45 protein-coding genes and 1 pseudogene (2 of these 46 only partly in view) are annotated in these 57671 nt (G+C 60.7%); 26 read left to right on the top strand and 20 right to left on the bottom strand.

What is annotated here, in order from left to right; genetic code table 11:
* The 8 genes in view from BKX96_RS21530 to BKX96_RS21495 are tightly spaced (at most 9 nt apart) and all read right to left on the bottom strand, a layout consistent with a single transcriptional unit that may run on beyond the window.
* A protein-coding gene (locus BKX96_RS21530) for a lysophospholipid acyltransferase family protein (RefSeq protein ID WP_077185430.1) crosses the window boundary here: on the bottom strand, positions 1-109 show its beginning. Its footprint begins 833 nt before the window's first position; the window shows 109 of its 942 coding nt (coding positions 1-109); it begins with the start codon at positions 107-109; the stop codon falls past the left edge of the window.
* A complete protein-coding gene (locus tag BKX96_RS21525; protein WP_046819915.1) occupies positions 106-840 on the bottom strand; it encodes a glycosyltransferase family 2 protein in 735 nt (244 codons plus the stop codon). Before BKX96_RS21525 ends, BKX96_RS21530 begins: the two co-directional genes overlap by 4 nt.
* The gene (locus tag BKX96_RS21520) at positions 833-2512 is read right to left on the bottom strand and encodes an acyl-CoA synthetase family protein (RefSeq protein ID WP_077185429.1); all 1680 of its coding nucleotides are present in this window, start codon (positions 2510-2512) and stop codon (positions 833-835) included. The genes BKX96_RS21525 and BKX96_RS21520 overlap by 8 nt, the downstream gene beginning before the upstream one ends.
* Positions 2509-3054, bottom strand: a complete 546-nt coding sequence (locus BKX96_RS21515; protein ID WP_077185428.1) for a COG4648 family protein — start codon at positions 3052-3054, stop codon at positions 2509-2511. The genes BKX96_RS21520 and BKX96_RS21515 overlap by 4 nt, the downstream gene beginning before the upstream one ends.
* Positions 3051-3305: an acyl carrier protein gene (locus BKX96_RS21510; protein ID WP_046819912.1), complete on the bottom strand. Its 255-nt coding sequence runs from the start codon at positions 3303-3305 to the stop codon at positions 3051-3053. Before BKX96_RS21510 ends, BKX96_RS21515 begins: the two co-directional genes overlap by 4 nt.
* Before the next feature lie 9 nt (positions 3306-3314).
* Positions 3315-3590 carry a phosphopantetheine-binding protein gene (locus tag BKX96_RS21505; RefSeq protein ID WP_046819911.1) on the bottom strand — a complete coding sequence of 92 codons (276 nt, stop codon included), beginning with the start codon at positions 3588-3590 and terminating at the stop codon, positions 3315-3317.
* A complete protein-coding gene (locus BKX96_RS21500) occupies positions 3568-4380 on the bottom strand; it encodes a lysophospholipid acyltransferase family protein (RefSeq protein WP_046819910.1) in 813 nt (270 codons plus the stop codon). The genes BKX96_RS21505 and BKX96_RS21500 overlap by 23 nt, the downstream gene beginning before the upstream one ends.
* Positions 4356-5081, bottom strand: a complete 726-nt coding sequence (locus tag BKX96_RS21495) for a beta-ketoacyl synthase chain length factor (RefSeq protein ID WP_046819909.1) — start codon at positions 5079-5081, stop codon at positions 4356-4358. Before BKX96_RS21495 ends, BKX96_RS21500 begins: the two co-directional genes overlap by 25 nt.
* Before the next feature lie 344 nt (positions 5082-5425).
* Here BKX96_RS21495 and BKX96_RS21490 point away from each other — a divergent pair, with 344 nt between their 5' ends.
* Positions 5426-6196, top strand: coding sequence for a ParA family protein (locus tag BKX96_RS21490; RefSeq protein WP_046819908.1), 771 nt, complete (start codon positions 5426-5428; stop codon positions 6194-6196).
* A 133-nt stretch (positions 6197-6329) separates the two neighbouring features.
* On the opposite strand, the gene trxC is transcribed toward BKX96_RS21490, so the two are convergent.
* From trxC to BKX96_RS21470, 4 genes are all read right to left on the bottom strand, one after another.
* Entirely contained in the window at positions 6330-6764 is a 435-nt protein-coding gene (trxC, locus tag BKX96_RS21485) for a thioredoxin TrxC (RefSeq protein ID WP_077185427.1), read from the bottom strand.
* Positions 6765-6836: 72 nt separating this feature from the next.
* Positions 6837-8300, bottom strand: coding sequence for a protein adenylyltransferase SelO (gene selO, locus BKX96_RS21480; protein ID WP_077185426.1), 1464 nt, complete (start codon positions 8298-8300; stop codon positions 6837-6839).
* 48 nt (positions 8301-8348) lie between these two features.
* A complete protein-coding gene (mscK, locus tag BKX96_RS21475) occupies positions 8349-11699 on the bottom strand; it encodes a mechanosensitive channel MscK (RefSeq protein WP_046819905.1) in 3351 nt (1116 codons plus the stop codon).
* A 34-nt stretch (positions 11700-11733) separates the two neighbouring features.
* Positions 11734-13476, bottom strand: coding sequence for a potassium/proton antiporter (locus BKX96_RS21470; protein ID WP_046819904.1), 1743 nt, complete (start codon positions 13474-13476; stop codon positions 11734-11736).
* A gap of 300 nt (positions 13477-13776) precedes the next feature.
* Between BKX96_RS21470 and BKX96_RS21465 the strand changes: the two genes are divergently transcribed.
* The 4 genes and pseudogenes from BKX96_RS21465 to BKX96_RS33590 all read left to right on the top strand — a co-directional run bounded on the left by BKX96_RS21465 (position 13777) and on the right by BKX96_RS33590 (position 16341).
* Positions 13777-14007 carry a hypothetical protein gene (locus BKX96_RS21465; protein WP_046819963.1) on the top strand — a complete coding sequence of 77 codons (231 nt, stop codon included), beginning with the start codon at positions 13777-13779 and terminating at the stop codon, positions 14005-14007.
* Positions 14004-14303 (top strand): cell division protein ZapA, encoded by a 300-nt coding sequence (locus BKX96_RS21460; protein WP_046819903.1) that lies wholly within the window; start codon positions 14004-14006, stop codon positions 14301-14303. Before BKX96_RS21465 ends, BKX96_RS21460 begins: the two co-directional genes overlap by 4 nt.
* Before the next feature lie 100 nt (positions 14304-14403).
* A pseudogene (locus BKX96_RS33595) lies at positions 14404-15477 on the top strand (HAMP domain-containing protein); the annotation flags it as partial.
* 18 nt (positions 15478-15495) lie between these two features.
* Positions 15496-16341 (top strand): methyl-accepting chemotaxis protein, encoded by an 846-nt coding sequence (locus tag BKX96_RS33590; protein WP_410454543.1) that lies wholly within the window; start codon positions 15496-15498, stop codon positions 16339-16341.
* 115 nt (positions 16342-16456) lie between these two features.
* Here the strand turns inward: BKX96_RS33590 and BKX96_RS21450 are convergent, their stop codons facing one another.
* A complete protein-coding gene (locus tag BKX96_RS21450) occupies positions 16457-18259 on the bottom strand; it encodes an acyl-CoA dehydrogenase (protein ID WP_077185425.1) in 1803 nt (600 codons plus the stop codon).
* Between the two features lie 257 nt (positions 18260-18516).
* Complete coding sequence (gene putA, locus BKX96_RS21445) at positions 18517-22467, bottom strand: trifunctional transcriptional regulator/proline dehydrogenase/L-glutamate gamma-semialdehyde dehydrogenase (protein ID WP_077185424.1); 3951 nt, start codon at positions 22465-22467, stop codon at positions 18517-18519.
* Between the two features lie 463 nt (positions 22468-22930).
* On the opposite strand from putA, the gene putP reads away from it, so the two are divergent.
* The 3 genes from putP to BKX96_RS21430 all read left to right on the top strand — a co-directional run bounded on the left by putP (position 22931) and on the right by BKX96_RS21430 (position 26142).
* Complete coding sequence (putP, locus tag BKX96_RS21440) at positions 22931-24415, top strand: sodium/proline symporter PutP (protein WP_046819899.1); 1485 nt, start codon at positions 22931-22933, stop codon at positions 24413-24415.
* Between the two features lie 418 nt (positions 24416-24833).
* The gene (locus tag BKX96_RS21435; RefSeq protein WP_077185423.1) at positions 24834-25163 is read left to right on the top strand and encodes a hypothetical protein; all 330 of its coding nucleotides are present in this window, start codon (positions 24834-24836) and stop codon (positions 25161-25163) included.
* Positions 25164-25305: 142 nt separating this feature from the next.
* A complete protein-coding gene (locus BKX96_RS21430; protein WP_077185422.1) occupies positions 25306-26142 on the top strand; it encodes a 23S rRNA (adenine(2030)-N(6))-methyltransferase RlmJ in 837 nt (278 codons plus the stop codon).
* A 120-nt stretch (positions 26143-26262) separates the two neighbouring features.
* On the opposite strand, the gene msrA is transcribed toward BKX96_RS21430, so the two are convergent.
* From msrA to aceE, 5 genes are all read right to left on the bottom strand, one after another.
* The gene (gene msrA, locus BKX96_RS21425) at positions 26263-26910 is read right to left on the bottom strand and encodes a peptide-methionine (S)-S-oxide reductase MsrA (RefSeq protein WP_046819897.1); all 648 of its coding nucleotides are present in this window, start codon (positions 26908-26910) and stop codon (positions 26263-26265) included.
* A gap of 62 nt (positions 26911-26972) precedes the next feature.
* A complete protein-coding gene (locus BKX96_RS21420; RefSeq protein WP_077185421.1) occupies positions 26973-29666 on the bottom strand; it encodes a putative bifunctional diguanylate cyclase/phosphodiesterase in 2694 nt (897 codons plus the stop codon).
* Between the two features lie 263 nt (positions 29667-29929).
* On the bottom strand, positions 29930-31324 hold the full coding sequence (locus BKX96_RS21415; protein WP_077185420.1) for an alkaline phosphatase D family protein: 1395 nt from the start codon (positions 31322-31324) through the stop codon (positions 29930-29932).
* Between the two features lie 262 nt (positions 31325-31586).
* Entirely contained in the window at positions 31587-33554 is a 1968-nt protein-coding gene (aceF, locus tag BKX96_RS21410; protein WP_077185419.1) for a dihydrolipoyllysine-residue acetyltransferase, read from the bottom strand.
* 11 nt (positions 33555-33565) lie between these two features.
* Positions 33566-36211 carry a pyruvate dehydrogenase (acetyl-transferring), homodimeric type gene (gene aceE / locus BKX96_RS21405; protein ID WP_046819893.1) on the bottom strand — a complete coding sequence of 882 codons (2646 nt, stop codon included), beginning with the start codon at positions 36209-36211 and terminating at the stop codon, positions 33566-33568.
* Between the two features lie 383 nt (positions 36212-36594).
* Here aceE and glnE point away from each other — a divergent pair, with 383 nt between their 5' ends.
* The 16 genes from glnE to BKX96_RS21325 all read left to right on the top strand — a co-directional run bounded on the left by glnE (position 36595) and on the right by BKX96_RS21325 (position 55558).
* Positions 36595-39534, top strand: a complete 2940-nt coding sequence (gene glnE / locus BKX96_RS21400; protein WP_077185418.1) for a bifunctional [glutamate--ammonia ligase]-adenylyl-L-tyrosine phosphorylase/[glutamate--ammonia-ligase] adenylyltransferase — start codon at positions 36595-36597, stop codon at positions 39532-39534.
* 194 nt (positions 39535-39728) lie between these two features.
* A complete protein-coding gene (gene waaF / locus BKX96_RS21395; protein WP_046819891.1) occupies positions 39729-40763 on the top strand; it encodes a lipopolysaccharide heptosyltransferase II in 1035 nt (344 codons plus the stop codon).
* A gap of 1 nt (position 40764) precedes the next feature.
* Complete coding sequence (waaC, locus tag BKX96_RS21390; protein WP_046819890.1) at positions 40765-41826, top strand: lipopolysaccharide heptosyltransferase I; 1062 nt, start codon at positions 40765-40767, stop codon at positions 41824-41826.
* Positions 41826-42947: a glycosyltransferase family 4 protein gene (locus BKX96_RS21385; protein WP_046819889.1), complete on the top strand. Its 1122-nt coding sequence runs from the start codon at positions 41826-41828 to the stop codon at positions 42945-42947. The genes waaC and BKX96_RS21385 overlap by 1 nt, the downstream gene beginning before the upstream one ends.
* Entirely contained in the window at positions 42948-43754 is an 807-nt protein-coding gene (gene rfaP / locus BKX96_RS21380; protein WP_046819888.1) for a lipopolysaccharide core heptose(I) kinase RfaP, read from the top strand. It begins immediately after the preceding gene.
* Positions 43754-44488, top strand: a complete 735-nt coding sequence (locus BKX96_RS21375; RefSeq protein WP_046819887.1) for a lipopolysaccharide kinase InaA family protein — start codon at positions 43754-43756, stop codon at positions 44486-44488. The genes rfaP and BKX96_RS21375 overlap by 1 nt, the downstream gene beginning before the upstream one ends.
* A complete protein-coding gene (locus tag BKX96_RS21370) occupies positions 44485-45237 on the top strand; it encodes a lipopolysaccharide kinase InaA family protein (protein ID WP_077185417.1) in 753 nt (250 codons plus the stop codon). Before BKX96_RS21375 ends, BKX96_RS21370 begins: the two co-directional genes overlap by 4 nt.
* The gene (locus BKX96_RS21365; protein ID WP_077185416.1) at positions 45237-46688 is read left to right on the top strand and encodes a lipopolysaccharide kinase InaA family protein; all 1452 of its coding nucleotides are present in this window, start codon (positions 45237-45239) and stop codon (positions 46686-46688) included. The genes BKX96_RS21370 and BKX96_RS21365 overlap by 1 nt, the downstream gene beginning before the upstream one ends.
* A gap of 192 nt (positions 46689-46880) precedes the next feature.
* Positions 46881-47213 carry a YceK/YidQ family lipoprotein gene (locus BKX96_RS21360; protein ID WP_080957108.1) on the top strand — a complete coding sequence of 111 codons (333 nt, stop codon included), beginning with the start codon at positions 46881-46883 and terminating at the stop codon, positions 47211-47213.
* 166 nt (positions 47214-47379) lie between these two features.
* Positions 47380-49137: a carbamoyltransferase family protein gene (locus BKX96_RS21355; RefSeq protein WP_046819883.1), complete on the top strand. Its 1758-nt coding sequence runs from the start codon at positions 47380-47382 to the stop codon at positions 49135-49137.
* Complete coding sequence (locus BKX96_RS21350; RefSeq protein ID WP_046819882.1) at positions 49121-50251, top strand: glycosyltransferase; 1131 nt, start codon at positions 49121-49123, stop codon at positions 50249-50251. The genes BKX96_RS21355 and BKX96_RS21350 overlap by 17 nt, the downstream gene beginning before the upstream one ends.
* Positions 50251-51147 (top strand): antimicrobial resistance protein Mig-14, encoded by an 897-nt coding sequence (locus tag BKX96_RS21345; RefSeq protein WP_046819881.1) that lies wholly within the window; start codon positions 50251-50253, stop codon positions 51145-51147. The genes BKX96_RS21350 and BKX96_RS21345 overlap by 1 nt, the downstream gene beginning before the upstream one ends.
* An 8-nt stretch (positions 51148-51155) precedes the next feature.
* Complete coding sequence (locus BKX96_RS21340) at positions 51156-52556, top strand: PIG-L deacetylase family protein (protein WP_077185415.1); 1401 nt, start codon at positions 51156-51158, stop codon at positions 52554-52556.
* An 85-nt stretch (positions 52557-52641) separates the two neighbouring features.
* Positions 52642-53598, top strand: coding sequence for a glycosyltransferase (locus BKX96_RS21335; protein ID WP_046819879.1), 957 nt, complete (start codon positions 52642-52644; stop codon positions 53596-53598).
* 55 nt (positions 53599-53653) lie between these two features.
* Complete coding sequence (locus BKX96_RS21330) at positions 53654-54415, top strand: hypothetical protein (protein ID WP_077185414.1); 762 nt, start codon at positions 53654-53656, stop codon at positions 54413-54415.
* Between the two features lie 48 nt (positions 54416-54463).
* Positions 54464-55558 carry a glycosyltransferase gene (locus tag BKX96_RS21325; RefSeq protein ID WP_077185413.1) on the top strand — a complete coding sequence of 365 codons (1095 nt, stop codon included), beginning with the start codon at positions 54464-54466 and terminating at the stop codon, positions 55556-55558.
* Here the strand turns inward: BKX96_RS21325 and BKX96_RS21320 are convergent.
* On the bottom strand, positions 55553-56119 hold the full coding sequence (locus BKX96_RS21320; protein WP_235431890.1) for a BUD32 family EKC/KEOPS complex subunit: 567 nt from the start codon (positions 56117-56119) through the stop codon (positions 55553-55555). The genes BKX96_RS21325 and BKX96_RS21320 overlap by 6 nt on opposite strands.
* Before the next feature lie 149 nt (positions 56120-56268).
* On the opposite strand from BKX96_RS21320, the gene BKX96_RS21315 reads away from it, so the two are divergent.
* Positions 56269-57441 (top strand): O-antigen ligase family protein, encoded by a 1173-nt coding sequence (locus BKX96_RS21315; RefSeq protein WP_077185412.1) that lies wholly within the window; start codon positions 56269-56271, stop codon positions 57439-57441.
* Positions 57442-57456: 15 nt separating this feature from the next.
* A protein-coding gene (gene msbA / locus BKX96_RS21310; protein WP_046819874.1) for a lipid A export permease/ATP-binding protein MsbA crosses the window boundary here: on the top strand, positions 57457-57671 show its beginning. The gene runs 1591 nt beyond the window's last position; only the first 215 of its 1806 coding nucleotides appear in the window; its start codon is at positions 57457-57459; the stop codon falls past the right edge of the window.

The following is a 57671-nucleotide window of genomic DNA, read 5'->3' as shown; positions in this document are numbered from 1 at the left end:
GGCTCAGCAGTCGACGACCCAGCAGTCTGGCGGCGACGGCGGTGAATTTCATCAGCCAGAAGCTGCCGCGCTCCTCGCGGTCGGCCCAGTGTTGCTTGTGGGTGTTCATGACCGCCACCGTCGCCACAGGAGCACCGGCGAGCGCAACAGCATGCCGAAGAACAATCGGGTGTGCATGCTCGAAATCAGCACGTTGTCGTGGAACATGCGGAAATGCGAAACACCGTCCAGCGGGTAATGAACCCTGGTTTGCAGCCATTGCATCGGCTGCCCGCGCCAGGCCAGGCGGACCAGGATGTCCGAGTCGAAGTCCATGCGCTTGCCGATCTTCGCCGATTCGATCAGCGCCAGCACCGCAGGCAGGGGATAGAGGCGATAGCCGCACATGGAATCGCGAATTTGCAGCGACAGGGTATTGATCCAGACCATGACGTGGGTCAGATAGCGTGCATACAAACGACCCTTCGGCACGCTGTCATCGTAGAGCGGGTAGCCACAGATCACGGCTTCAGGATGGGCACGCGAGCATTCGACAAAACGTGGAATGTCCTGCAAGTCGTGCTGGCCGTCGGCGTCTACCTGCAAGGCATGACTGAAACCCAGGCGCGATGCTTCGCGAAAGCCGGTCATCACTGCACCGCCCTTGCCCTGGTTGGCGGCGAGGCGGATCAGATGCACGTTGTCGCGCAGCGCCAGTTGATCGAGCACCCTGGCACAGGCCGGGCTGCTGGCATCGTCCACCAGAATGCACGGCAGCTGGTTGGCGAGCAGCGCATCGACCACCGTGGTGATCGCGGTTTCGTGGTTGTAGACCGGAACGACGGCGCAGGGGTTATGCATGCGCCGCCTCCAGCAAGATTCGTCCACTGGAGCAAGTGGCGGTTTCGTTGCGGTAGGCGAAATACAGTTTGCCGCGAGCCGGGTCAAAGCGCAGGTGCAGCTGGACTTCATCGCCGGGACGGATCAATTGCTGGAACTTGAGTACTTCCATGCCGGCGAACTTTTCCGGCAGGTTCATCAATTGCAGGCCCAGGTGCATGGCCCACTCCACCTGCACCACACCGGGCAATACCGGGGCGGTTGGGAAGTGCCCACTGAAATAGGCAAGGTCTGGCGGCACGGCCAGCTGCAGGCTCCATTCACCGTTGGCCTCGACCTGTTCGAGCACTTGCGGCGCCTTGGGGCGCGGTGCCAGCAGCAGGGCTTCGACGTCGGCCTGGGGCAGTTTGCCCTGGGCGTTCAACGGCAGCTGTTGCAGCAGGCGCCAGCGCCTTGGCAAGGCCAGGGCCTCACAATGCAGGCTCAAGTGCTGGCGCAGTTGTTCGGTGAGCGTGCGTCGACCCTGATTGCGCAGTACATGCAGGCCCGCGTCAGTCAGGACCAGCAACGCGCCCAACGAGGCGCGGTTTTCCTGGACCACACCCAGGCGCGCCTCGGCCACCCAGTCGTGGGCCATCAACGCCTGCTCAAGCATCGGCAGGGAGATCCGTTTCTCTTCCAGCTTGACGATCCTGTCCAGTCGCCGGAGCAGTTCGAATCGGCCGTCAGCTGTGATTCGCGCGGCATCGGCCGTGTGCTCGACATGGCCGACAGGCAAGTAGGGCGAGGCAATGAGCAAGGCCCCCTGGTTGTCCTGGCTCAACTGGACGTCAGCAAAGGGTTGCCACAGTGATTCACCCTGACGCCAGGCAATGCCGCCCGTTTCCGAACTGCCAAAAATTTCCGTCGGCCATTGGTGCAGGCGTTGCTGCAGGCGCTGTGCCGCCTCGGCCGGCAGCGCGCCCCCGGAAGAAAATACCCGCCGCACGGCACTCAGCGCCGACCAGTCGAGGTTGTCACCCATGCGCTTGAGCAGGGCCGGGCTGGCCACCCAGGCGTAGGCCGGGTGCTCACGGCTGGCACGCTGCAAGTCCTCCGGAAAGGCCAGCTGCCTGCGAACGAACGGTCGCCCCGCGCACAGTGGCCACAGCACTCGAAACAGCAGGCCATAGATGTGCTGGGTGGCGACGCTGCCAATGATGCAAGCCGGGCCCAGGTCGGCCCCCCACAGCTGTTCCAGGGCTTCAACTTCATTGGCCAGTTGGCGCAGGGTTTTTTCGATGCGCTTGGGTTCGCCACTGGAACCGGACGTGCACAGGCTCAGCGAGCAGCGCTCAAGGTCGAGGGCGGCGGCGCCAAGGGGGGAGTCCTGGAAGTCGCCCAAGTGTGCATCGTCGGGCTGATCGGTGAGCCACGCATCCACTTCACCAGACCAGCGCTGGCGGGTCTGCGGTTGCAGGTCGGCAGGCAGCAGCACGCTGACCCCGGCGCGCCAGGCGCCCAGCAGGGCAATCGCCAGGTCGGCGGCGTCTTCAAGATGCACGGCAATGCGCCGCACTCCACGGCTTTGCAGGCCGGCGGCCAGGCGCAGGGCTTGCTCGCACAATTGTGCATGATCGAGCTGCGGTGCGGCCGTCACGGCACGCTCCGGCTCGGCCTTGAGCAGCAGATGCTCAAGTTTTATCCAGTTCATGGGCGGCCTCGTACCCGTTGTCGTATCAGCCATTCAATGGCAAACATCAGGCCTATCAATCCGTAGGAGATCAGGCCGGTGTACAGCATCCACCAGCTCAGTGGCGCCCACAGTGTCAGGGCTGCAGCGCAGATCCCGTTGCACAGGAAAAACACGCACCAGGCGATGGTCACCTGGCGGGTATAGCGGATGGCCTTGACCGGCAAATGCGCTTCGCGCGAGCGGGCCAGGCGTTCGACCATTGGCGGGCCGTATTTCAGGCTCAACCCGAACAGCCCCAGCATGAATCCGCTGATCAGTACCGGGTACCAGCGCAGCAGCACAGGACTGTCGAACAGCGCGAGCAACAGGCAAAACAGGATGGCCACGCAAGCCATCCACGAACTGCCTGGCCGTCGCTTTCCGGTCAGCGCGCGGGCCAGCCACAGGCTGCCCAGCAGGAGCCCGAACTGCCACGGCGCGAAATGCTCCATGCCGAAATACACCGCAAAAGGGTATAGCAGGCCCGCCAGGAGCAGGCCGAGGCCAATCAGTCGGCTCATGCGGCCGGTTGAACCAGACGGTAGACCGCCTCGACCACGTCGCTGACGGTACGCACCGACTTGAATTCTTCGGCCGCGATTTTCTTGCCGGTCTGGCGCTTGATGTGGTCGATCAGGTCGACCGCATCGATGCTGTCGATTTCCAGATCCTGGTACAGGTTGGATTCGAGGCTCACCCGTTCCGGGTCCAGTTCGAACAGCTCGACCAAGGCATCGCGCAGGGTTATGAAAATGTCGTCACGAGTTTGCATGGTCCGGTCTCAAGCTGCCTGTTTTGCAGTGACGAAGGCCGCAAGGCTCGCCACGTTACTGAAGTGATTGCGCGTGTCCTTGGCGTCGGCATCGATCTTGATGCCGTATTTTTTCTGGATGGCCAGGCCGAGTTCCAGGGCGTCCACCGAGTCCAGGCCCAGGCCTTCGCCGAACAGCGTCTGGTTGTCGCCGATGTCGTCGGGGCTGATGTCTTCGAGGCCCAGGGCGTCGATGATCAGCTGTTTTATGTCATGCAGCAGGCTAGCGGTCTTCAGATCGCTCATCTTCGGCGAGCTCCTTAATGAAATAGGCATGCAAATAGTCGTTGAGCTTGCGCGAGGCCTGGGGGGCCGGGCCTAGCGCGGCAAAGGCTTGTGGGTCTATGTCGGCCCCGACGCGGAAACTGAAGTGTACGCGGCGCTTGGGTATCCGATACCACGGCTCGGCCTTGGTCAATGTGGTCGGGCTGACCTTGATCACCACAGGGGTGAGGATTTTCGCACCACGCACGGCTATTGCCGCTCCACCCCGATGAAAGGCAGGTGCCTGGCCAGGCTGGGTGCGAGTACCTTCGGGAAAGATGATCAGCGACTGGCCTTGCTTGAGCGCATCGGCGGCGGCATCGAGCATGTCCATGTTGCCGTCGTTGCTGATGTACTCGGTGCGACGCAGGGGGGTGCGAGTGAACGGGTTATCCCAAAGGCTTTGCTTGACCACGCAGTTGGCGTGCGGGACCAGACCGATCAGGAACACCACATCGATCAGCGATGGATGATTGGCAACGATCATCTGGCCCGGTCGCCCGAGTTTGTCCGCACCTTGAATCTCATAGGTCAGCACGCCGGTTCGGGCCATGAAGCGCACGAAAAGCCAGAAGCAGCGACTGACGGTTTGTCGCGCCCGCAACCGGTGGGTCCGGGCATCACCCGGAAGGCACGCAAGCAGCGGGAAAATCACCAGGCGCAGGCACAGGCCACCCAACCCGAAAAGGGCAAAGCTCGCGGCAGTGGCCAGCAGACGCCAGTAATAGGCATCGCGGTTTTTTTCAATCACGGTTTGCGTTGCCAGGTCCATACACGATTTTTCCAGGCATGTTGGCAGGTGGTCTGCGGGCCGAGCAGCGTGCACAACAGATTCAGTGCGTGAGGCCAGCGAGCTTTGGACAACGCATCCGTGGCGCTGTTCAGGGACAGCTGCCAGTCATTTCCCGGGGTAATCAGCAGGCCGACGGCATAGGGGAAGGGCACATCGTCGATCCAGGTCGAATAGGCCTGGGGCGGCTGCTCTTCGGTGACTACCAGCAATACTGCGGGCGAGCCTTCAGCCAACAGGGCCGCGGCCTCCAGCATGCCGTACTCAAGGCCATCGCCGGCGGCGGCCAGGGCGGTCATTTCACTGGTTTCACCGCGCATGATCGACCACAGGCCGATGATCGCGTTATGCACCGACAGGCTGAACTGGGTCGGCGACAGCGGCTGGTCGACGGCCAGATCGCTGAGTATGTCGAAAGTGCGTGGGGTTTCGCCGTGACGGGAAACAAAAACCAATGGCAGGTCCTGACGACCTTCGGCCAATGGCCAGCCGACACTGAACGCCATCCGCGCCAGACGGCTGAGCCGCCGACGCTGCATGGCCGGCAGGAACGAGACATCGGGTGCGGCATCGCTGTCCGGCAACATCGAGGGTTGCCGGCACCAGTCCTGCCAGTCATCCACGCTTTCAAGCCCCGGGGCCCAAGCGCGCCACTGGGCGATGTTGAAGTTGATCACAGACATTCAATCCCGCCCTTGCAGGCTTCCTGACGCGGTGAGTGGCGCATTGGCACGGCACACCCTACGTGGCGCTTGGCGCCGAGTGGTGCGCATTATCCCGGTGCGACGAACCGGTAGCAAATACTGGTTCCATTTTGCCCGGCGGTCAGTTCGCAAAAACTGAACGATTGGCAATCATTCACAATTTGGTGGGCCGTCTGTCGGCTTTGCTCCCGGCTCATCGAGGCGTCATCAGCTTTTTCCCAAAGAAAAGGCCGATGACCGGGTAGTCCATGTGTCTGTGAGCTAGCGAAGCCATGCCGAGGACCACTACACTCGATCATTCTTTGATACACGGAGGTTTTGCAATGCGGCGCGTGGTGTTCAATCAGAAAGGTGGCGTGGGCAAATCCAGTATTGCCTGCAATCTGGCGGCAGTCAGCGCCAGCGAGGGCTATCGGACCCTGTTGGTCGATCTCGACGCCCAGGCCAACTCCACTCAGTACCTGACGGGACTCACCGGTGACGATATCCCGATGGGTATTGCCGATTTCTTCAAGCAGACCCTGTCTTCCGGGCCTTTTTCCAGGAAGAACCAGGTCGATATCTATGAAACGCCGTTCGACAACCTCCATGTCGTGACCGCTACCGCCGAATTGGCGGACCTGCAGCCCAAGCTCGAGGCCAAGCACAAGATCAACAAACTGCGTAAATTGCTTGAGGAGCTAAGCGAGGACTACGACCGGATTTATCTCGATACACCTCCCGCTTTGAATTTTTATGCCATTTCGGCACTAATTGCCGCCGATCGTGTGCTCATTCCCTTTGATTGCGACAGTTTCTCGCGGCAGGCGCTTTACGGCGTACTGGCGGAAATCGAGGAGCTCAAGGAAGACCATAACGAAGGGCTGGAAGTCGAAGGCATCGTCGTCAACCAGTTCCAGGCCCGTGCCAGCCTGCCCCAGCAAATCCTCGATGAACTGATCGCCGAAGGGCTGCCGGTACTGCCGGTGTACCTGGCCAGCTCGGTGCGCATGCGCGAATCCCACCAGGCGAATACGCCGCTGATTCATTTCGACCCACGGCACAAGCTGACGCAGCAGTTTGTCGAATTGCACAACTTGCTGGAAAACTCCTGATTCCCAAGGGCAAAACGAAAACACTGTGGGAGCGAGCCTGCTCGCGAAGGCGGGAGTTCAGTCAACAGAGACGTTGGATGTGACTCCCTCTTCGCGAGCAGGCTCGCTCCCACATTTGGTTTTCGGGTGGCCTTTAGATACCTTGGCTACGCAACCAGCTCATCAACTGCGGTAACGGGAAGGCTCCGTTCTGGCGGGCAACTTCCCGGCCGTTCTTGAACAGAATCAGGCTCGGAATCGAGCGAATGCCCAATTGCGCCGACAGTTGCTGGTTCGCCTCGCTGTCCAGCTTGGCCAGCCGGCATTTGCCCACCAATTGAGCCGCCGCCTGCTCGAACACCGGCGCAAACGACTTGCACGGCCCGCACCAGTCCGCCCACACATCCACCAGCAGCGGCAGATCGCCCTTGATCTGGCTGGAGTAATCGCCTTGCTTGAGTTCGAAAGGCTTGTTCAGCAGGACCTCGGCCTTGCAGCGTCCGCATTTCGGATGGTCGCCCAGGCGCTCGGCGGGAATACGGTTGAGGCCGTTACAGTGGGGGCAGGGGATGAGGAGTGGTTCAGTCATGAGGTATATCCAGTGAGAAGCGAGTAATCCTTATCTGGAGCCACCCGCTCGGATTTTCAATCGCGTGGCACCTCACGACGAACAACTGATCTCCAGATGCTTGCCCCACTCCGGTGGCCGTTCGGCGTAGCTTTCCATCCCCGGTTGTTCCTCGAACGGCTTGCTCAGCACGGCGTGCAGTCGGCGAACTTCCGAGTAGTCGCCACTTTGCGCCGCATCGATGGCCTTCTGCGCCAGGTAGTTGCGCAGGATGTACAGCGGATTCACGGCATGCATCCGCTTGCGACGCTCCTCCTGATCCACCTCGCCTTCACGGGCCACGCGGGCGACATAGAGCTCGCCCCAGGCATCGAAGCCCTTGAGGTCGACGAAGTCATCGCGCAAACGAGCGATAGCCGCTTGGGGTGAGTCTTCGCCCAGGCGGCGGAAGAACAGGCTGTAGTCGACGCCGCTGTTCTGCATCAGTTGCAGCAGATGCTCCAGCAGCTTCTGGTCGTCGTCCTCGGCGGTAGTCAGGCCCAGGCGCCGGCGCATCAGGTCCAGGTAATGGGCCTGGAATAGCGGCAGGTATAGCCCGAGGGTTTCACGCAGCGCCTCGACGCTGATGAACGGCGTCAGGGCTTGGGCCAGGGCGCTGAGGTTCCATTGGCCGATCGGCACCTGGTTGCTGAAGGAATAGCGACCCTGGTCATCGGAGTGGTTGCAGATGAAGTTGGCGTCGAAGTCGTCAAGGAAGGCGAACGGGCCGAAGTCGAAAGTGATGCCGAGGATCGACATGTTGTCGGTGTTCATCACCCCGTGGCAGAACCCGTAGGCCTGCCACTTGGCGATCAGTTCGGCGTTGCGCTCGACGATTTCACGGAACATCGCCAGGTACGGTTCCGGTTGTTCCAGGCACTCGGGAAAGTGCATGGCCAGCACATGCTCACCCAGCACTTTCTGCTGCTCGGGGCGCTTGGTGTAGTAGAAATATTCGAAATGCCCAAAGCGCACATGGCTCGGAGCCAGGCGCAGGACCATGGCCGCGCGTTCCTGTTTTTCACGCCAGACCGGGGTGTCGGAGCCGATCACGCACAGCGCCCGGGTCGTCGGGATGTTCAGGGCGTGCAGGGCTTCGGAGGCGAGGAACTCGCGGATCGAGGAGCGCAGCACCGCGCGGCCATCGCCCATGCGCGAAAAGGGTGTTTGGCCCGCGCCCTTGAGGTGCAGGTCCCAGTGTTCGCCGGCCTCGTTGTACACCTCGCCCAGCAACAGGCCGCGACCGTCGCCCAGTTGCGGGTTGTAGGAGCCGAACTGATGACCGGAATAGACCATCGCCCTGGGGATCGCGTCGGCCCAGAGTTTGTGGCCGCTGAACAGCTCGGCGAACTCTGGGGTTTCGGCCACGGCGGGGTCGAGGTCGAGTAACGCCATGGCAGCCGGGCTTGCGACTACCAAGCGTGGGTTATCGATAGGTTCGGGCAGCACGTGGGCAGAAAATGCATCGCCCAGGCGGTCGAAGCGGTTGTCGAAGGTCAGTTCGTCGAGGGCTTTCAAGGGCCGGCTCCAGCAGAATGTCCGAGCATTCTGCTGGGGAATGGCCAGTTAGTCGAGTTTGGCGGCGGGCGGCTCTTGCGCCGGTTTGCCATCGACCAGTGGAACGATGGTTTTCGCTTCCGGCTCGATCGGCACCATCTTGTATTCCTGGCCGTGGAGATTCTTGAGGTAGACCTCCATCTGGCGGAACGAGATGTTGATGTGCTGCTTCTTGAACTCTCGGTTGATAAAGCGGTTGACCTCATCAAGCACCGGGTTGCGGTCACCCAGGTCGCGCACATGCATGCGCAGTTCGTGGTCAAGGGTGCTCTCACCGAAGTTCAGGAAATACACGTGCGGCTCGGGTTCCTTGAGCACCCGCGGGTTTTCCCGCGCGGCTTTCAACAGCAGTTCTTTCACCAGGTCCAGGTCCGAGCCGTAGTCGACCCCGAGCTTGAGCGTCACTCGAGTGATGGTGTCGGTCAGCGACCAGTTGATCAGTTGCCCGGTAATGAATGTCTTGTTCGGGACAATGATGTCCTTGCGGTCGAAGTCGGTGATGGTGGTGGCGCGGATGCGTATCTTGCTCACCGTACCGGACAGGTTGCCGATGGTGATGGTGTCGCCAATCCGCACTGGGCGTTCGAACAGGATCATGATGCCGGAGATGAAGTTGGCGAAGATCTCCTGCATGCCGAAACCAAGGCCAACCGACAGCGCCGCGACCAGCCATTGCAACTTGTCCCAGCTCACACCGAGAGTCGACAGGGTCGAGACGAAACCGACACCGGCGATCACATAGGACAGCAGCGTGGTGGTGGCGTAGGCGCTGCCCTGGGCCAGGTTCAGCTTCGACAGCACGAACACTTCCAGCAAGCCCGGAAGGTTGCGCGCCAGGGCGAAGGTGATGCCGATGATGATCAGCGCGCCGAGCATGTCGCCAATGCTGATCGGCACCATGCTCATGTTGGCGCCGGTACCGCTGGTGTATTCGTAGAGCGTGACGTTGTCCAGGTACGAGAACACCGTGATCAGGTCGGCCCAGACCCAGTACAGTGCGGCGATGAAACCGCCCAGCAGCGCCAGGCGGATCAGGCGCAGGGATTGTTCGTTGACCTTCTCGATGTCCATCGTCGGTTCTTCGATGACCGCTTCGCCCTCGCCGGCCTCTTTCGCTGCCTGGCGTTTGGCCAGGGCGCGCTGGTAAGCCAGGCGGCGTGCCGCCACGCTCAGGCCGCGCACGAAGGTCGCTTCGATCACCAGCCAGAACATCAGCAGGTAGAGGGTATTGATCAGTCGGTCACTGAGCTTGAGCGCGGTGTAGTAGTAGCCAAAGCACACGGCCACGAACAGCGCGATGGGCAACGCGGTAAACCCAATGCCCAGGACCTTGCGGAACAGCGAGGCGTTTTCGTGGGTCGGGCTGCTGATCAACAGGCGGCTGAGCAGCCAGGTCATCAAGGCGTAGCAGATCAGCACCACCGGCATGCCGAGCACGTCATCGGCCAATGCCGCCGGTTGCAGTTCCGCCACCGCCACTACGGTGACCAAAGCCATCACCACCATGCCAAGGCGGCGGACCCAGCCGCGGAGGAATTCGACCTGGGGCTTTTCCCAGCGGAAATGCAGTTCCGCTACGCCACCGGGCGCGAGGATGCGGTAGGCGGTGTAGAACACCAGCCAGGCTCCGGCCATCTGCAGCAGTGCCGCGCCCATGCTCGCGTTCTGCCCGCGGGCGTCGATTTGCAGGGCCAGGCCACACAGCGCGAGGCCCAGCGACACCGGCATCGCCAACAGGATATTGATCAAAATAGCCTGGGGGGTGTGCCACTGGCTGTCACGCTTGAAGTGGCCGATGTCCTGGTGGACCTTGTTCAGGCGGGCATACAGCTGCTTGCGGCGCCACAGCAGTGCACCAATCAGCAAGGCCAGCGGCAGGAACAGCAGGGGGCGCTGGGTCAGGCCGTCGACCAGTTCACTCAGGCTCGAGGCCCAGGGCAGGGTGTCGACCTGGCGGTTCAGGCGTTCCGGTACAGCGCGCATCCACTCCAGATCCAGCGGCTTGTTGCTGGGAATCCAGAACATCTGCTCATCGAGTGTCGCCCGCAGGCTTTGCGCAGTGCTGAGCAGTTGCTTCTGATTGAGTTGCAGGGTGATGGATTCGTTGAGCACCGCGCTCAGTTCGCGGTTCAGCCGTTCCAGCAGGTCGGCGCGGGTGGTGGCCAGCTCCAGCAGGCTTTTGCGCAGCTGCGGTGTAACTTGCTCCGGCGGCTGGGTCGACAGTAGGTTGTCGACGTAGGTGGCCGGGTTGCTGAGCAGCTCCCGTTGCTGGCTGACTTCGAACTGATACAGGCGAATGTCGGCGATCTGGTCGGCCAGGTCACGGTCGACCCGAAGGCGTGGCAAGGCCTGTTTCTGTTTGTAGAGAATCTTGGAGAGCAGCAGGCTGCCCTTGAGCACGTTGATCTGTTCATCCAGGGCTGAATCGCTCTGGGTCAGGCTGTCCAGTTGTTGCTTGGTCTGCAGGTTTTTCTGGGTGACTTCGTTGAGGCGGTCGGTGCTTTTGAGCAGGTAGTCCGAGAGCTTCAGGTTGGCCGTGCTTTCGATGGCCAGCAGGCTGCTGCCGCCGGCCTTCTGTGCTTCGATCGATTGCTGGGTGACCGTTTCCTGAGACTGCGCGAGGCGTTTCTGGTTGATCAGGTTTTGCAGCTCCTGGATTTCCTGATCCAGGCGATCGGATTTTTCCGATAACAGATCATGCTGGCTGTTACCCAGGTCTTGCAGTTGGGTGTTGCCGGCCAGTTCCTGGCGGCGCAGCGGGATCAAGGCGTTCAATGCCGAGAGCTCGGCATTGAGCTGGTCGCGCTGCTCGGCGCTCAGGGCCTTGCCGGCGTCCTTGCCGGCCTTGAGGATGTTGTTGATCTGCTGGATGCGCGTCTGGCTGGCGGAAATTTCCGCCTGGGCGCGTTCGGGACGAGTCTGGGCGGTAATGATCAGGCTGTTGGCATCGCCCAGGGCTTTTTGCAGATCGCTTTGCTGGGTCGCACGCTCGGTGAGCAATTGCTCAAGTTGCTGAATCGACTCTTTGGCAAAGCGTTGCGCCACCGGTACCACGCTGCTGGCCTTGAGGCGGGCCAGTTCACGCTGGTTCTCGATGGTCAGTTTGGGAGCGGTCGCCAGTTGTTGCTTGAGGTCGACCAGCTTCTGCTCATAATCGCGCTGGTTGTTGAGCTGTGTCAGCGTGCTTTGCAGGACCGACTGCAGGGCCTTTTGATCGGCTTCCGGCAGTTTGCGATCGGCGATCTTGTCCAGGCTCGCCTGTACGGATTCGCGGGTGGGCGGTTCGGCTGCTTGTAATGTACCGACAGAGAGGCTCAGGCCCAAAAGGACCATGACGAAAAAGGTGCGCAGGCTTGACATAGTGACCGATCGAAAACGAGACGAAGAATGGAGTTTAGAGGAAGAGTCCCGGACCCGGGCGACTTCCTTCGGGGAATCTGACGCCCACTTTGCCGATCTTGTTCCCGTCCATGACCGCGACGGTCCAGATGGTGTTGTTCCATTCCACCTGGTCACCGACCACGGGTGCACCGCCTACCTTCTGGGCAATGAAGTGCCCCAGCGACATGCTCGGATCGATACCTTCGACCTTCAACCCGTACAGGGCAGCAACCGCGGCCAGCTGGGCGTCTCCCTCGAGTACGAAGTCGCCGAAGAAACGCAAATCGAGGCCGCGCTGAGGTGCCTGGCTGAACAGTTTTCCGAGGGCCGCCAGGTTGTGTTCATGGCCGATGACACACAGCAAATCATCGACTTCGAGCACCGTACTACCCGACGGATGGAGCAGTTGCTGGCCACGAAACAGGGCGGCGATGCGCGTGCCTTCCGGCATTTTCAGTTCGCGAAGGGGCGAGCCGATGCACCATTTTTCGGCGCCGAGACGATAAACGAACAGTTCCCACTCGCTGGTGACGTGCACTTCCAGGGCCGAGCGGGAGATCGGAGCCGGCTCGGGCGGCACGGTCACCTTCAATAACTTGGCGATCCACGGCAGGCTTGTGCCTTGCACCAGCAGCGACACCAGCACGATGAAGAAGGCGAGGTTGAAGTACAGTTGGGCATTGGGCAGGCCCGCCATCAGCGGGAACACCGCCAGAATGATCGGAACCGCACCGCGCAGCCCAACCCAGGAAATGAACGCCTTCTCGCGCCCGTGAAACGCCTTGAACGGCAGCAGGCCCACCATCACCGACAACGGCCGGGCAAACAGGATCATCCACAGCGCCAGGCCCAGCGCCGGCAACGCAATCGGCAACAGGTCGTGGGGCGTGACCAGCAGCCCCAGCACCAGGAACATGCCGATCTGCGCCAGCCAGGCCATGCCGTCGAGCATGTGCAAAATGCCATGGCGGCTGCGCACCGGCCGGTTACCGATGACCAGGCCGCACAGGTACACGGCCAGGAAGCCGCTGCCATGCAGGGCGTTGGTCAGGGCGAATACCACCAGGCCGCCGGCAATGACCAATATCGGATAGAGACCGGTGGCCAGGTTGATCCGGTTGACCAGTTGCAACATCAGCCAGCCACCGCCGAGGCCGATCACACCGCCGATGCCGAACTCGCGCAGCAGGTGAGTCAGCAGGCTCCAGTGCAGGCCGGTCTGGCCACTGGCAAGCATGTCGATCAGGGTCACAGTGAGGAACACCGCCATCGGGTCGTTGCTGCCGGATTCGATCTCCAGGCTGGCCGTCACCCGTTCGTTCAGGCCTTTGCCACCCAGCAGCGAAAACACCGCCGCGGCGTCGGTGGAACCGACGATGGCGCCGATCAGCAGGCCCTGGATCAGGTTCAGGTCGAACAGCCAGGCCGCGGCCATGCCGGTCAGCCCGGTGGTGATCAACACCCCGACCGTGGCCAGCGAAAGCGCCGGCCATAACGCCACGCGGAAACTCGACACGCGGGTACGCAGGCCGCCGTCCAGCAGGATCACTGCCAGTGCCAGGTTGCCGACCAGATAGGCGGTGGGGTAGTTGTCGAAGATAATGCCGCCGCCATCGACGCCGGCCGCCATGCCCACGGCCAGGATGATCACCAGGATCGGGATGCCGAGGCGGGACGAAAGTGAACTCACCAGAATGCTTGCACCTACCAGCAACGCGCCGATCAAGAACAGGCTGTTGATGGTCGTCGCATTCAAAGGCAGTACTCCGGAAGGCTGGAAAGCGGGCACAAACTGACCATGCAGTCTGCGTGCCAGTGATTCTAACCTGTTGAAATGTGATGCTGTCAAAAAGCTTTGCAGGGTTACCCGGCTGACGCTCGGTGATTTCCACCAGGGCGACGAAGTGCAGGAACCAGATTGTCCAATCACAGTCTCTACAGTTCGCGAGAATGGTCACTGGTCAGGAAAATCAAGGCCTTGCGCCTGTATAACCCTGGCATCCACGGTGACTTTTCTTTATCGTACGCGCCCTTTGAAAACGCCCGGAAAATCAAAATGTTGGAAGCATCCCTAAGCCAATTGGAACAACTGGTCAGCGATCTGGTGCAACAGAACCAAGCGTTGGTCGGTACCAACCAGGCCCTGAGCGCCGAACTGGCCCAGGCCAAGGACGAAAACGAAAGCCTGCAACTGAGCCTGATGGAACAGGAAGAGAAACAAGGCGCCACGGTGGCACGCATCCAGGCTTTGGTTGAGCGCGTCAGCGCTGGCCCTGTCAACGCATGAGTTACGGCCCAGGTGTGAAAGTCGTCTCGATCCTGGGGGAAGACTATTCGATCAAGGCACCGGCCGGGGAAGAACAGACCCTGTTGGACGCTGCGTTGATGTTGAAGGCTGCCCTGGCCGACACCAAAAAGAAGTACCCGACCCTGATCGGTGACCGACTGCTGGTGCTGGCGGCGATGAATCTGTGTTCCCAGCAGATCGAAATGCAAAAGCAGCACAAGCAGGAACTCGACCGTTACCAAGAGCAAGTCAGCGCCACGGTTGAAGTGATCTCCAAGACGATCAATCAGGCCTGATCGGCTTTGCGCACAACCAAAGAATAAATTGTCGGTTTAGTTGTATACAATCGGCACGGCTGTTGCAGTGTTTCAGCCTCTTATTCTTTGGGGGTGCTCCATGCAGTTCTGGCGACGCAGTATTCAGTGGCAGTTGATCCTGAGCATGGGCACCGCCCTGCTGGTCAGCATTGTGATCGTGGTTGGCGTGTATACCCTGGTAGTCAACCGCCTGGCCCAGCGCTATCTGGTCGAACAGGCACTGCCGTCGAGCATCGAAGCGATGCGCAACGACATCGAACGCATCCTCGTTCAACCCCTCACCGCCGCCAAGGACATCGCCAGCAACAGCATGGTGCGCGACTGGCTGGCCGCGGGTGAAGACAGTGCCCAGGCTGGCACCTTCACCACTTACCTTGAAGGCGTGCGCGCCGAACACAAAGCCTTTACCGCGTTGATGGTCGGAACGGCGTCCAACCACTATTTCAACGAAAAAGGCCTGGACCGGACCCTCAGTCGTTCCAATCCCAAAGACGCCTGGTTCTATGCGTTCCTCGACAGCGACCAGCCGCGTACCCTCAATATCGACAATGACTCGGCCACCGGAGAATTGGCGCTGTTCATCGACCTTAAAGTCGAGAAGGCCGGGAAAGTCGTGGGCGTTGCCGGGCTGGGCCTGAGCATGAAAGAGCTGTCGGAGCTGATTCACAACTTCAGCTTCGGTGAGCGTGGCAAGGTCTATCTCGTGCGTTCCGACGGTTTGATCCAGGTACACCCCGAGGCGCAATTCAGTGGCAAGCGCACGTTGGCGGAGCAGGTTGGTGCCACGGCAGCCCAAGCGGTGATGGGTCAAAATAACGCCACCCACAGTAGTTTTGTGCGTGAGGGCGAAGATTATCTGGCGTTGAGCTTGCCGCTGCGCGATCTTGGCTGGACCCTGGTGGCCGAAGTGCCACAATCGCAAATCTACGCCGAGGCCCGTCGCGCCATGTGGATGAGCGGCGGTATCGGCCTGGCGGTGGCACTGGTGTGCCTGTTGCTGGTGGTATTGCTGGCCCGTGGGTTGGTACGGCCGATTCGTCAAGTAACAGCGGCGCTGGTGGCCATCGGTAGCGGTGGTGGAGATTTGACCCATCGGCTGGATTCCAGCCGCGCCGACGAGCTGGGCGATCTGGCTCGCGGGTTCAATCGGTTCCTTGAAAGCCAGCGCGAAATGATCAGTGAAGTGCTGGCCACCAGCGACCGTTTGCGTACCGCTGTCGGCCAGGTAGCGCGGGTGGTGGACAACACCGCCGAGCGTTCCGGGCGCCAGCAGGAGATGACTGACATGGTCGCCACCGCTGTCCACGAAATGGGCCTGACCGTGCAGGAAATTGCGCAAAACGCCGGCAACGCGGCCGTCGCTTCGCAAAACGCTCGGGACGAAGCCATGCAGGCGCGGGAAGTGGTTGGCGGTTCGATCCGCCACATTGAAAGCATGTCCGACGAAATCGGTGTCGCCGCCAGCGCCGTGGGCGAGTTGGCCAATCAGGTGGCATCGATCGATCAGGTGTTGGCGGTGATTCGCGGGATTTCCGAACAGACCAACCTGCTGGCGCTCAACGCCGCCATCGAGGCCGCGAGGGCCGGGGATATGGGACGCGGGTTTGCGGTGGTGGCCGATGAAGTGCGCACCTTGGCTCGACGTACCCAGGCGTCCACCGATGAGATTCAGCAGATGATCGGCAGCCTCAAGCAGGGAGCGGAAAATGCGGTGTCGTCGATGCATTCCGGGCAAGCAGCTACAGGCACGGGCGTTGAGTCGAGCCAGCGTACCGGAGCATCTTTGACGGCGATTACGGGGCAGGTGGAACGCATCAGCGACATGAACCACCAAGTGGCGACGGCCACGGAAGAGCAGTCGGCGGTGACCGAGGAGATCAATCGCAACGTGCAGGGAATTTCCGATCTGGCGCGGGCGACGGCGGGGGAGGTCAGGGCATGTCGGGAGGATTGCCAGACGTTGCAGCGGTTGGCGGATGACCTGGCTCGGCAGATGGGTGGGTTTCGTCTGAGCTGATGGGTTGTCGGTGCGGGCCTCTTCGCGAGCAAGCCCGCTCCCACAGTGGATCGCATTTCAACTGTGGGAGCGGGCTTGCTCGCGAATGGATTTCAGCTGCACCTCAAGACTTGGATCAGAACCACTCATCCTGCATGCCCAGGCAAACATCATCCCGCGCCTCAAGAATCGCCAGCTCATGATGGCAACCCGGCACTTCCCACGTCAGGAAGTAGCGCGCCGCCTGCAGCTTGCCTTTATAGAAGCTCACATCCGCCGTATTGCCCTTGGCCAGCCCTTCCTCGGCGCGAATCGCCTGTTCCAGCCAGCGCCAGCCAATCACCATGTGGCCGAACACTTTCAGGTACAGCGCCGAATTCGCCAGGCTAGTGTTGACCTTGCCCTGGGCCAGATCGGTCAGCAAGCCAATGGTCACGGTATGCAGGCGCGCCACCAGCTTCTCCAGTGGTTCTCGCAATGGGGTCAGCGATTCATACGCCTGCGCGCGTTCGGCGGTGTTGGCGATCAGGCGGGTCAGTTGCTTGAGTCCCGCACCGCCGTTCTGTGCCAGTTTGCGACCCAGCAGGTCCAGCGACTGGATGCCGTGGGTACCTTCGTGGATCGGGTTGAGGCGGTTGTCGCGGTAGTACTGTTCCACCGGATATTCGCGGGTATAGCCGTGGCCGCCGAGGATCTGGATCGCCAGCTCGTTGGCCTTCAGGCAAAACTCCGACGGCCAGGATTTGGCGATGGGCGTCAGCAGGTCCAGCAGCTCATGGGCCTGCTTGCGTTCGGTTTCGGTCTCGAGGGTGGTGGTGTCGTCGAACAGGCGGGCGGTGTACAAACCCAGGTCGAACGAGCCTTCGACGTAAGCCTTCTGGGTCAGCAGCATGCGTTTGACGTCGGCGTGCTGGATGATCGCCACCGGCGCGGTATTTGGGTCCTTGCTGTCCGGCACGCGACCCTGCGGACGCTCGCGGGCGTACTCCAGCGAATACAGGTAGCCGGCGTAGCCAAGCATCACCGCGCCCATGCCAACGCCGATCCGCGCTTCGTTCATCATCTGGAACATGTAGCTCAGGCCGTGGTGCGGCTTGCCCACCAGATAGCCGACGCACTCACCGTTATCGCCGAAGTTCAGCGCGGTGGACGTGGTGCCACGCCAGCCCATCTTGTGAAACAACCCTGCCAGCAGCACGTCATTGCGTTTGCCGAGGCTGCCATCATCGTTGACCAGGAACTTGGGCACGATGAACAGCGAAATGCCTTTCACCCCGGCGGGTGCATCCGGCAGCTTGGCCAGGACCATGTGCACGATGTTTTCCGACAGCGGATGATCGCCGCCGGAAATGAAGATCTTGTTGCCCTTGAGTCGATAAGTGCCGTCCGGCGCAGGCTCGGCCCGTGTACGAATGTCCGACAGCGATGAACCTGCATGGGGCTCGGTCAGGGCCATGGTGCCGAAGAAACGCCCGTCGATCATCGGTTGCAGGAAGCGGCGCTTCTGCTCTTCGGTGCCGAAACTTTCGATCAGGTTCGCCGCGCCCATGGTCAGGAAGGGGTAGGAAGTCGTCGCCGCGTTGGCTGATTGAAAGTGTGCGAAGCAGGCCTGTGACACTAATGTCGGCAGTTGCATGCCCCCGACATCGAAACTGCGCGCGGCATTGAGAAAGCCGGCTTCGAGGAAGGCATCCACCGCCGGTTTCACTTCCGGAATCAGGATCGCCTTGCCGTCCTCATAGCGCGGCTCGTTCTCGTCGCCCTTGCGGTTGTGCGGCGCGAAGAACTTCTCGGCAATGTTTCGGGCGGTGCCGAGTGCGGCATCGAAGGTTTCGCGATTGTGTTCGGCGAAACGCTCACGCTGGGTCAGGCCCTCGGCATCGAGGACTTCATACAGCTCGAAAGCCAGATTGCGGGAACTGAGCAGCGTCTCGGACATGGCGGCCTACCTTTTTATTGGGATGGGCCGAGTCTAGTTCGGTGAATTAACGCTGAATAGCATGATTGATGAGCGTGATAGTCGGGCAGCGCAGCGACTTAGCCAACACCACAAACCAAATGTGGGAGCGGGCTTGCTCGCGAAAGCGGTGTGTCAGAAACATTGAAGTCGACTGACACTCCGTCTTCGCGAGCAGGCTCGCTCCCACAGGGATTGTTGCTGAGCCAGGCAGTTATTACAGGTGCCTGGCCTCGGTTTTAACCGATCGTCATCAGACTGGCATTGCCCCCCGCCGCCGCGGTATTGACGCTCAACGCCCGCTCGATCACCAGGCGCTCCAACGCAATGTTGGTCTCACCCTGCGACAGACCCTGAACCCCAACGATGGCGCCGGCACGCTTGGCAACCTGCTGGCACACCGCGCGCAACTGGTCGGAATGGCCGTGATGCAGAACCGCATCAATCACCACTTCGTCTTTGTTCCAGTCGGACACCAGCTTGATGCGTGCCTGAATGTCTTTCGGCAGACGGGCGAACAAGGCCTTGGTCAGCTCGGCTTCCGGCCATACCGCTGAACCGCCGACAGCCAATACCGCCGCCAGTTGCGTCAGCAGGTCGCCTTCGACTTCCGCCAGGCACAGCACGTGCTCGCGCGGCAGGATCGCATAGCTGTTGCGCTCGCCGGTCGGGCCGGCCAACACGCGGGTGATACCGCTTTGCGATTGTGCGGCGAACTGCACGCACAGGGTGCTCAGGTCGGCGAACTTGTTGCTGTCGGCCCAGGCTTTCAGGGCCGTCAGCGGTTTGCTCATGGCGTCGCGCAGACGAACGTCCGGTGCGGCAATCGCGTCGCCACGGGCGAAGGATTGTTCGATCGCATCGGTAGGACGGGTCGACAGCAGGCGGTACAGGTACAGCGGGCCACCGGCTTTCGGGCCAGTACCCGACAGGCCTTCGCCGCCGAACGGTTGTACGCCGACCACGGCACCCACGATGTTGCGGTTCACGTAGACGTTACCGGCATTGACGTTGTCGATCACCTTGGCGATGGTCTCGTCGATGCGGGTGTGTACGCCCAGCGTCAGACCGTAGCCGGAGGCGTTGATCTGGGCGATCAGTTGATCGATGTCCTTGCGCTTGTAGCGCACCACGTGCAGCACCGGGCCGAAGATCTCCCGTTGCAGTTCGTCGAAGCTTTCCAGTTCGATCAGCGTCGGCATCACGAAGGTGCCGCGTTTGACTTCTTCGGCGTCGGCGATGGCCACCTGGTACACGCTGCGACCTTTGTCGCGCATGGCCTGGATGTGCTTCTCGATGCCAGCCTTGGCTTCGGCGTCGATCACCGGGCCGATGTCCACGGACAGGCGCTCAGGGTTGCCGAGGCGGCTTTCAGCCATTGCGCCCTTGAGCATTTCGATCACGCGGTCGGCGGAATCTTCCTGCAGGCACAGCACGCGCAGGGCCGAGCAACGTTGGCCGGCGCTGTCGAAGGCCGACGACACCACGTCGATCACCACCTGTTCGGTCAGTGCCGAAGAGTCGACGATCATCGCGTTCTGGCCACCGGTTTCGGCGATCAGCGGAATCGGACGACCCTGACTGTCGAGGCGACCGACAATGTTGCGTTGCAGCAGGCGCGCCACTTCGGTGGAGCCGGTGAACATCACGCCTTTGACGCGATCGTCGCCTACCAGGCCGGCACCGACGGTTTCACCGCGACCCGGCAGCAGTTGCAGCACGCCTTCCGGAATGCCGGCTTCGAGCAGCAGACGCACGGCTTGCGCCGCGACCAGCGGCGTTTGTTCCGCAGGCTTGGCCAATACAGGGTTACCGGCGGCCAGCGCAGCAGCCACTTGGCCACTGAAGATCGCCAGCGGGAAGTTCCACGGGCTGATACACACCACCGGACCCAGCGGGCGGTGAGCGTCATTGGTGAAATCGTTGCGTGCCTGCACCGCGTAATAACGCAGGAAGTCCACGGCTTCACGCACTTCGGCGATGGCGTTGGCGAAGGTCTTGCCGGCTTCGCGAGCCAGCAGGCCCATCAGCGGCTGGATCTCACCTTCCATCAGGTCGGCGGCGCGTTCCAGGATTGCGGCGCGTTCGGCCGGCGGGGTGGCCTGCCAGATCGGTGCGGCGTTCAAGGCGCACTGAATCGCGTTGTCGACGTCTTCGACGGTCGCTTCCTGTACATGGCCGACCACGTCACGCAGGTCGGACGGGTTCAGGACGGGTGCCGGGGTTTCGCTGCTGGAGGCGCAACCGAGCATCGGCGCCGCTTTCCAGTGGTTGTGCGCAGTGGCCAACAAGGCGCAGGACAGGGACGCCAGGCGATGTTCGTTGGCCATGTCGATGCCGCTGGAGTTGGCGCGCTCGGAACCGTACAGGTCACGCGGCAGCGGAATGCGCGGGTGCGGCAGGCCGAAGCCACCTTCCACGGTCGCCATCTGCTCGATGCTGGCTACCGGATCGGCCACCAGTTCCTGGATCGAAATCGACTGGTCGGCAATACGGTTGACGAACGAAGTGTTCGCGCCGTTTTCCAGCAGGCGACGTACCAGGTACGCCAGCAGGGTTTCGTGGGTGCCGACCGGAGCGTACACGCGGCACGGACGGTTCAGCTTGCCTTCGGAGACTTTGCCTACAACCTGTTCGTACAGCGGTTCACCCATGCCGTGCAGGCACTGGAACTCGTACTGGCCCGGGTAATAGTTCTGACCGGCGATGTGATAAATGGCCGACAGGGTGTGGGCGTTGTGCGTGGCGAACTGTGGGTAGATGACTTCCGGTACCGACAGCAGTTTGCGCGCGCAAGCGATGTAGGAAACGTCGGTGTACACCTTGCGGGTGTAGACCGGATAGCCTTCCAGGCCTTCGACCTGGGCGCGCTTGATCTCGCTGTCCCAGTACGCGCCTTTTACCAGGCGGATCATCAGGCGATGACGGCTGCGGCGAGCCAAGTCGATCACGTAGTCGATCACATACGGGCAACGCTTCTGATAAGCCTGGATGACGAAACCGATGCCGTTCCAGCCAGTCAGTTGTGGCTCGAAGCACAGGCGCTCGAGCAGATCCAGCGACAACTCCAGGCGGTCGGCTTCTTCGGCGTCGATGTTCAGGCCGATGTCGTAGTGCTTGGCCAGCAGGGTCAGCGACAGCAGGCGCGGGTACAGTTCGTCCATCACGCGCTCGTACTGCGCACGGCTGTAGCGTGGGTGCAGGGCGGACAGCTTGATCGAGATGCCAGGGCCTTCATAAATCCCACGGCCGTGGGAGGCTTTGCCGATCGAATGGATGGCTTGTTCGTACGAGGCCAGGTACTTCTGTGCATCGTGCTCGGTCAGTGCCGCTTCACCGAGCATGTCGTAGGAGTAGCGGAAACCCTTGGCTTCGAACTTGCTGGCGTTGGCCAGGGCTTCGGCAATGGTTTCGCCGGTGACGAACTGCTCGCCCATCAGGCGCATGGCCATGTCGACGCCCTTGCGGATCATCGGCTCGCCGCTCTTGCCGATGATGCGGCTCAGGGAAGACGTCAGGCCGGCTTCATTGTGCGTGGACACCAGCTTGCCGGTCAGCAGCAGGCCCCAGGTCGCCGCGTTGACGAACAGCGACGGGCTGTTGCCCAAGTGCGGGTGCCAGTTGCCGGTGCTGATCTTGTCGCGGATCAGGGCATCACGGGTGCCTTTGTCCGGGATGCGCAGCAGCGCTTCGGCCAGGCACATCAGTGCCACGCCTTCCTGGGACGACAGGGAGAATTCCTGCAAGAGGCCTTGGACGATCCCGGCACGTCCGCCAGCGCTCTTCTGGTTGCGCAGTTTTTCAGCAATCGAGGCGGCGAGCTTGTTAGTGGCTTCGGCCATCGGCGCCGGCAGGCGTGCCTGCTCGATCAGCATCGGTACCACTTCCGGCTCGGGGCGACGGTAGGCGGCGGTGATCGATGCGCGCAGGACCGATTGCGGCAGGATGCTTTCGGCGAATTCGAGGAAGCACTGGTGGGCGTGATCCAGAGGCGCGTCGACGCTGTCGTCGGAATCCTTGGTCAAACCGTTCAGCTCGGACAGGGTTGCACCACCCTCGAGTTTTTCCAGGTAATTGAAGATTGCCTGCTTGATCAGCCAGTGCGGCGTGCGATCAATCGAGGTCGCGGCAGCCTTGAGGCGTTCGCGGGTCGGGTCGTCAAGTTTGACCCCAAGGGTGGTGGTAGCCATGTTTTTATCCTCATGTTTGCCACGACTGCGTGGCATCAGCTGGCGGCAAGATTAGCCGCGCACTGAGAGAGGTGCAACCGGGTGCAACCCTTTTTTTGTCGGAATGTTACGCAGCTCGTCAGGAAAAAATTTCTGGTACGCAAGTGCCGCTTCTGCTTGGTGCTTTTTGAGTTGGCTGAGCGTCGCCCTTGCTCCGAAAAGGAGCAAAAAACCGGGTTTCAAACTTTTTTCCGACTGGGTGCAACTTATTCTGGAGAAACTGGTTGCACCTTATTTGCTTTGTTGAATAGCATTCGCGCCCTAGGTGCAACCCGAACTTTGGTTCAGGTGCTCCGGCTGATGGCTTTCCTGGGGAAACATCAGTCATAAATGCGCGGGAATCCGGATCGTCTGTCAAACGTATGCGTTTGCGAGCGGTTCACCAGCCGCCGCTACATAAAAACAAAGCCAGGGCGTCACTTAAATGAGCGTAAGCAATCCAACCCTGATCACGTTCGTGATCTACATCGCAGCAATGGTGCTGATCGGCTTGATGGCCTATCGCTCCACCAACAACCTTTCCGACTACATCCTGGGCGGCCGTAGCCTGGGTAGCGTGGTGACCGCACTGTCCGCCGGTGCCTCCGACATGAGCGGCTGGTTGCTGATGGGTTTGCCCGGCGCTATCTATATGTCCGGTCTATCCGAAAGCTGGATCGCCATCGGCCTGATCGTCGGCGCTTACCTGAACTGGCTGTTCGTCGCCGGCCGTCTGCGCGTGCAAACCGAGCACAACGGTGATGCACTGACCCTGCCGGACTACTTTGCCAGCCGTTTCGAAGACAAAAGCGGCTTGCTGCGGATCATTTCCGCCGTTGTGATCCTGGTGTTCTTCACCATCTATTGCGCTTCCGGCATCGTGGCCGGCGCCCGTCTGTTCGAAAGCACCTTCGGCATGTCCTACGAGACTGCGCTGTGGGCCGGTGCTGCGGCGACGATTGCCTACACCTTCGTCGGCGGTTTCCTGGCGGTCAGCTGGACTGACACCGTACAAGCGACCCTGATGATCTTCGCCCTGTTGCTGACACCGATCATCGTGCTCTTGGCCACCGGTGGCGTCGACACCACGTTCCTGGCCATCGAAGCGCAAGACGCCAGCAACTTCGACATGCTGAAAAACACCACGTTCATCGGCATTATTTCGCTGATGGGCTGGGGCCTGGGCTACTTCGGCCAGCCGCACATCCTGGCGCGTTTCATGGCGGCCGATTCGGTGAAGTCGATCGCCAACGCCCGTCGCATCTCCATGACCTGGATGATCCTGTGCCTGGGCGGTACCGTGGCGGTAGGCTTCTTCGGGATCGCTTACTTCTCGGCACACCCTGACGTGGCCGGTCCTGTGACCGAAAACCACGAGCGCGTGTTCATCGAGCTGGCGAAAATCCTGTTCAATCCGTGGATCGCCGGTGTCCTGCTGTCGGCCATCCTCGCGGCGGTCATGAGCACCCTGAGCTGCCAATTGCTGGTGTGCTCGAGCGCCCTGACCGAAGACTTCTACAAGACCTTCCTGCGTAAAACCGCTTCCCAGGTTGAACTGGTCTGGGTTGGCCGTGCCATGGTGCTGCTGGTTGCCCTGGTGGCCATCGCTCTGGCGTCTAACCCGGAAAACCGCGTACTGGGCCTGGTGAGCTACGCCTGGGCTGGCTTTGGTGCTGCATTCGGCCCGGTCGTACTGATCTCCGTGATCTGGAAAGACATGACCCGCAACGGCGCACTGGCCGGTATCCTGGTCGGCGCGATCACCGTGATCGTCTGGAAGCACTTCGAACTGCTGGGCCTGTACGAAATCATCCCTGGCTTCATCTTCGCCAGCCTGGCGATCTACATCGTCAGCAAGCTGGGCACGCCGACTGCCGGCATGCTGCAGCGCTTTGCTGCGGCCGAGGCGGATTTCCGTCTGAACAAGTGATGGGGATGAGCTGAGGCTCTGACCTGCCGCAAAAAACGGCCCGTCTCCTGCAGGAGACGGGCCGTTTTTTTTAGGGGCGTCAGGCTTACGAAATTTCCGGGCAAGGTCCTAGGACGTTTCCTTCAAGACGTAGCGGTTTCCATGAACTGGTGGTGCTGGGGTTTCATGGATAGTCTTTGGTAGTCACTGACAATTCAGTGGTGGGGTGTAGGAACCCGTTAAGACCAAGAAACGCTTTGGCGTCGACACTGATTTGCGGCCACTAACGTGCACCCGTAAGATCTGTTGCGGCGGCTGTGCGCGGGCACGCTTCGGCGTGGTCGAGTTCTCTGGTCTCGATATTCCTACCCCGCGTATGGCTGCCACCCAAGCCCGTAGGAAGGCCGATGGTAGCCCCGCTTCTACCAGAGGATAAAATATGAAAGCCATTCATCCCGATCCACCCTACGAAAAGCCGATCCCCCATCCCGACAACCGCTTCATGGCATTGACCAGCAACTGCACCGACATGCCCACGCTGTTCGTCGACACCCACGCGCCACTCGATATCCTCACCGACGCCGCAAACTACAGAATCCGCGCAGTAACCCAAGTCCTTGAAAACCTGTCCATGCGCGGCTCCATCGAGTGCGAGTCTTTTATCCTCAGCGACTTTGCCTTGCTCTGCGCCATTCCGTTGCGCGATGGCTGCGATGTGCTGGATGTTGTTGGACGGCGGTTGCGGGCGCGGCCTTCGACGGGAGCGTAGGTATTCAACAAGTTCAAGATCAAAAGATCGCCGCCTTCGGCAGCTCCACAGGGGGGAAGTGGGGTGGGTTGGCCACTCAGCCGCGAGCCCCTGACTTGCCGCCCAGTAAAAGGTAAACTTGCCGGCCTTCGCAGGAGCAACCATGAATTATCGCCACGCCTTCCATGCCGGCAATCACGCCGATGTGTTCAAACACCTGACCTTGACCCGCCTCATCGCCCTGATGTCGCGCAAGGAGCAGCCGTTTGCCTATCTCGATACGCACGCCGGCATTGGTCTGTACGACCTTCAAGGCGATCAGGCCAGCCGTACCGGTGAGTACCTGGAGGGCATCGCGCGTTTGTGGGATCAGCCGGATCTGCCGATCCTGACCGCTGATTACATGCAGGTGCTGCACGAGATGAACCCGGATGGCCAATTGCGCTATTACCCGGGGTCGCCGGAGTTGGCGCGGCGCCTGACTCGTCCGCAGGACCGTGTGTTGCTCAACGAGAAGCATCCGGAAGATGGCTTGTTGCTCAAGGACAACATGGCCGGTGATCGGCGGGTCAAGGTGCATCTTGGCGAAGGCTGGCATGTGCCGCGGGCGTTGCTGCCGGTGCCGGAGAAGCGGGCGGTGATGTTGATCGATCCGCCGTTTGAAAAGCTCGACGAGATGCAGCGCTGCGCGGCGTCCTTGAAAGAGGCGGTTGGGCGGATGCGCCAGACTGTGGCGGCGATCTGGTACCCGGTGAAGGATCAGCGCGCGTTGCGTCGCTTCTATCAAGATTTGGCTGGTACCGGTGCGCCGAAGTTGTTGCGCGTGGAGTTGCTGGTGCATCCGCTGGATACGCCGAACAGCCTGAACGGTTCTGGCCTGGCGATTGCCAATCCGCCGTGGGGGCTGGAGGAAGAGTTGCGTGAGCTGCTGCCGTGGTTGTCCGAGAAGCTTGTGCAGACCCAGGGCGGGTGGCGGATGGATTGGTTGATTGCCGAATAAGGCGATGATCGTTCCCACGCTCCGCGTGGGAATGCCTCATGTGACGCTCTGCGTCACGCTTTTGGGACGCGGAGCGTCCCTGGCTGCATTCCCACGCGGAGCGTGGGAACGATCAAGCGGTTAGATCGGGCAGGTCACGCCAGTACCGCCAATCCCGCAATAGCCTTCCGGGTTTTTCGCCAGGTACTGCTGGTGATACGCCTCGGCGAAGAAGAACGTCGGTGCTTCGTCGATTTCGGTGGTGATGATGCCTTTACCCGCCTTGGTCAGTTCGACCTGGAACACCTGCGCGCTTTTTTTCGCGGCTTCCAGCTGGGTCGGGTTGGTGGCGTAGATCACCGAGCGGTACTGGGTGCCGAGGTCATTGCCCTGGCGCATGCCCTGAGTCGGGTTGTGCAGTTCCCAGAACATCTTCAGCAGCGCTTCGTAGCTGACCTTTGCCGGCTCGTAGACCACCAGCACGACTTCGCTATGACCGGTCAAGCCAGAGCAGACTTCTTCGTAAGTCGGGTTCGGGGTGAAGCCGCCAGCGTAACCCACGGCCGTACTGACCACGCCTTCACGCTGCCAGAACCTGCGTTCCGCGCCCCAGAAGCAGCCAAGGCCGAAGATCGCGAAATCCACGTCCATCGAGAACGGGCCCAGCAGTGGGGCGTCGTGGACGAAGTGTTTTTCCGGCACGGTCATGGGAGTTTCGCGGCCAGGCAGAGCTTGTTCTTTAGTAGGGAGCACGTTTTTGTTCACCAGAATTTCCGAGCGCAGAACCATCTTCAGTCCTCTCAGTCATTGAAATAGTTAGAGATGCAGTGTGCCCGAGTGTTGCCTCGCTGTCAGGCGATCGGGCCGCGCGGATAGCGTTTGAGCCTGTCGATCAGGTCGAGGCCCGGGATCGGTTTGTCGAACAGGTAGCCCTGGCCAACGTCGCAACGGTGGCGACGCAGGAAGGCTAGCTGTTCGGCTGTCTCGATGCCTTCAGCCACGACCTTGAGTTTCAGGTTGTGGGCCATGGCGATCACTGCGGAGGTGATTTCCATGTCGTCCTGGTTATCCGGGATTTCATGAATGAAGCTGCGATCGATCTTGATGATGTCGATGGGGAATTTTTTCAAGTAGCTGAGCGATGAGTAACCGGTGCCGAAGTCGTCCATCGCCAGGGTCAGGCCCAGGCGCTTGAGCTGGTCGAGTTGCAGGTGAGTGTCTTCGGTGGCTTCCAGCAGCAGGCCTTCGGTCAGTTCCAGCTCCAGCAGGCGCGACGGCAGCGCTTCTTCCTTGAGGATGTTGGCAATGGACGCCACCAGGTCCGGGTCGGAGAACTGTTTGGGTGACAGGTTGATGGCCACTTGCAGGTTGCCCAGGCCGGCGGCGGTCAGCGCCTTGCTCATGCGGCAGGCCTGGCGGGCGATCCATTTGCCAATCGGAATGATCAGACCGGTTTCTTCCGCGACGCTGATGAACTGGTCCGGGCGGATCATGCCTTTTTCCGGGTGATTCCAGCGCAGCAGCGCTTCCATCCCCAGCAGGCGTCCGCTGCGCAGGCAGAGCTTGGGTTGGTAGAACACGTCCAGTTCGTTCTGGGTCAGGGCGCGACGCAGGTTGTTCTCGACGAACAGTTTGTAACTGGCCTCGGCGTTCAGGGCTTCGGTGAAGACCTGCACCTGATGTTTGCCGTTGGCCTTGGCCTTGTGCAGGGCCAGCCCGGCGTTGCGCATCAGGGTTTGCGGGTCACGGCCATGCAAGGGCGCACAGGCCAGGCCGACCGAGCCGGTCACGCTGATCAACTGGTTGTCGACGAACATCGGTTTGTCGAGGGTCGTGAGCAGTTGGTTGGCGACCTGCTGCCCGAGTTCAAGGCCCGTGTTGTCGAGCAAGACCGCGAATTCGTTACTGGCGAATCGCGCCAGGCTGCCCCCCGGGTTGAGGCTGTTACGCAGGCGCCGGGCCAGGCTGATCAGCAGTTTGTCGCCGGTCTGATGGCCGAGGCTGTCGTTGATCCGCTTGAAGTTGTCGATGTCCACCAGCAACAGGCTGATCGGTGCGTCGCTGTCGCGGGCGAAGCGTTCGTCGAGGTTGCGGATGAAGGCCGGGCGGTTGCCGAGATTGGTCAAGTTGTCGGTGTAAGCCAAGCGCTCGATGCGCTGCTGGGCAAGCTTGGTCTGGGTGATGTCTTCGTAGATGCCGATGTAATGGGTCAACTCGCGGTTGTCGCCATAGACCTTGGATATCGACAATTGGCCCCAGTAGGGTTCGAGGTTTTTCCGGCGGCTCTTGAATTCGCCTTGCCAACTGTTGCTTTTGGCCAGCGCGGAGGGCGCGTCGAACAGCAGTTCACTGAGGTTTTCCAGGGCCGGCAGTTCCGCCAGGCGCTGGCCGTGCACTTCTTCGGTGGTGTACTGGGTAATCGCCGTGAAGCTCGGGTTGACGTACTCCACGATGCCGTCGCAATTGACCAGCAAAAAGGCATTGGCGCTTTGCTCGACCGCCCGCTGGAACAGATGCAGGGCGCTGGTGGCGGTGCGACGGTTGTGATTGCTGATGACCTGGGCGAACTGATCCGCCAGTTCGCCGGCGAAAGCGATTTCGTCCGACTGCCAGGCGCGGGTCGCACCGGTTTGTTCCAGGCACAGCACGCCAACCACCTGGCCGTCGACGCGGATGCTGGCATCGAGCATCGCGTTGACATCCCGCGGACGCAGGCTTTCGGCCATATCCCGGGTACGCGGGTCGCGCATGGCATTGTGGGCGTCGATGGCGCGGCCGGTATGCAAAGCGTCGAGGTAATCGGGAAAAATGCTGACGTCGATTGGCGCCGGCAACAGGTATTCCTGGGTCGAGCGATGGTAGGCCGAGATGGGCGCAAGCATCGAGCCTTCCAGATGCCATAGGCTGGCGCAGTCGATCTGGTAAATCTCGCAGGCACTGCGGGTGATCAGTTCGGCGGCTTCCTGCAGGGAGTTGTTGCTGCTGTAGCGCTGGCGGGTCAGCAGCAGGATCAGGTCCTGTTGGGCGCGCACCCGGTCCAGATGCTGCAGTTGTTCCTGCTGGGCGCGCTGATTGAGCTCCAGGGCGATTTGCAGGCGCGAGTTCTGGGTTTCGAGGTCCAGCGCCGGCAGCAACGGGTCATCTTCGAACAGGCCGTCGATGACCAGCAGGTATCCGCGCAGCAGGTGGCGATTGTGTTGTTTGTAGGCTTCGCCCATTTCCAGCAGGTTCAGCGAGCCAGAGGCGGTGTGCAAGGTGTAGCGGATCAGGTAGTGAGTGCTCTCGCTCAACTGCGCCTGAATCGCATCATGCAGCTGATAGCGAGCTTGCGGCTCCATCAGGCTGGCGTAGGGCGAGCCGACCAGGGCGCACAGTTCCACGGCCGGCAGGCCAAACTGGCGTTCGCAGTTGGGGTCGAGAAACAGCAGCGCCCAGCTTGGTTCGTTCAGCCGTTCGAAACGCAGCATGCCGAGCCGCGAGGGCACAGGCAACTGCGTCACTACCTCGGCCACCATACGGCTGGCGGCATCGGGTTGGCTTTTCATGGAGGGAAACTCGCTTCGAATATGCTGATCGCGCCGGGCTCTCGCCCTCTTTACTATTGCGTGCGGCAAGGTTGCATCATTGCGACACTGACTGACAAGAGACATGAAGGCCAAGTGCTATAAGAATATGTCGGCAGCAGGGACGATTTCTCCAGCACTCGACTGAAAGATTGTATTGAGGCGAAAAGATCGCAGCCTGCGGCAGCCTCTACAGGGGTTGATGCACACCCGCAGGAGGCTGCCGCAGGCTGCGATCTTTGCTTTTAATGCAGCGTGATGGCGATCGATTGCAAAAGGTTGCCATCCCTGTCGTGATAACGCACATGAACACGTTCCGAATCGACGACCAGGTGCGCGAAGTTATCCTGGCTGATCACCTCGCTGGTCAATTCGTGTCGGTAATCCCCCGCCGCGGTTCGGGCCAGGGGTTGATCGAGGATGAAGGTGGAGGCCTTGGCATAGGGCAACAGTTTACTGTTGCACAGGGGCGAGGAGACGATGGTATGCACGTCGAATCTCGGGTCCATGCTGTGGCTCAGCCGGCTGGTCATTGAGCCGTGCACGTCGCCTGAAACGAAGAAGACATTCTTGACCGCGTGTGCGCGAATCGTTTCCAGCAGCCGTAGCCGTTGTTCGGGAAAGCCCTGCCAGGCGTCATTGTCCGGGCGTTTGCTGTCGGGGTAGAACATCACGCTGGTGACCACGAATTTAACCCGCGCCGAACTGTTGATCAGCCATGTGCACAGGGCCTGTTCCTGTTCGATATCGAGGATGCGTCGGTCGCTGGGCGCAAGATTGCGTCGGGTGCGGGTGTCGCTGACAAACCACTCGATATCGCCGTCGGTGAACAGGTACCAGTATTTGTCGAGCTTCCTGTTGATTTGCCCATCGGCGCTGAGTTCGTGCGCCGGGCCATGGCTGGCCTGGTACAACTCATAAGCATTTATCGCATTAGCATATAGACAGTCATCGGACTTGCTTCTGTTGGCCGGCCAATTGTCTTCGATCTCATGATCATCGAGGATCATATAAGTTGGCAGGGCTGACATTAACTTGGCAATGTGTGGCTGTGAAAAGGCCACGCGATACTTGTGAAGAATATCCTTGAGTTCGCGGTCCGGGGCAATGAGGTTCAAATCATCGACATAGATCTGGTCACCGGTCATCAACATGGCGCTGACAGGTGGATCGGCCTGTTCGACCAGTCTTGATATTGTCGCGAACATCCTGTCGCCCAGATGCGGGTCTGCCGCTATGCCAGCGGTGAGTCGCAGATACCGGCAAGAGCCCACGACATAGGCCTTCGGTTGTGTCGCCTGGCTTGAGCGGGTGCGCAGGCGATGGATCTGTCCCGGCCACTGCAAGGGCAGCGCCTGGGGTGTATCGACAAAGTGCACAGGGTTCATCGGATTGAACCAGCCGGCCTGATATTCATGCACGGTGTCGGCCGCAAGGTCATTGAGAACCAGGACGGCAGACATGTCACGGGCTCTCTCAAGTTCAGCAAAAATTCCGGTTGACCAGTCCTCTTCACCCAGTCGCCGATAGCGAATGCCGGCAAATGCACGGGCGTCTTTGTTGGCTTCTCCTCGCAAAAAGATACGTGCATGGTTAGTTGTGGTGTGGCCAATGATCGGCCCGACTGTTGGTTTGAACATGTTCGAATCCATTCGGTTTGTATTAAGGCGCAATCGGCTTTGAACGGCCGTGCAAGCAGGCTAGTTATTTGGCCTTGAAAAATACCGGGCAGAAACGGATTCGACTTGTGGGGGATATCAGCCACAAATGTAGGAAGTGATCTATTGGGGTAAAACGCCGGGCAAAAAAAGCCCCGCCAAATTGGCGGGGTTGAGGTACGAGCGTGGCGCTCGGAAAACGTGAAACGCGACAGGCCCTCCAGTGAAGGAGGGCCGGCCGGTGTTACAGCAGGATGGTGCGGATGTCCGCCAGCAGGTCGCTCAGGCGCTTGGTGAAGCGTGCAGCAGCGGCGCCATTGATCACGCGGTGATCGTAGGACAGCGACAGTGGCAGCATCAGTTTCGGCTGGAAGGCTTTGCCGTCCCAGACTGGCTGGATGGTTGCCTTGGAAACACCGAGGATCGCCACTTCCGGCGCGTTGACGATCGGCGTGAAGCCGGTGCCGCCAATGTGGCCGAGGCTGGAAATGGTGAAGCAGGCGCCTTGCATCTCGTCCGACGAGAGCTTTTTGGTCCGGGCTTTTTCAGCCAGGGAAGCCGCTTCGGCAGCCAGTTGCAGCAGGCTCTTCTGGTCGACGTTCTTGATGACCGGTACCAGCAGGCCATCCGGAGTGTCGACGGCGAAGCCGATGTTCACGTATTTCTTGCGGATGATCGCCTTGCCGCTTGGTGCCAGCGAGCTGTTGAAGTCCGGCAGTTCCTTGAGCAGGTGCGCGCAGGACTTGAGCAACAACGGCAGGATGGTCAGCTTGACGCCGGCCTTCTCTGCAACGGCTTTCTGGGCGGTACGGAACGCTTCCAGCTCGGTGATATCCGCCGAGTCGAATTGCGTCACGTGCGGCACGTTCAGCCAGCTGCGGTGCAGGTTGGCGGCGCCGACCTGCATCAGGCGGGTCATCGGCACTTCTTCGATTTCACCGAAGCGGCTGAAGTCCACGACCGGAATCGGCGGGATGCCCGCGCCACCGGTGGCGCCAGCAGCAGCGGCCGGTGCTTCCTTGGCCTTCTGCATCATGGCTTTGACGTAAACCTGCACGTCTTCTTTCAGGATGCGACCGTGCGGACCGCTGGCGCCAACGGCGCTCAGCTCGACACCGAATTCGCGGGCCAGTTGACGCACGGCAGGGCCGGCGTGAACCTTGGCGCCAGGCCGGGCTGGAGCGGCAACCGGTGCGGCAGCCGCAGGAGCGGCGGCAGCAGGAGCAGCAGCGGCTGGCGCAGCAGCGCTCGGCGCGGCAGCGGCAGCGGCTGGTGCCGGAGCAGCGGCCGGGGCAGCACCTTTGACTTTCAGCTTGAGGATCAGGTCGCCGGTACCGACTTCGTCGTCCAGCTTGACGGAGATGCTTTCCACCACGCCAGCGGCAGGCGATGGAATCTCCATGCTTGCCTTGTCGGATTCCAGGGTGATCAGCGACTGGTCGGCTTCAACGCTGTCGCCGGCCTTGACCAGGACTTCGATGATCTTGGCCTTGCCCGCCGAACCGATGTCCGGTACGTGGATGTCCTGGACGCTGTCGGCTACCGGTGCAGCAGGCGCAGCGGCCTGTGCCGGAGCAGCGGCGGCAGGAGCAGCAGCTTGAGCAGGCGCAGCGGCAGCAGCCGGTGCCGCAGCACCTGCTACTTCCAGGTCCAGGATCAGGTCGCCGGTGCCGACTTCGTCGTTGAGCTTGACGCTGATGGCCTTGACCACGCCAGCGGCAGGCGACGGGATTTCCATGCTGGCCTTGTCGGATTCCAGGGTGATCAGCGACTGGTCAGCCGTGACGGTGTCGCCGACCTTGACCTGGATCTCGATGATCTGGGCCTTGCCCGACGAACCGATGTCCGGCACGTGCACTTGCTGAACCGAAGCGGCAGCAGGCGCAGCAGCAGGAGCGGCCGGCGCTGGGGCAGCGGCCGGTTTCTCTTCTGCTTTTGCAGCAGGCGCAGCGGCAGCCGCGGGCGCCGCAGCAGCGGCACCTTCGACTTCCAGCTCCAGCAACTCGTCGCCTTCTTTCAGGCGATCGCCCAGCTTCACTTTCAGGCTCTTGACGATACCGGCCTTCGGCGCAGGCACTTCCATGCTCGCCTTGTCCGATTCCAGCGTCAGGATGCTCTGCTCGGCTTCGATGCGGTCGCCGACCTTCACAAACAGTTCAATTACTTCACCTTCACCGCTGCCGATGTCAGGTACGCGAATGAGTTCGCTCACAGAATCTCTCCTCAGCAGTCCAGTGGGTTGAGTTTTTCCGGGTTGATACCGAACTTGGCAATGGCTTCAGCCACGACCTTAGGTTCGATGTCACCACGGTCAGCCAGTGCTTCCAGGGCTGCCAACACCACGAAATGACGGTCGACTTCGAAGAAATGACGCAGTTTCTTGCGGCTGTCGCTGCGGCCAAAACCGTCGGTGCCCAGGACTTTGAATTCCTTGGACGGTACCCACTGACGGATCTGCTCGGCGAACAGTTTCATGTAGTCGGTAGAGGCGATGACCGGACCTTTACGGCCGTTCAGGCACTCTTCCACATAGCTCAGCTTAGGCTTCTGGCCCGGGTGCAGACGGTTGGTGCGCTCAACGGCCAGGCCGTCGCGACGCAGTTCGTTGAAGCTGGTAACGCTCCACACGTCGGCGCCGACGTTGAACTCTTCACGCAGGATCTTCGCTGCTTCACGGACTTCACGCAGGATGGTGCCGGAGCCCATCAGCTGGACGTGGTGCGCCGCTTCGCGGTTGTCTTCTTCCAGCAGGTACATGCCCTTCTTGATGCCTTCTTCGGCACCGGCTGGCATGGCTGGCTGCTGGTACGATTCGTTCATCACGGTGATGTAGTAGAAGACGTCCTGTTGCTCTTCGGTCATCTTCTTCATGCCGTCCTGAATGATCACCGCCAGCTCGTAGCCGTAGGTTGGATCGTAGGTGCGGCAGTTCGGGATGGTCGCGGCCAGCAGGTGGCTGTGACCGTCTTCGTGTTGCAGGCCTTCACCGTTCAGGGTGGTACGGCCGGCGGTGCCGCCGATCAGGAAGCCACGGGTACGGCTGTCGCCAGCGGCCCAGGCCAGGTCGCCGATACGCTGGAAGCCGAACATCGAGTAGAAGATGTAGAACGGCAGCATTGGCTGGTTGTGGCTGGAGTACGAAGTACCGGCAGCGATGAAGGAGCTCATGGCGCCCGCTTCGTTGATGCCTTCTTCGAGGATCTGGCCCTTCTTGTCTTCCTTGTAGAACATCACCTGGTCTTTATCGACTGGCTCGTAGAGCTGGCCGACGGACGAGTAGATGCCCAACTGACGGAACATGCCTTCCATACCGAAGGTACGGGCTTCGTCCGGGATGATCGGCACGATGCGCGGACCGATTTCCTTGTCCTTGACCAGTTGCGCGAGGATGCGCACGAACGCCATGGTGGTGGAGATTTCACGATCGCCCGAACCGTCGAGGATGGCCTTGAGGGTATCCAGTGGCGGAGTCGGAACGCTGAAGCTTTGTGCGCGGCGCTGTGGCACGAAACCGCCCAGTGCAGTGCGGCGCTCGCTCAGGTAGCGGGCTTCGGCGCTGTTTGGCTCCGGCTTGAAGAACGGCAGGTTTTCCAGTTCTTCGTCTTTTACAGGGATGTCGAAACGATCACGGAACAACTTCAGGCTGTCGACATCGACTTTCTTGGTGTTGTGCGCAGTGTTTTTCGCTTCGCCGGCACCGGTGCCATAACCCTTGATGGTCTTGGCCAGGATGACAGTCGGCTGTTCTTTGTGGTTGACCGCTTCGTGGTAAGCCGCATAGACCTTGTACGGGTCATGGCCGCCACGGTTGAGTTTCCAGATTTCGTCGTCGGACAGGTCTTCGACCATCGCCTTGAGTTCTGGCGTGTTGAAGAAGTGTTCACGCACGAACGCGCCGTCTTTGGCTTTGTAGTTCTGGTACTCGCCGTCGATGACTTCGTCCATGCGGCGTTGCAGGATGCCGTCGACGTCCTTGGCCAGCAGTGGGTCCCAGAAACGGCCCCAGATAACTTTGGTCACGTTCCACTGGGCACCGCGGAATACGCCTTCGAGTTCCTGGATGATCTTGCCGTTGCCGCGAACCGGGCCATCGAGGCGCTGCAGGTTGCAGTTGATGACGAAGATCAGGTTGTCCAGCTTCTCGCGGCCAGCCAGGGAGATCGCGCCCAGGGATTCCGGCTCGTCGCACTCGCCGTCGCCCAGGAAGCACCAGACTTTCTGCTTGCCGGCAGGAATGAAGCCACGGGCTTCCAGGTACTTCATGAAGCGCGCCTGGTAGATCGCCTGGATCGGGCCCAGACCCATGGATACCGTCGGGAACTGCCAGAAGTCAGGCATCAGCCAAGGGTGCGGATAGGACGACAAGCCCTGGCCGTCGACTTCCTGGCGGAAGTTGTTCATCTGTTCTTCGCTGATGCGGCCTTCCATGAACGCACGGGCATAAACGCCTGGCGAGGTGTGGCCCTGGAAGTAGATCAGGTCACCGCCGTGTTCGTCGGTCGGGGCCTGGAAGAAGTAGTTGAAGCCGATGTCATACAGGGTCGCACTGGAAGCGAAGCTGGAGATGTGACCGCCGAGGTCAGAATCTTTCAGGTTCGTACGCATTACCATGGCCATCGCGTTCCAGCGTACCAGCGAGCGAATGCGGCGTTCCATGAACAGGTCGCCAGGCATGCGTGCTTCGTGGGTTACCGGGATGGTGTTGCGGTAAGGCGTGGTGATGGCGTAAGGCAACTGCGAACCGCTGCGGGTCGCGAGTTCACCCATACGGGTCATCAGATAGTGAGCACGGTCTTCGCCTTCTTTGTCGAGAACCGATTCCAGGGCGTCCAGCCATTCCTGGGTTTCGACGGGATCGAGGTCTTGCATGGCTTGCTCCAGGGCGGAAAGGCTACCAGAATCGGTTGCCTGAGTTAGCGACTGGCCTTGTGGGCAGACGTTATGAATTCTTGGATTGCCGATAGGTTGTTCCGGCGGTGTGTAGTTTTACTACAAATCATCCGGCATTTCAGCCTTGCTAATGTATATACGAGTAGTAAAACTACAGATGAGCGGCTTGTGGCCCCCGGCTGCGTTGTGAGAATAATCGTTAAGGTTGGTCTTTTGCCAACCGAAAAAGGTGAAAGCTTGATGCTGGCTGCCAATAAAAAAGAATTTTCAGCTATTTCTAACTTTTGTTCGACACTCCTTCAGGTAGTGGGTTTGCGAGATTCACTACATGCAGCCCGTCACACGCCGATCAAGGATAGACCATGAGCCTGCCTCCGCTTGCCGACCTGCCCGCCATTCTCTTGCCGTTTGTCACCCGTGCCGAGCAGTCGTTCCGTACCGCGGTCAGCGCCCTGGACGATGACCATGGGCTGAGCGCCTGGCCCCCTGAACGCTGGGCGCAATTCGCTCGCGTCACCGCTGCCAGCGACTTCGTCACCGAACAAAGTGTGCGTGACCCCCTTCTGTTGCTGGCGCTGGTGCAGTCCGGTGAACTCGACCGCAGCTTCGCCCCTGGCGAGATGCGCGCGCAGATTGGCGCCGCCGTGGACGCCGCCGAAACAGACGATCAACTCGCACGGGCGTTGCGTCGTCAACGTGCGCGTCATCAGGTGCGGATCATCTGGCGCGACCTAACCCGCCAAGCCGATCTGGTGCAGACTTGTCGCGACCTCTCGGACATGGCCGATGCGAGCATCGACCTGGCCTATCAGTGGCTGTACGCCCGGCATTGCCAGCAGTTCGGCGTACCCACCGGCCGGCGCAGCGGCGAGCCGCAGCAGATGGTGGTGCTCGGCATGGGCAAGCTGGGTGCGGTGGAACTGAATCTGTCGTCGGACATCGACTTGATCTTTGCCTACCCCGAAGGCGGTGAAACCGTCGGGGTCAAGCGCCCACTGGATAACCAGGAGTTTTTCATTCGTCTCGGCCAGCGCCTGATCAAGGCCCTGGACCCGATGACCGTCGACGGCTTCGTGTTTCGCGTCGACATGCGCCTGCGCCCTTATGGTTCGTCGGGTGCGCTGGTACTGAGTTTCAATGCGCTGGAGCAGTACTACCAGGACCAGGGGCGCGACTGGGAGCGCTACGCGATGATCAAGTCACGAGTGGTGGCTGGCGATCAAGTGGCCGGTGCGCAACTGCAAGAGATGTTGCGACCCTTCGTATACCGACGCTATCTGGACTTTTCCGCCATCGAAGCGCTGCGCACCATGAAGCAGCTCATCCAGCAGGAAGTGCGGCGCAAGGGCATGGCGGACAATATCAAGCTTGGCTCCGGCGGCATCCGCGAGGTGGAGTTCATTGCCCAGGCCTTCCAGCTGATTCATGGCGGTCGAGACCTGAGCCTGCAGCAGCGCCCACTATTAAAAGTGCTGAGTACGCTGGAAGGTCAAGGGTACCTGCCGCCAGCGGTGATCAATGAACTGCGCGAAGGTTACGAGTTCCTGAGATACACCGAGCATGCGATCCAGGCGATTGCCGATCGCCAGACGCAAATGCTGCCCGACGGCGCCCAGGACCAGGCGCGCATCGCCTTCATGCTGGGCTTTGCCGACTGGTCGGCGTTCCATGAGCAATTGATGTACTGGCGTGGCCGGGTGGCCTGGCATTTCGGCCAGGTGATCGCCGATCCCGACGAGGAGCAGGGTGCCGAAAGCGAAGTCGTGGTGGGCGGTGAATGGCTGCCGTTGTGGGAGGAAGCCCAGGATGAAGAAGCCGCCTGCCGTCAGTTGCAGGAGGGCGGCTTCGCCGATGCCAGTAAAGCGTTGAAGGCGTTGGCCAGCTTGCGCGGCAGCCCGCAGTTGCGCGCCATGCAGCGTCTGGGGCGTGAACGCCTCGATGCCTTTATCCCGCGCTTGCTGGCTCAGGCTGTAGAGCATGCCAACCCGGATCTGGTGCTGGAGCGGGTATTGCCACTGGTTGAAGCCGTGGCGCGCCGTTCTGCCTATCTGGTGCTGTTGACGGAAAATCCCGGCGCACTGCGACGCTTGCTGACCTTGTGCGCGGCGAGCCCGTGGATTGCCGAACAGATCACCCGCTTTCCGTTGCTGCTCGATGAGTTGCTCAACGAGGGCCGGCTGTTCAAGCCGCCGTTGGCACCGGAGCTGGCCGCCGAGTTGCGCGAACGCCTGACGCGGATTCCCGAGGACGACCTCGAGCAGCAAATGGAAGCCTTGCGGCATTTCAAGCTGGCGCACCGCTTGCGGGTCGCCGCTTCGGAAATCGCCGGCAGCCTGCCATTGATGAAAGTCAGCGATTACCTGACCTGGCTCGCCGAAGCGATCCTGGAGCAAGTGTTGGCCCTGGCCTGGCGGCAAACGGTCGCCAAGTACGGCACACCGCTGCGCACCGACGGTACGTTGTGCGATCCCGGCTTCATCATTGTCGGTTATGGGAAAGTCGGTGGCCTGGAATTGGGGCATGGTTCGGACCTGGACCTGGTGTTCATCCATGATGGCGATCCACAGGCAGAAACCGACGGGCCGAAGTCGATCGATGGCGCGCAGTTTTTCACCCGGCTGGGGCAGCGGATCATTCACCTGCTGACGGCGCAGACCAACTCCGGTCAGCTGTATGAAGTCGACATGCGTCTGCGGCCGTCAGGTGCATCCGGGCTGCTGGTGAGTTCGCTGGGGGCATTTGCCCGCTATCAGGAAAATGAAGCCTGGACCTGGGAACATCAGGCGCTGGTAAGGGCGCGGGTGCTGGTCGGCAGCGAGGATGTCGGTCGGGCGTTCGAGCAGGTTCGCGCCTCGATCCTGGGCAAGGCACGCGATCTGCCGACCCTGCGCCAGGAGGTCAGCGAGATGCGTGCCAAGATGCGCGATAACCTGGGCAGCAAGAGTACCGCGGCCGGCACCGGGGCAAATGCCTTCGAAGTCTCGGCGCCCTTCGACCTCAAGCAGGACGCCGGAGGTATCGTCGATATTGAATTTATGGTGCAATACGCGGCCCTGGCGTGGTCCGAAACACACCCGCCATTGCTGCGCTGGACGGACAACATCCGCATTCTGGAAGAGCTGGAGAAGGCCGGGCTGATGCCAGTCGAGGACGCCAGCCTGTTGCGTGAGGCTTATAAATCCTATCGCTCCGCCGCCCACCGGCAGGCCTTGCAGAAGGATGCCGGAGTGATACCGGGTGACCAGTTCGCGGACGAACGGCGACAGGTGATGCGGATCTGGCGTGAGCTGGGGCTAAGCTGAAATACGGTATTTGCAACACCGAATACCCAATGTGGGAGCGAGCCTGCTCGCGATGAGGCCGTCACATCCAGCATCTATGCTGATGGTCATGCCGCTTTCGCGAGCAGGCTCGCTCCCACAGTAGATTTGCAGTGTTTTGTAGAATTCACGAGGCGGGGAGGCGTAGGCCTCCCCGGTTCGTTTATGGAAACCACATGAAAATTCTGATCGTTGGGCCCAGTTGGGTCGGTGACATGGTGATGGCGCAGACACTGTTTCAGTGCCTCAAGCAACGCCACCCGCAATGCGAAATCGACGTGCTGGCCCCCGAGTGGAGCCGGCCGATTCTTGAGCGCATGCCCGAAGTTCGCCAGGCCTTGAGCTTCCCGCTCGGCCACGGCGCACTGGAGTTGGCGACGCGTCGGCGCATCGGCAAATCCCTGGCTGGCCAGTACGACCAGGCGATCCTGCTGCCGAATTCCCTGAAGTCAGCGCTGGTGCCGTTCTTTGCCGGCATCCCCAAGCGCACCGGCTGGCGCGGCGAGTTCCGCTACGGCCTGCTCAACGACGTGCGTACGCTGGACAAAGAACGTTACCCGCTGATGATCGAGCGCTTCATGGCCCTGGCCTACGAGCCGGGCGTTGAACTGCCCAAGCCATACCCGCGCCCGAGCCTGCGGATCGATCCGGTGACTCGCGAAGCGGCATTGGCCAAGTTTGGCCTGGCCCTGGATCGCCCGGTGTTGGCCCTGTGCCCCGGTGCCGAGTTCGGCGAGTCCAAGCGCTGGCCGTCCGAGCACTACGCCAAGGTCGCTGAAGCGAAGATTCGCGAGGGCTGGCAAGTCTGGCTGTTCGGCTCGAAAAACGATCATGCCGTGGGTGAAGACATCCGTTCGCGGCTGATTCCCGGCTTGCGTGAAGAGTCGGTGAACCTCAGTGGCGGTACCTCGTTGGCCGAGGCCATCGACTTGCTGTCCTGCGCCGATTCGGTGGTGTCCAACGACTCTGGCCTGATGCACGTTGCCGCCGCGCTGAACCGCCCGCTGGTGGCGGTCTACGGTTCGACGTCACCGGGCTTCACGCCGCCGCTGGCCGAACATGTCGAGATCGTGCGCCTGGGCATCGAATGCAGCCCATGCTTCGACCGCACCTGCCGATTCGGCCATTACAACTGCCTGCGCCAGCTCATGCCGCAAGCGGTGAACGAAGCCTTGCAGCGGTTGCAAGGCACTGTGGTCGAGGTCAAATAGTTTGCGGGTACTGCTGATCAAGACTTCATCGCTGGGCGACGTGATTCATGCGCTGCCCGCGTTGACCGACGCCTCGCGGGCCATCCCCGGCATCACGTTCGACTGGGTGGTGGAAGAAGGCTTTGCCGAAATTCCGACCTGGCACCCGGCGGTGGGCAAGGTGATTCCGGTGGCGATCCGTCGCTGGCGCAAGAACATCTGGCAGACCATCAAGAGTGGCGAGTGGAAGCGCTTCAAACAGAGCGTTCGCGCCACGAAATACGATTTGGTCATCGATGCCCAGGGCCTGTTGAAAAGCGCTTTGCTCACCCGGTATGTGAAAGCACCGGTGGCCGGACTCGATAAAAGTTCGGCGCGCGAGCCCCTCGCCGCACGGTTCTATAACCGGCGCCTGGCGGTTGCCCGCGGCCAGCACGCGGTAGAGCGGGTGCGTCAGTTGTTCGCCATCGCCCTGGGGTATGACTTGCCCAAGGGCCTGGGCGACTACGGCCTGAGCGTCGAGCGCCTGGTGGAACTGCCGCGCAAGAATCCGTATGTGCTGTTCCTGCATGGCACCACCTGGGACACCAAGCACTGGCCCGAAGCCTACTGGCGCGAGCTGACCGAACGGGTCGGTTATCTCGGAGTGGGCGTCAAGCTGCCGTGGGGCAACGCGGTGGAAAAGGCCCGCGCCGAGCGCATCGCTGCCGGCTTCAAGCACGCCGAGGTATTGCCGAAGCTGAACCTGGCCGGGGTCGGCAAGGTGCTGGCCGGCGCGCAAGCCTGTGTAGCGGTGGATACCGGCCTCGGTCACCTGGCCGCGGCGCTGGATGTGCCGACGCTGTCGCTGTTCGGCCCGACCAACCCGGGCCTGACCGGGGCCTACGGCAAGTCGCAGATTCACCTGGCCAGCGACTTCCCCTGCGCGCCGTGCTTGCAAAAGAAATGCACTTATCAACCGACGGCCGAAGATGCCAGTCGTTTTGACTTGAAGCGCGAGTGGCCATTGTGCTTCACGCGTCTGAATCCCGAGCGTGTCGCGAGCCGACTGAGCACGTTATTACTGGCTGAGGAGCTGCGCTGATGCAATTGGCATTTGTCCTGTACAAATACTTTCCCTTTGGTGGCCTGCAGCGCGATTTCATGCGCATCGCCCTGGAGTGCCAGAAGCGCGGCCACCAGATCCGCGTCTATACGCTGATCTGGGAAGGCGAGGTGCCACCGGGTTTCGAAGTGCTGGTGGCGCCGGTCAAGGCCTTCTTCAACCATCGACGCAACGAAAAGCTCACCGAGTGGATGGAAGCGGACCTGGCCAAGCGGCCGGTGGACCGCTTGATCGGCTTCAACAAGATGCCGGGCCTGGATGTCTACTACGCTGCCGACGGCTGCTTCGAAGACAAGGCGCAGAACCTGCGCAACTCGCTGTACCGCCGTTGGGGTCGCTATCGCCACTTCGCCGAATACGAGCGGGCGGTGTTCGCCAAAGAGGCGAAGACTGAAGTGCTGATGATCTCCGAGGTCCAGCAACCGCTGTTCATCAAGCATTACGATACGCCGCTGGAGCGCTTCCACCTGCTGCCGCCAGGCATTGCCCAGGACCGTCGTCGGCCGGCGGATGCGGACGAAATTCGCGCCGGGTTCCGCGCCGAATTCAATCTTGAGGACGATGACTTGCTGCTGGTGCAGATCGGCTCCGGGTTCAAGACCAAGGGCGTGGATCGCAGCCTCAAGGCCCTGGCCGCTTTGCCCGCTGATCTGAAGAAACGCACCCGGCTGTTTGTAATTGGCCAGGACGACCCCAAATTGTTCCAGATGCAGAGCGCCACGCTGGGGCTCGGCGACAACGTGACGTTCCTCAAGGGCCGCAGCGATATTCCGCGCTTCCTGTTGGGCGCCGATCTGTTGATCCACCCGGCCTACAACGAAAACACCGGCACCGTGCTGCTCGAAGCGCTGGTGGCCGGGTTGCCGGTGCTGGTGAGCGCGGTCTGCGGCTACGCCCATTACATTGCCGAAGCCGACGCTGGCCTGGTATTGGACGAGCCGTTTGATCAAGCCCAGCTGACACAGTACCTGACCGGTATGTTGAACGACGCTCAAGCAAGGGCGGCCTGGAGCCGCAACGGTGTGGCCTTCGCCGAGACGGCCGACCTCTACAGCATGCCGCAGCATGCGGCCGATGTGATTCTGGCGGAGCACGCTTAAATGAAGTTGATGCTGGCTGAACCGTTCAAGAGCCTTTGGGCCGGACGCGACCCGTTCGCCGAAGTCGAAGGCTTGCAGGGCGAGGTGTACCGCGAGCTCGAAGCTCGCCGTACCCTGCGTACCGAGGTGAACGGCAATGGGTTTTTCGTGAAGATTCACCGTGGCATCGGCTGGGGTGAGATTTTCAAGAACCTGCTCACCGCCAAGCTGCCGGTGCTGGGAGCCGGCCAGGAATGGAAGGCCATCCAGCGCCTGCAGGAAGTCGGCGTACCGACCATGACCGCCGTCGCTTATGGCGAAAAGGGCAGCAACCCGGCCGACCAGCATTCATTTATCGTCACCGAAGAGCTGGCGCCAACCGTCAGCCTCGAAGACTTCAGCATCAACTGGATCAAGCAGCCGCCCGAGCCAACGCTCAAGCGTGCGCTGATTGCTGAAGTGGCACGCATGACCGGCATGATGCACCGTGCCGGGGTCAACCATCGCGACTGTTACATCTGCCACTTCCTGCTGCACACCGACAAGCCGGTGACCGCGGACGATTTCAAACTCTCGGTGATCGACCTGCACCGCGCCCAGACCCGCCCGGCGATCACCTCGCGCTGGCGTAACAAGGATCTGGCGGCGCTGTATTTTTCCGCCCTGGACATCGGCCTGACCCGGCGCGACAAACTGCGTTTCCTCAAAGGCTATTTCCAGCAACCGCTGCGACAGATCCTGAGCGAAGAAGCAGGGCTTTTGAGCTGGCTCGAAGGCAAGGCCAACAAGCTTTACGAGCGTAAACAGCGATACGGAGACGCGCTCTGATGGCAGGTTGGAGACTGGAGCCTGATTACTGCGATCTGGCTGACGACTTCGGCAGCCTTGAAGCTGTGTTTGCGTTGCAAGGTGAGCGCCTGACCCGCGATCCGCTGTCGGAGGTCATTCGCGTCCAGCGCAATGGCGTCAACTATTACGTCAAGCGCTACGTGGGGGCCGGCAAAGGTTTGCGCCGTTACCTGGGCAAGCCTCGCGTTAAAATGGAGTGGCAGAACCTCAAGCGCTTTGCCAAGTGGGGCATTCCCACTGCCGAGGTGGTGGCCTGGGGCCTGGAACGTCGCGGTGCGGCCTATGACCGCGGGGCGATGATCACTCGCGAACTGCCGAATACAGAAGATCTGTCGGCGCTGGCCGAGCGTCATGATGCGAAGCTGGCGGACCGGGCCTGGGTCGACAACATCAGCCAGCAACTGGCCAGTTACACCCGGACGATGCATGAACATCACTTTACCCATAATGATCTGAAGTGGCGCAACCTGCTGGTCGACGATCAGGCCCGGTTGTTCCTGATCGACTGCCCCAACGGTGACTTTTGGCGCGGTTTCTGGCTCAAGTACCGAATCACCAAGGACCTGGCCTGCCTGGACAAAGTCGCCAAGTATCAACTGTCGGCTACCCAGCGCCTGCGCTTTTACCTGCAATACCGCCAACGGACCCGGCTCAATGCAGCCGACAAGAAGCGTATCCGGCACGTGGTGAGATTTTTCGAGGGACGCGAATGACTGATTTCCTGGCCGCTGAAGACCGTGCGCTGCTTGAGCGCCACGATCTCGGCACTTTCGATGCGCTCTGGGCCCGGCAGCTCGATGCCGTGGACGAACCCAACACCCAACGCGGTGGATGGAGCAGCGTGTTTCGACTGGATCTGGAAGGTCGTGGCTTTTACCTCAAGCGCCAGAGCAACTACCAGATGCATACCTTGCATGCGCCATTTGGCGAGCCAAGTTTTGCCCGGGAGTTTCGCAATATCAGCCGCTACGAAAAGCTCGGCATACCGGCGCTCAAGGCGGTGTTCTTCGGTGAGCGCAAGGTGGAGGGCGAAACCCGGGCGATTCTCCTGACGCGCGCCCTCGACGGCTGGGATGATCTGGACTCACTGTTGCAGCGCTGGTCGGACCTCGGCGAGGCGCAACAGGTGGCCATTCTGCAAGCTTGCGGGCATCTGGCGCAGCAGCTGCACCGCATGCGCCAGGTGCATGGCTGCTTCTACCCCAAGCATATTTTCCTGCGGGCAACCGGTGACGGCTATCAGGCTCAACTGATCGACCTGGAAAAGACCCGGCACTTGTTGTTCGGAATGCGTGACCGGGTCAAGGACCTGGAGCCATTGCTGCGTCGGGCACCCGAGTGGAGCGAAAGGCAATTGCGAGAGCTGCTGGCCGCCTATCTGGATCAACCCCGGGACAGCTCGCTGATCGATACTTGGCTGGTGCGCCTGACCGCGCGGCGCAGCCATAAGGAGAAGCGCTGATGCGTTTGTCCGAACTGAAAAATGCTGGCCGTCACCCGAGCCTGCCGTTAAGTCTTTCGCTGGCCGATGCGGCCGGGCCGGCGCAGTTACAGTTGCTGACCCTGTTGCGGGTTTTGCCCGGACAGCGTTATGTCGGTGCGGGTGTATGGCGCGGCCGACCGGTGCTGGCCAAGTTGCTGGTGGGCAGCAAGGCGGCGCGACATTTCCAGCGCGAGCTGGACGGTGTGCGGCTGCTGGCTGCCCAAGGCCTGACCACGCCGCTGCTGTTGGCTGACGGCCTGAAAGACGGCGAGGGTGGCTGGCTGCTGTTTGAGTTCCTTGAAGGTGCCCAAAGCCTGGGTGATGCCTGGCAGCAGGTGGAAGGCCTGCCGGTGCTGGCCGATGAGCAATCAGCCGTTCTGGCGCAAGCCTTGGGTGCGATCGGTCAAATGCACCGCAAAGGCTTGTGGCAGGAAGACCTGCACCTGGACAACCTGCTGCGCCAGGGCAATCGGTTGTATTTGATCGATGGCGCCGGGATCTGCAGCGAAACCGCGGGTCAGCCACTCTCTCGGCAGAAAGTCCTGGAAAACCTCGGGGTATTTTTCGCCCAGTTACCCAAGTCGCTGGAGCCGTTCACCGAGGAGTTGCTGGTGTACTACCTGCTGAGCAACGGCGAGCATGCCCTGCCCATGGAGGCGTTGCAGAAGCAGGTCGACAAGGTTCGCAGTTGGCGCCTCAAGGATTTTCTGATCAAGGTCGGTCGTGAATGTACGTTGTTCAGCGTCCAGCGCGGAGCGTTCGGCTTGCGCGCGATTCGTCGCGAGGAAGAAGCGGCGATGCTGCCGGTACTGGCCCGGGCCGATGCCTTGCTGGATCAGGGTTACCTGTACAAGACCGGCGGCGCGGCGAGCGTCGGCAAGGTCGAAGTGGACGGTCGTGCGCTGGTGATCAAACGCTACAACATCAAGGGTTTCGCCCACTGGCTCAAGCGTTTCTGGCGCCCGAGCCGTGCCTGGCACTCCTGGCGCGAAGGTAACCGCCTGGCCTTTCTCGGCATCGCCACGCCCAAGCCCCTGGCGGTGCTGGAGAAACGTTTTCTCTGGTTGCGCAGCCGTGCCTATCTGATCACCGAGCATCTGTCGGGCCCGGACATCATCGAGCGTTTCGCACCGTACATGGATAGTGGCGATGCGCCGGAAGCCGAGTTGCAGGCGCTGGATCACCTGTTCGCCGAATTGATTCGAGAACGAATCAGCCATGGCGACTTCAAGGGCCACAACCTGTTCTGGCAGCAGGATCGCTGGGCGCTGATCGATCTGGATTCGATGTGCCAGCACCACTCGCTCCAAAGCTTCGCCCCGGCGTATGCGCGGGATCGGGCGCGGTTCATGCGCAACTGGCCTGAGAGTAGTGCGCTTTATCAGGTCATCGATCAGCGTCTTCCGAAAGATATCTCCAGCGCAGTCTGAATCTCTTCGCGAGCAAGCCCGCTCCCACATCCAATGTGGGAGCGGGCTTGCTCGCGAAGAGGTCGGAACAGCCGCCCGAGAATAGGGGGACAAGTTCTTGTGAACGGTCCTACACGATCTTGGGAAGCCATGAACTGTGGCCCGAATGACCACGATGCTAATTTGCCTGACGTTCACGGAGGGCAAACTCAGATGATCAAAACGGCAGTCGCATCAGGTGTCATTTCATTGGCTTTGACGGGGTGCGGGACCGCCGTAACGGTCTTGCAGGATGATGCCGACGCGGCCCAGGCGCTTCGACGTCACAAAACCTACTGTCAGTCCATCCCGCGGGTCTACAGCGGCCTGGCCTACGATTTTTGCGTATTGAATGCGCCTCCCGATCCAACGGGTATCCTCGTTCCACTGGTTTTGATCGACCTGGCGCTGTCTGGCACGCTGGATACCGTTGTCTTGCCCTACACCCTTTACAGGCAGGGCGTAGACGGCAATATCCAGATCTACTGGCGGCCCGCGCGCGGATAACCACGGGCGAGGGGCCTGGCCGAACTCCCTTGGCGCTTCCCGCTAGAGGCTTGCTGCCGCTTTTAAGCTATAATCCCGCCCTTTAGCTGTCTCTCGCCCGTTGCGAGGGCACATTAATTTTTGAGGCGCATTGCGCCTGCACGCAGACTAAAGAGGCTAGACCCCTGTGGCATTGACGATTCTTGGCCTGTCCGGCGCCCTTAGCCATGATCCTTCCGCAGCCTTGTATATCGACGGCAAGCTGGTCGCGGCGGCGGAAGAAGAGCGCTTCGTACGCGATAAACATGCAAAGAACCGCATGCCCTACGAATCGGCGAAATTCTGCCTGGAGCAGGCCGGCATCAAGCCTTCCGACGTTGACGTGGTAGCGATTCCGTTCGCGCCGATCAGCCTGTTCGGCAAGGCCCGCTGGCAGTATGCCAAGCGTTACTGGTACGCACCGGACCGTGCACTCGACGCGATCCTGATGGGCAACCGTCGCTACAAGCGCTATCGCAACAAGATCGTCTGGTGCCTCGAGCAACTGGGCTTCGATCCGAAGAAGATCAAGATCGAGCCGGTCGAACACCACCTGGCCCACGCCTCCAGTGCCTACCACTGCTCCGGTTTCAAAGAGAAAACCGCGATCCTCGGGATCGACGGCAAGGGCGAGTACGCCACGACCTTCTTCGGTTATGGCGAAAACGGCAAGATCCACAAGATCAAGGAATTCTTCGATCCGGACTCCCTCGGCGGCCTGTACGGTGCGATCACCGAGTTCCTCGGTTTCGACATGCTCGACGGTGAGTTCAAGGTCATGGGCATGGCGCCGTACGGCGACGCCAGCAAATACGATTTCTCGCGCCTGGCTTCGTTCGAAAACGGCGAGTTGGTCATCAACACCGACTACGCCAACGTCATCGGCCTGCGTCGTTACAAAGAGAAGGGCAAGGGTTACTACTTCTCGCCGAAACTGATCGAGTGGCTGGGTCCCAAGCGCGAAGGCGACATCGCCGACGAACCGTACATCCACTACGCCGCGAGCATCCAGGCGCTGTTCGAAAAAATTGCGCTGCAGATGATCGACCACTACCTGGGCGACGTGCTCAAGGAAACCGGCAAACTGGCCTACGCCGGTGGCTGTGCGTTGAACGTCAAGCTGAACCAGAAAATCATCGCCCGCGACGACGTCAAGGAACTGTTCGTCCAGCCTGCATCCGGCGACGCCGGTACCGCGGTGGGCGCGGCAGCCTATGTGTCCCATGCCCGTGGCGTACCGGTCGAGAAGATGGAGCACGTCTACCTCGGGCCGTCGTACAGCAACGAAGACGTGATCGCGGCCTGTGCCCGTCACGAGAACAAGCCAACGTGGCGCAAGCTCGACAACATGCCTGAGCAGATCGCCAGGATCATGGTCGACGGCAACCCGGTGGCCTGGTTCCAGGGCCGCATGGAGTTCGGTCCACGCGCACTGGGTGGTCGCTCGATCATCGGATGCCCGAGCGTGGCCGGCGTGGCCGATCGCATCAACCACCAGATCAAGTTCCGCGAGCGCTGGAGGCCTTTCTGCCCGTCGATGCTCGACACCGTGGCGCCACAGATGATCAAGATCGATCACCCGGCTCCGTTCATGACCTTCACCTTCGAAGTGGCGGAAGAGTGGAAAACCCGCGTGCCGGAAGTCGTCCACGAAGACGGCACCTCTCGCGCCCAGGTACTCAAGCGCGAATACAACCCGCGCTACTACGACATGATGAAGGCGCTGGAGGTGCTTACCGGCAACGGTGTGTCGTTGAACACCTCGCTCAACCGTCGTGGCGAGCCGATGATCTGCTCGCCGACCGACGCCCTGAACATGTTCTTCGGTTCCGATCTACAGTATCTGATCATGGAAGACATCCTGGTGGTCAAAGAGGGCGCGGACACCTATGACACGCTCGGCTGAACGCCATGTGCTGCAGTTCTGTCACGGCTATGACGGGCCGTTCCTGGACTGCGCGCGGCAGTACGCCAGCCTGTTCGCGGGGACCGGTTACCGGGTGACCACGGTGTTCCTGACCGGGGTCGCCGATGCCGAGGTCGCCGCCGGTTGCGCCAGCGATGAAGTGTTGTTCATGGAGTACAGCTCCAAGGCCATTCGTGGCCTGAAGCTGGGCGCCATCGGCGATCTGCGCAAGATCGCCGCTTCGCGCAATTTCAGTTTCTGCATCGCCCATCGCTTCAAGCCGATCTACATCGCCTTGCTCGGCACCTCGTTGCCGGTGATTGGCGTGCACCACGCGTTTGACGACTACAAACGCGGGACGCGCAAACTCTTCGCGCATGTTTTCCGCAAGCGCCTGAGCCTGCTCGGGGTGTCCGATGCCGTGCGCGATGACATGCGCCAATGCCTGCCGAAGTGGCCGGCGGCGAGGATCCAGACCCTGTACAACCGGATTGATGTACCGGCTTTGCAGGCTAGCCAGGTGTCGGCTCGCGAGGCACGGGAGACCCTGGGCCTGGCGACGGATGCCTGGATCGTCGGCAACGTCGGTCGCCTGCATCCGGATAAAGACCAAGCCACGTTGCTGGAGGGTTTTGCCATGGCGCTGCCCGGTTTGCCGGCCAACAGCCAGCTGGTGATTCTCGGTAGCGGTCGTCTGGAGCAGGATCTCAAGGCCCAGGCTCGCGAATTGGGGATTGGCAACCGGGTGCTGTTCCTCGGCCAGGTCCCTGAGGCCCGGCGATATTTCAGCGCTTTCGATGTGTTCGCCCTCAGTTCCGATCATGAACCATTCGGCATGGTGCTGCTCGAAGCCATGGCGGCGGGCGTGCCGTTGCTTGCCACGGCGTGTGGTGGAGCGAAGGAGGTGGTCGAAGGCGTGGGCATCCTGTTCCCGCTGGGCGATGCCGAGCACCTTGCGCAAGGCCTGCAACACCTGGCCGCCATGGACGAGCAACAACGTCGCCAGTGCGCCGAGCTGATGCTCGAGCGCCTGCGTGAACGCTTCTCCGACCGCGCAGTGCGCGAGGCTTTCTGGCACTTGCCGCACGTAACCGAACTGGCACAGAGGGGCTGATGCTCAACCGATTTCAAGGCTGGCGCGAACGTGGCTGGTCGCTATCCGATGCCCAGACCTATGCCGAGACCTGGCAGCGTTATGGCGGCAGTGTCGCCACTCACCCGCTGGTAGTCGAGCGCCTGGCGCAGCTGGCCGGCATTCCCGTGCGATACCTGGCCTGGGAGCAGGGCGGCGAAATCAAGGCCGCGATCCCGACCTGGGGGCGAGACCTCGCCTTGTCCAAGGACGTGCTCAAGCGTAATGGCAAGAAGGGCTTGTTCGACCTTGGCAACGCCGAGATCATCCTGCCGGCTGCAGCCGATGCCCGGGCACCTCTGCGTCATCGCGGGCGTTACTTGTCGGCGCTCAATGAAAACCGTTTCACCGGTATCAGGCTGCAGGCCGAACAACTGGCCATGGCCCGCACGCCCGAAGAGTTGTCGAAAAAGTTTCGCTATAACCAGCGCCGCGAACTCAGGTTGCTGGAAGAGGCGGGTGGCGTAGTGCGACCGGTTTCCGAGTTTTCCAGCCAGGAGCTGGGGGCTATCTATTGCGATTTGTTCCGGCGCCGCTGGGGCTTTGCGGCGACCGGTGCCGAGCGCATGGCCGAAGTCATCGAGTTGTTGCGCGAGTTGCTGATCGGCTCGGTGATTTTCCTCAATGATGCACCTATTGCCATTCAACTGGTGTACCGCGTCGAGACGCCGCAATGGATCAGCGTCGAATACATCAATGGCGGTGTCGACCCCGAAACTCGCGAGTTCAGCCCCGGTAGCGTGCTGAGTTTTCTCAACACCCAAAGCGCCTGGGAGCACGCCAGGGCACAGGACAAGCCTTTGCGTTTTTCCTTTGGTCGTGCCGACCGGGAATACAAGGACCGCTGGTGCAATCCTGTGCCGGTCTACACCGTATGAGTCAAGCCATGAACCGCAAACAGCAATTGCTCAAGCGCCATCGGCGCAACAAACGCATCGGTCTGTTGGTCGCACTGGTGCTGTTGATCCTCTGCGGCATCCTGGTGGCGTGGTGGTTGCCGCTGGTGTTGGCGGTGGTGGGCTGGGTGGTCCACGAAGCCTGGTTTGCCGATCACCTGTTCTATTCGCCGAAGGACGACTACCAGTACACCTTTGCACCCTATACCCCGCAGCCCAAGGTACACCTGAGCGGGGAGCATCTGCGCCTGGACGAGGGTGTCATGCTGGTCGACGACGCGACGCTTGTGTTGGCCTTGAAGGTAAAAAGCACGTGGCTGGGGCGCTTCTTCGATCCTGTGGTCGAATTGGCGGGTGGCGACAACCCGGACCGGCAGACCTTCGAGCGGGGTGTGAACGGCCTGCGTTATCTCAACCTCAGTGGCCAGGCCCAGGTGCTGTCACGCGGTGAATTGCGTCTGCGCGGGCGTTTCTGCCGGCTGCTGGGCGAGCCTGTCTTGTGGGCCTTCGAGCACCCGGACTTTCGCCGTCAACGGGTGATGGTCATCGCCCCGCATGCCGATGATGCCGAGCTGGCGGCCTACGGCTTGTACAGCCAGGCGGACGAGGCCTGGATCGTTACGCTCACCGCCGGTGAAATCGAAGCCGAACATTATCAGCGCATGGGCATGAACAAGGTCGAGGCGTCGCGACTGAAAGGCCGTTTGCGCGCCTGGGACAGCATTGCCGTGCCGCGCTGGGCCGGCGTACCGCAAGCCCATTGCGTGCAGTTGGGCTATTTCTGCCTGCAACTGGCGACCATGCAGGCGTCGCCCGCCAAACCGATTGGCTCGCGGGAAGCGGATTTGAATGACACCCGGTTGTTTCGCCAGTTGAATCCGTTTGGCCTGCCGGGCGATGTCGACGGCGCGCCCACTTGGAACAACCTGCTGGCGGATCTGCAAGCCCTGCTGCTGCGGGCTCGACCTGAGGTGATCGTGTTGCCGCACCCGACCCTCGATCCCCATCCCGATCACATTTGCGCGCAGGCCGCGGTGCTCGAAGCGCTCAAGGGTCTTGATTGGCAACCGACCCTGTTGGGGTACGCCAACCACCTGCACGACAACGATCGCTGGCCCATGGGCGATTCCGGTGCCGGTATTGGCCTTCCTCCCGTGTTCGATCTCGGCCAGCAGATGCATCCCTACTGCCTCCAGCTTTCCCTGGCGCAGCAGTGTGACAAGGCCATGGCATTGGCAATGATGCACGACCTGCAACCACCGGCTCCCTTCAAGCGTCGCCTACGGCGTGGGTTACAGAGGCTGCTGGCGGGGCGGGCCGGCTCGAGATACGGCGAAAATGAATTTTTTCGCAAGGCTGTGCGGCGTCAGGAACTGTTCTGGCGCTTGTAAGGTGTCATGGGCCTGAAGCTCGACTGTCTGAGGGCAAGTTCGGATTCAGGCGTTGTTCCATTTGCCTGTTGTGGCAAGGAAGACGATGAAAGTTCTATTTCTGGTGCAGAAAGATCAGCGGGCCATCCTGGACCGTCTGTACGATGGCGTGGCGGCTCATTGCGAGTGCGACTTGCGCTGGTTGAGCAGCGAGGAACAGCGCAACCTGCGCAGTTATTTCCGGCGTGAAGTCGATGTGTCCCGGTACGACCGGATCGTGTTTTTCCTGCGGTTCAAGCAGGAAATCCGCCAGGTCGGATTTATCCGTACGATTCCCAACCTGGTCATTCTCGAACACGATGCCTACCAGAACTACATTCCTTGCAAGTACACCGGCAAGTTCAGCGCGCACTACCGTCGCCTGCCGTGGGCGCGAGTCATCAGTTCCGGCTTCGTTGTCACCGAACGCCTGCGTGCAGAGGGTTTCGATGCGGTGTTCGTGCCCAAGGGCTACGACCAGACGCAGCTTGCGGATCAGGGGCGCGAGCGCGATATCGAGCTGGCGTTCGTCGGCAGTACCAACAGTGTTGCCTACAGCGGTCGAAAAGCCCTGCTCGATGAGCTGGGTCGCGTCGAGCCCCTGGTAGTGACTCGCACCAAATCCGGCGAGGAGTACCGCGATACGCTCAACCGCATTCGCTTTTTCGTCAGTGCCGACGTCGGCATGGGCGAGTTCATGATCAAGAATTTCGAGGCCATGGCCTGTGGCTGTGTATTGCTGGCCTATGACCAGGGCGCGGCGGAAAACCAGGCGCTGGGTTTGCAGGATATGCACAACGTGGTGTTCTACCAGGACATCGCACAGCTCCAGGAGAAGCTGGCCAGATTACGCAGCGACCCGCAACTGGCGCAGCGCATCGCTCACAATGGTCGGGAGCTGGCGGTCAGCCAATTCAGCTTTGCACGCATCGGCCAGCGTATCGTCGAAGAACTTGAGCCTGCACTGCGTCCTAGAGCGCCTTTGAGTCTGTTGGAAAGAATTCGACTCAATTTGGGTGTTTGACAAGCGTTGGCCAGCCATTGATATTGCTGGCCACTTCTAATTTGTCGAGACAACCGTGCATTTTTCCCCCGAGAGTGACATCACGCTAGTGGTCACAAGCTGTGGTCGCCTTGATCTGCTCAAGACCACACTCGAGAGCTTCGATCGATTCAATACGGCGCCCATCCGCGAAGTTTTCATTACCGAGGATGCAGGTGACGAAGGGGTTCATGCGGTCATTCCAGCCCACTGGAAGGATCACTGCACGGTGTTCGTCAATCGTCCAAAGCTGGGTCAGCTGGCGTCCATCGATCTGGCGTACGAACACGTCAGCACGAGCTACATCTTCCACTGCGAGGATGACTGGGAATTCTATCGCCCGGGGTTTGTGGAAGACTCCATGACCATTCTCCAATTCCGCCCGGAAATCCTGCAAGTGTGGTTGCGTAGCTATACTCATGACCTGCGGGTTCACAGTCCCTATATTCATCTGGGGCCACAGGAAGTCGTCGGTGGGGTGGCTTGCTATCCATTGATCTCCGACAAGCCGGAATGGCAGGGGTTCTCGCTGAACCCGGGCTTGCGCCGGGTCAAGGAATATCGATTGTGCGCACCATTTTCGGGGCACGCTGGCGAGAAAGCGCTGTCACAGCGATACGCACAGTTGAATCTGACTGCACTCACGCTTGAAGCGGACGCAGTCATGCACACCGGGTTTGGCCTGCACGTGCAAACGCCTGTCGAGCGACAGCGCAAGGCGCGTCGCAGCCGGCGCGAACAGGTCAAGTTCGTATTGTTTTTGTTGTTGGGAGTCTGCATTGGTTGGTCCATCAAGTAGCTACACCGCAGCTTATCCCCATAACCTTCTGTATTGGCTGCTTGCCCTATGAGTATTCTCAACGTGATGTGGGCCGGCGGTGCTCCGTTTGCTTCGATCCACAAGGTGCATCAGCAGATACTGTCGCAGGCCTTGCCATCAGCTCCGGTGAAAACCTGGTTGCTTCAGGGGGGCGCCTCCGAATGTGGAGTGAACGTTGGTGAGATCCGCGAATGGGGGCTGTCTTCTGCTCGTTTGAAAGGGCGGCATTTCTGGCGATTGACCAAGCCCTGGATGCGAGCCCGGTTTCACCGTGCCCTCCAGGAGAGCGACGCGCGTCTGCTGTTGCTTGACGGGTTGGGAGTAGCGCGCACGCTGTTGCCGATACTCAAGGCGTTGCCGCATATCCGCGTCGTGGTCATTTTTCATGGATCGACCCGACTGCATGCGGGTGATCGCGCGCTCTTCCAGCAGCTCCCGTCTTCACAACTGGCCTTGGCCGCCGTGTCGAACACCCTCGCAACCTCGCTGAGTCGTGACTTGCAGGTACCGGTCGTGACATTGCGCAGTGCCTTTGAGCCTACCGCCTTCCGGCGTGCTTTGCTTTCTCGGGAGGAGGCGCTGATGCGGTTGGGCCTGTCTGCTAACGGTGGGCCAGTATTGGGGGCCGTGGGACGCCTGGTTTCCGAAAAGGGCTTCAATTGCCTGCTCGATGCCTTTGCGGCGGCATTGCAGGAGCGTGCTGACCTGAGGCTGGTCATCATCGGGGAGGGAAGCACTCGTGCCGTGCTGGAAGCACGTATCGATGAGTTGGGGCTGCGCGAGCAAGTCTTGCTGCCGGGCCATCTCGATGACGCAGCGCGTCTTTATCGTGCGTTCGACTGGGTTGCAATCCCATCGCGGGAGGAAGGTCTGGGGCTCATTATGCAGGAAGCTGTCATGGCCGGCATTCCGGTGCTGTCCAGTGATCTGGCGGTATTTCGTGAGCAGTTGGCCGATAGCGGCCGGTACGCCCCGGTCGATGACGTGAACGCCTGGCGCGACGCGATCCTGCGCGCGTTCAGCGTCTCTGCCGAAGCGGTCGCTGCTGATCAATTCCAGGCGTTAGGGCCGGATCAAGCCTGGCTGAGCTTCAGCCAGACCGCCCGTGCGCTACTCTCATGAGGGCAGCACTGCCTGCTCCAATGCTTGCATCGGAAAGGTGTCGTTCAGGTTCTCGCGCGCAATATAGCGTGCGAAGTGCTGCAGGTTGCGTTTGATCAGATGCCGAGGCAAGGGTGCTCGCAGGAAGCGCATGTCAGCCACATCAATCAGGCCCATTTGATTGTCAGGCGTGATCACGATGTTGCCCAGATGCAGCGACCGGAAGTAGATCCCCGATTGATGAAGGCGGCGTATCAGTCCGGCCAGTTCGGGCAAGGCTTGTGGCCAGTTGAAGCCTTCCTTGTTAGCGATCTGGCGCAGGGTCTCGCCTGGTAGTGGCTGGTACAGCACGGCTGTCATGCCGGGCGCCTGCAGTCGGTAATACTGCAGAACCTGCAAGGTCGGTACACCGAGTTTTTGCAGCTCGACTGCATTGTCGATGAAGCGTTTCGAATAGGGCCGAAACAAGGCGGATGAGAAAATACGCTTGCGACGAAACAGTTTGAGGATATTCCCATCTTGCAACAGGTAGACTTTTGGCCCGTAACTGTCGGCCTCCAGTACTTTGGCACCGTCAATCATTTGATTTAGGGCGGCTTGAGGGAGCCGGGAACATTGCATCGTAGAAAGCCTTGTTGGAAGAACGGGGCGCCGTGGCGGGCAATGATGCCGAAAAAATTCAGCTTTAACCATGTCGGGTTGGGTGAGCGAACGCTTACAGGAGCAATTTGATGCAAGAAACTCGTTGGGCGCAAGCATGGATGACAGTAGGTCTTTTGTGGTTTTTGTTGGCCATCGCCATTGCGCCTACCAACAAGCTCTATCAGCAAGGCTTGGTGGTGTTTCTCTGGTTGCCTGCAATCATGCTCTGCTGGTCCGCACGGGTCCGGCTTCGGGAATTGTTCCATGACCAGCGCTGGATCTACCTGCCGTTGCTGGGGTTGGTGATCTGGTCACTGCTCAGTCTTTCATGGTCGAACACGCCTGATCCTGACCGCGCAGCCAAGCGCGTGCTGTACATCGTGGTGTTCCTGTTGTTCTTTCCGGTTTTCGCCAATGCCCGACCCGAGCGCGTGATCCGCGTCATGCAATGGGGAGGTATAGGGCTGGCTGTCACGGCGCTGGTGGCGATCGTCAAATTTTATGGAATGCATGGCAACGTATGGGTTTCACGCGTGGAAGGGCTGGGCGAATTGTCCCATCCGATCCTGGGCGGCTACGTCATCGGGCTGGCAGCCGTGTGGCTGGTACTCTGGACACCGCGTACGGGCTTGATGCAGGTAGTCTGTGCCCTTGCTTTGGGCGTTCTGGGGATATTTGTCCTGCTCAGCCAGAGTCGCGGCGCGGCCCTGGCACTGTTTCTCACGATACTGGCCATGCCGATCTGGTGCCGTGACCGACGCAGTCGTCTCGTCGCGGCGCTCGCACTGATCATCGCGATGCTGGCGTTCTGGCTTTTCGAATCCCTGGTCCTGTCGCGCGGTGTTTCCTATCGCCCGCAGATCATGATGGCCAGTTTGCAAATGATCGCTGAACATCCATGGCGGGGCCTGGGCCTCGGTAGTCACTACAGGGTGTTCGCCGATGGGCAGTCTTTTGACCACGCCCATAACCTGTTCACCCACGTGGCCATCGAATTGGGCCTGCCAGGTTTATTGTTGTGGGCGGCGACCTGGATCGCAGTTCTGCGCGAGGCCTGGAAGGTTCGGGAAACGCTCTATGCCAAGGGAATCATCGGCATCTGGTTGTTCTCTACCCTGGCGATGCAATTCGATGCCGCCAGCCTGAACGGTACACCGAGGGCCGAATGGTTCATCAGTTGGTTACCCATTGGCCTGGCCAGTGTTTTGGTATGGGCTCGGGCCAATCCCGACGCTTGTGATAAAATTTCGCGTTCTTCCTAACCAGTGAGCTCTACGATGAGTGACGCACCGCCCAAAGCGGGACAGGACTCCAGCCTGAAAATCTATTTTCGGCTGCTGGGGTATGTAAAACCTTATCTCGGCCTTTTCTTGCTGAGTATCGTAGGCTTCGTGATTTTTGCCTCCACACAGCCGATGCTGGCGGGGATTCTCAAGTATTTCGTCGATGGCCTGAGCAATCCTGAAGCGGTGCTCTTCCCCGACGTCCCGTA

It is taken from the genome of Pseudomonas putida (genome assembly GCF_001976065.1).
GTDB lineage: Bacteria > Pseudomonadota > Gammaproteobacteria > Pseudomonadales > Pseudomonadaceae > Aquipseudomonas > Aquipseudomonas serbica.
This window is presented reverse-complemented; position numbering and strand designations above follow the sequence as displayed.

Bases quoted from the DNA above. Each gene is read 5' to 3' on its own strand.
- BKX96_RS21385 (WP_046819889.1), top strand. From the start codon at position 41,826: ATGCAATTGGCATTTGTCCTGTACAAATACTTTCCCTTTGGTGGCCTG.
- BKX96_RS33590 (WP_410454543.1), top strand. From the start codon at position 15,496: ATGATCAGTGAAGTGCTGGCCACCAGCGACCGTTTGCGTACCGCTGTC.
- BKX96_RS21365 (WP_077185416.1), top strand. From the start codon at position 45,237: ATGCGTTTGTCCGAACTGAAAAATGCTGGCCGTCACCCGAGCCTGCCG.
- BKX96_RS21430 (WP_077185422.1), top strand. From the start codon at position 25,306: ATGAATTATCGCCACGCCTTCCATGCCGGCAATCACGCCGATGTGTTC.
- BKX96_RS21340 (WP_077185415.1), top strand. From the start codon at position 51,156: ATGAACCGCAAACAGCAATTGCTCAAGCGCCATCGGCGCAACAAACGC.
- BKX96_RS21515 (WP_077185428.1), bottom strand. From the start codon at position 3,054: ATGAGCCGACTGATTGGCCTCGGCCTGCTCCTGGCGGGCCTGCTATAC.
- BKX96_RS21460 (WP_046819903.1), top strand. From the start codon at position 14,004: ATGAGTTACGGCCCAGGTGTGAAAGTCGTCTCGATCCTGGGGGAAGAC.
- BKX96_RS21510 (WP_046819912.1), bottom strand. From the start codon at position 3,305: ATGCAAACTCGTGACGACATTTTCATAACCCTGCGCGATGCCTTGGTC.
- BKX96_RS21490 (WP_046819908.1), top strand. From the start codon at position 5,426: ATGCGGCGCGTGGTGTTCAATCAGAAAGGTGGCGTGGGCAAATCCAGT.
- BKX96_RS21335 (WP_046819879.1), top strand. From the start codon at position 52,642: ATGAAAGTTCTATTTCTGGTGCAGAAAGATCAGCGGGCCATCCTGGAC.
- putP (WP_046819899.1), top strand. From the start codon at position 22,931: ATGAGCGTAAGCAATCCAACCCTGATCACGTTCGTGATCTACATCGCA.
- BKX96_RS21345 (WP_046819881.1), top strand. From the start codon at position 50,251: ATGCTCAACCGATTTCAAGGCTGGCGCGAACGTGGCTGGTCGCTATCC.
- BKX96_RS21500 (WP_046819910.1), bottom strand. From the start codon at position 4,380: ATGGACCTGGCAACGCAAACCGTGATTGAAAAAAACCGCGATGCCTAT.
- BKX96_RS21505 (WP_046819911.1), bottom strand. From the start codon at position 3,590: ATGAGCGATCTGAAGACCGCTAGCCTGCTGCATGACATAAAACAGCTG.
- BKX96_RS21325 (WP_077185413.1), top strand. From the start codon at position 54,464: ATGAGTATTCTCAACGTGATGTGGGCCGGCGGTGCTCCGTTTGCTTCG.
- msrA (WP_046819897.1), bottom strand. From the start codon at position 26,910: ATGGTTCTGCGCTCGGAAATTCTGGTGAACAAAAACGTGCTCCCTACT.
- putA (WP_077185424.1), bottom strand. From the start codon at position 22,467: ATGGCTACCACCACCCTTGGGGTCAAACTTGACGACCCGACCCGCGAA.
- BKX96_RS21315 (WP_077185412.1), top strand. From the start codon at position 56,269: ATGCAAGAAACTCGTTGGGCGCAAGCATGGATGACAGTAGGTCTTTTG.
- rfaP (WP_046819888.1), top strand. From the start codon at position 42,948: ATGAAGTTGATGCTGGCTGAACCGTTCAAGAGCCTTTGGGCCGGACGC.
- BKX96_RS21360 (WP_080957108.1), top strand. From the start codon at position 46,881: ATGATCAAAACGGCAGTCGCATCAGGTGTCATTTCATTGGCTTTGACG.
- BKX96_RS21320 (WP_235431890.1), bottom strand. From the start codon at position 56,119: ATGATTGACGGTGCCAAAGTACTGGAGGCCGACAGTTACGGGCCAAAA.
- BKX96_RS21450 (WP_077185425.1), bottom strand. From the start codon at position 18,259: ATGTCCGAGACGCTGCTCAGTTCCCGCAATCTGGCTTTCGAGCTGTAT.
- glnE (WP_077185418.1), top strand. From the start codon at position 36,595: ATGAGCCTGCCTCCGCTTGCCGACCTGCCCGCCATTCTCTTGCCGTTT.
- mscK (WP_046819905.1), bottom strand. From the start codon at position 11,699: ATGTCAAGCCTGCGCACCTTTTTCGTCATGGTCCTTTTGGGCCTGAGC.
- trxC (WP_077185427.1), bottom strand. From the start codon at position 6,764: ATGACTGAACCACTCCTCATCCCCTGCCCCCACTGTAACGGCCTCAAC.
- BKX96_RS21375 (WP_046819887.1), top strand. From the start codon at position 43,754: ATGGCAGGTTGGAGACTGGAGCCTGATTACTGCGATCTGGCTGACGAC.
- aceE (WP_046819893.1), bottom strand. From the start codon at position 36,211: ATGCAAGACCTCGATCCCGTCGAAACCCAGGAATGGCTGGACGCCCTG.
- BKX96_RS21370 (WP_077185417.1), top strand. From the start codon at position 44,485: ATGACTGATTTCCTGGCCGCTGAAGACCGTGCGCTGCTTGAGCGCCAC.
- BKX96_RS21465 (WP_046819963.1), top strand. From the start codon at position 13,777: ATGTTGGAAGCATCCCTAAGCCAATTGGAACAACTGGTCAGCGATCTG.
- BKX96_RS21525 (WP_046819915.1), bottom strand. From the start codon at position 840: ATGCATAACCCCTGCGCCGTCGTTCCGGTCTACAACCACGAAACCGCG.
- BKX96_RS21420 (WP_077185421.1), bottom strand. From the start codon at position 29,666: ATGAAAAGCCAACCCGATGCCGCCAGCCGTATGGTGGCCGAGGTAGTG.
- BKX96_RS21495 (WP_046819909.1), bottom strand. From the start codon at position 5,081: ATGTCTGTGATCAACTTCAACATCGCCCAGTGGCGCGCTTGGGCCCCG.
- BKX96_RS21520 (WP_077185429.1), bottom strand. From the start codon at position 2,512: ATGAACTGGATAAAACTTGAGCATCTGCTGCTCAAGGCCGAGCCGGAG.
- BKX96_RS21350 (WP_046819882.1), top strand. From the start codon at position 49,121: ATGACACGCTCGGCTGAACGCCATGTGCTGCAGTTCTGTCACGGCTAT.
- BKX96_RS21415 (WP_077185420.1), bottom strand. From the start codon at position 31,324: ATGTTCAAACCAACAGTCGGGCCGATCATTGGCCACACCACAACTAAC.
- waaF (WP_046819891.1), top strand. From the start codon at position 39,729: ATGAAAATTCTGATCGTTGGGCCCAGTTGGGTCGGTGACATGGTGATG.
- BKX96_RS21435 (WP_077185423.1), top strand. From the start codon at position 24,834: ATGAAAGCCATTCATCCCGATCCACCCTACGAAAAGCCGATCCCCCAT.